This is a genomic window from Streptomyces sp. MAI_2237 (assembly GCF_054189285.1).
Map to the genome: position 1 here is coordinate 1,420,629 of NZ_JAJPGQ010000009.1, position 57,671 is coordinate 1,478,299.

The window sequence follows — 57,671 nt, forward strand, 5'->3', positions numbered from 1 at the left end:
CTCGCTGAACAGCACCGGGGTGTAGTTGACCGCGTTCTTCAGGGACTTGGCCGCGGCGATGCGCACGCGCGTCTCGTCGGTGCCGTCCTCCTTGGTGAAGTACGGGTCGTCGAGCGAGCCGGCGGTGCTCGGGAAGATGGCGACCTTCTTCGCGAAGGACATCTGGTGCTCGGCGTCGGTGACGAAGTGCGCGAAGGCGACGGCGGCCGGGGTGTGCTTGGTCTTGGAGTTGACCATCACGCCCATGACGTACATGTTGACGTGGCCGGTGCTGGTGATCTGGTCGGTGATGCCGATGTTCTTGTACAGGTTCGGCGCCTGCTTCTTGAAGTTGCCGAGGTCGAGGGCGCTGCCGGGGTTCATGGCGACGGCCTCGGTGAGGAACTTGCGTCCGGAGGACTCCGGGGTGGCGGTCAGCGCCTGCGGGTCCAGTGCCTTCGCGTCGTACAGCTCCTTGTACTTGGCGAGCATCTGGACGCCCTTGGCGTCGTTGAAGGTGAAGGCGGTGCCCTGCTTGTTCATGAGCTCGACGCCGTAGCGGCCGAAGTCCTCGATCGTCGGGACGTTGGCGAGGGTCGCCACCTTGCCGTCGCTCTTCTTGGCGAGTTCGAGGGCGTCGGCGAAGAGTTCGTCGTATGTCTTCGGCGGGGTCTCGGGGTCGAGTCCGGCCTTCTTGAAGAGGGATTTGTTGTAGAACAGCGGGCCGGTGTTGAGGTACCAGGGGAAGGCGTACGTCCCCGTCATGCCCGGTATCCGATGGCTGGCCCAGGCGCCCGCCAGGTACTCCTTCCTGTACTTCGCCGCCGCCTTGTCGAGGTCGAGGGCGAGTCCGGCCTTGGCGAGCGGGGCGACGAGGTCGGGCGAGACGTTGACGACGTCGGGCAGGGTGCCGCCCGCCGCGTCCGCGCTGATCTTGTCGGCGTAGCCCTCGGCGGGCTGGTCGACCCACTTCACATGGGTGTCCGGGTACTTCTTCTCGAAGTCGGCGATGACGCCCTCGAAGTAGTCCTTGAAATTGGCGCGCAGGTTCCAGGTCTGGAAGGTGATGTCGCCCTCGACCTTGCCTGAGGCGTCGGTGGAGCCGCCGCCGTCGCCGCCGGAGCCGCACGCGCTCAGCGGCAGGGCGAGACAGAGGGCAGCGGCAGCGGTGAGGGTTCTGCGGGAGATGGGCACGGCTGAACGGCCTCCTTGTGCAGCGGATCTGGTGCAGCGGGGTTGGCCAACGACCGAGACCCTGCACGCCGTCGCACCGGCCCGTCAATGGCATCGGCGGAGCTAATCTCTTTAGTCGCTAAAGCGCATTAGGTTCTTGCAGCTGAAGCGCATTAGTGCATAGTCTCCCGGAATCCGTCGGACGAATGGGGAATCACCGTGTCAGGCAAGCGGTCACCCGCGCCCCGGCCCACGATGAAGGACATCGCGCGGCACGCCGGGGTCTCCCAGAGCGCGGTGTCCTTCGCGCTCAACGGCCGGCCGGGGGTGTCCGAGGGGACCCGCGAGCGGGTGCGCCGGGTCGCCGAGCAGCTGGGCTGGCGGCCGAGCACGGCGGCGCGCCAGCTGTCCGGGGAGGGCGCGGCGACGGTCGGCTTCGTGCTCGCCCGGCCCGCGGACACGCTCGGCGTGGACTCGTTCTTCCTCCAGCTGGTCTCGGGCATCCAGGAGGTGCTGGCCGAACGCCATCTCGGCCTGCTCTTCCAGGTGGTGGAGGACGTGACCGACGAGTGCGCGGTCTACCGGCGCTGGTGGGCCGAGCACCGGGTCGACGGGGTCCTCGTCGTCGACCCGCGCACCGACGACCCGCGCCCCGGCCTCCTCGACGAACTCGGCCTGCCCGCTGTCGTGATCGGCGGCGCGCCGGACGAACGCCATCCCGGCATCTCGACCGTGTGGGCGGACGACGCGGGCGCGATGGCCTCGGTCGTGGACGAGCTGTACGCGCTCGGCCACCGCCGGATCGTGCACATCGCCGGTCTGCCGGGCCTGGCCCACACCGAGCGCCGGGTGCGCACCCTGCGCGCGGAGGCCGGACGGCGGGGCCTGACCGAGGTGGAGTCGGTGACCACGGACTACTCGGACGCGGAGGGCGCGGCCGTCACCCGCCGGGTCCTGGAGCGCCCCGCTCCCCCGACGGCCCTGATCTACGACAACGACGTGATGGCCGTGGCCGGTGTCGCCACCGCCGCCGAACTGGGCTTCTCCGTCCCGGCCGACGTCTCGGTGGTGGCCTGGGAGGACTCGGCGCTGTGCCGCATGGTCAAGCCGTGGCTGTCGGCCCTGTCCCGGGACAGCGTGGAGTTCGGCCGCACCGCGGCCCGGGAGCTGACCGCGCTGGTGGACGGGGGCCCGGCCCGGACCGTGCGCGTACCGGTACCGCGGGTGATCGTGCGCGACAGCACGGGGGCGGCGCGGGGCGGCTGACGCGACCGCGCGGGATGTGCCGTAGGCGATCTCTCCCGCCCGCGGCAACGGTCGGACGTCTCGGTCGGCTTCGCGTGCGGGCCACTATCGTGACGTTCATGGAAGCCGCCACCACCACGCTCGGCGACGCCGACTTCGCCGCCCCGGTCGGGGACCGCTGGTTCGAGGACTACGTCCCGGGCGAGGTCTACGCGTACGGCAGCATCACCGTCACCGAGGAGGAGATCCTCCGCTTCGCCGGCGAGTTCGACCCGCAGAGCATCCACACCGACCCGCGGACCGCGGCCGAGGGCCCTTTCGGCGGTCTGATCGCCAGCGGCTGGCACACCTGCGGGATCATGATGCGGCTGTACGCCCACCACTACGTGAGCGCCGTGGCGAGTCTGGCCTCCCCCGGCATCGACGAACTGCGCTGGGTGCGCCCGGTCCGCCCCGGTGACACGCTGTCCCTGCGGACGACCGTGAAGGAGGCACGTCTGTCGCGCTCGAAGCCGGACCGCGGGATCGTACGCACGGCGATCGAGGTCTTCGACCAGCACGGCGACACCGTTCTGACCATGACCGCGATCAACATCCTGCGGTGCCGGCCGGCCGTGGACGCCTCCCGGCGCTAGCGCGGGGTACTCGTCGGTGCGCCACCGGTGAACGGCACCGGGCGGCGGCCGGGAAGGGAGTCGGCGGATGGGCACGCTCCTCCACTGGCTCGACGATCTGTCCGCGCCCGTGGTGTACGCGGTGGTCTCGGCCATGGTCTTCGCCGAGGACGCGCTGTTCTTCGGGTTCGTGCTGCCCGGCGAGACGGCGGTGATCGTCGGTGGCGTGCTGGCCCGGCAGGGCGTCGTCGACCTGGTGTGGCTGTCGGTCGCCGTCGTCGTCGCCGCGATCGTCGGAGACGGCGTGGGCTACGAGATCGGCCGCCGTGCGGGACCGCGGCTGCTGGGCAGCCGTGCGCTGCGCCGGAAGGCGGAGCGGGTGGAGAAGTCCCGCGACCTGCTGCGCCGGCACGGACCCGCGGCGGTGTTCATCGGCCGCTTCATCGCCCTGTTCCGCTCCTTCGTCCCGGCGATGGCCGGCGCCTCGGACATGCCGTACCGCCGCTTCCTGCTCTACAACGCGCTCGGCGGGGTGATCTGGGGCGTCGGCAACGCCGTACTGGGCTACGCCGCCGGGGCCGCCTACCAGCGCGCGGAGACCCTGGTCGGGCGATCCGTCGCGCTGGTGGCGGCCGTGCTGGCGCTCGTCGCCCTCATCGTCTGGCGGGTGCGCAAGCACCGCCGGAACCACGCATGACGGCACGCCCGCCGTCAGACCCGCGAACGATAGAGCGCGAACCGCGCGAGGTGGACGGCCGCCCGCGCCGCCGTGACCCGCAGCCGCCAGCCGCGGGCCCGTACCGGCGCCGCGAGCAGCAGGATGCGGCTCGCGCCGACGGTGCCCGCCGAGGCGACCTCGGCCCAGACGCCGTCGACAAGGGCCTCCACCACGAACGCCTCGACCTGCTGACCGTGCCGGATGTCCTCGGCGAGCCGGATCCGGTCCACCTCGCGCGCCGTGCCGAGGTCCACGGTCCGCACCCCGGCGGAGTCGGTGACCCGCGCGCCCCGCGCGAGGTCCGCGGGCAGTTCCGCGTCGACGCGCTCACGGAACTCGCGCAGCCGCACCACGTCGGTGTCGTGGAGCCGTCCGTCGGTGTCCGGCGGGACGTTGAGCAGCAGCACCGCGTTGCGCCCCACCGAACCGAAGTAGATGCCGGTCAACTCCTCCACCGACTTGGGGACTTGCTCCGGGTGGTAGAACCAGCCGTCCCGGATGGACACATCGCACTCGGCGGGCCACCACTGCAGGTAGTCGGTTGTCGGCTGGGCGGCGACCAGCGCGCCGCGGCTGCCCTCGTCGGGGGTGTCGTACGACAGCGCCCAGTCCGTGCGGCCGTACTGGTTCTCCTTGACCGGGACGACGCTCCACTCGTCCTCGCGCGCGGTGCCGCCCTCGTCGCCGACCCAGCGCACGTCCGGGCCGGTCACGGCGATGGCCGCCGCCGGGGCGAGGGAGCGGACCAGCGCGTACCAGCTGCCATGGTGTGCGCTCCTCGGGTCAGTCGGCGGTCAGGTGCCACACGGCGGGGGTGCGCCGGTCCGGCGGGTACTGGACCGTCCGGCCGTCGCCGGTGACGCTCAGCGCCATCTGTGTGATCGCGTTGACGAGCCGGAAGCCGCCGGCGACGGGTTCCAGCTGCCAGCGCTGCAGGGTGTCCGTCGCGTCGCAGGCGGCCCGGTCGGTTTCGACGCCGGGCTGGAGCGGCACGTTGAGCGTCAGCCTGCCACCGCTGATCTCCAGGCAGCCCTCCGCGGTCCTGAGCGAGGCGTAGCCGTCCGGTGCGGGTCAGGTCGGCGGTGAAGGACGCCCCGTCGGTGGTGAAGGTGTACGACCCCTCCCGCACCGGCAGCCGGGTCAGGTCCCGCCGTCCCGGCGCGTGCCCGACGGCCGTGCCGCGCGCGGTGAACTCGGCGTAGCCGGCGTCGGGGTGGGGGTCGCCCCAGGTGGCCTGGGCGATGTGGCGCAGGGCGGGCCACAGCTCGAAGGCGACCTCGTTCTCGGTCTCGCCGCGGCCGTTGTCCGGCCAGAGGCTGATCTTCGCGCCGGTGACGCCCTTGCCGGAGGCGAGTCTCTCGCCCTCGAAGCTGCGCGGGTCCCAGCTCTGGTCGTACAGCGACCGGGTGTCGGAGTGGAAGCCGCCCCGGACCAGGTAGAGCGAGTAGGCCGCGTTCATCAACGGGTAGCCCTCGGCGATGAGCCGGCTGGGCTTCACGGCCACGTTCAGCCAGTGCTCCACGGTCGTACCGGCCGCCACCGGCACGGTGTTGGCGCCGGTGAGCCCGTCGTTCCAGATGCGCAGCTTCCGGCCCTTGCTCGCGGCGTAGGCCTGGACGCGGTTGACGAAGTCGACGTACGCGTCCTGCGGGGTGGCGCTCGGACCGTACTTCTCCCGGGCGTACGCGAGCATCTGCGGATACTCGGAGTAGTCGGAGCCGAGCATGTACTCGTCGGCTCCCATGTGCCAGGACTTCGCGGTGAAGACCTGCGCGTACTCGTCCATCAGGCTCGTGTAGTAGTCGAACGCCTTCTGCTGGGTGACGTCGAGGCGGGCCGGCTGCTTGGTGCCGTCCGCGTCGGTCAGCTGCAGGTCGGGGCGGTTCTCGATCCACGGGTCCATGTGCCCCGGGGAGTTGATCTCGGGGATGATCTCGACGTGGTACCGGTCGCCGAGGGCGACGAGCCGGCGGATCTCGTCCTTGGTGTAGTAGCCCCAGGTGTCGGCCTCGGGGTGGGTGTCGCTCTTCACCTTCAGCTCGAGAAGCAGCTGGTTGAGCTTGTGGTACGCCATCTCGCGGACCAGGTTCTCCAGCCAGGGCAGCGTGATGTGGACGTAGCAGGCACAGACGCCGACCCCGCGTTCCCGGTAGCGGGGCACGTCGACCGTGCGACCGGCGGGGATGCGGTCGCCCTGGGCGAGGAGCTGCAGAAGGGTGCGGGTGCCGTGGAAGGCGCCCGTCTCGGTGGCGCCGGTCACCGACAGCCGCCGTCCGGCGTGGAGTTCGTAGCCCTCGGCCCCGAGCGCCGTCCGGGACGCCCGGACGTCGATGACGACGTCGCCGGTGCGGGCCCCGCCGGAAACGACCGGGACCGTGCCGTGCCCGGCGGTCCGCAGGTCGTCGGCGAGGATGCCGGCGACGCGGCGCTCCGCCGGGGTGTCCGCGACCAGCCGGGTGCCCCGGCCGTAGAGGTAACTGCCCGCCTCGGCCGACCAGTCGCCCAGTGCCGGCACGGTGACCGACGCTCGCTGCTCCCGTCGCTGTTCCTCCTGCGCGGCCGCCGGCGTCGGCGCCACCAGGAGGGTCAGTGCCGCCGCCGTACCGAGCAGGCGCAGCGCTCTCTTCCGGAACTCACCCATGCCACTCCCCCTCGGACGAAGGCCCCCATTCATCGGAGGTCTGATCATTGGGCGACCCCGGAAGGCTGTCAATGGGGCGCCAGGCGACCCGCGTTGGGCCAGTGATCGGATGACCTGCGGGTCCTGGAGGAGCGGCCCGACGGTACCGCTCGAAAAGTCCAAGAAGACCCGCCCGAATGTCCAAGAGCCGATGGTCTCGACGAAGGGCCGGACTCCGGGGCAGAGTGCTCTCCGTACTGACGAGTACGGAAGAGCACGCAAGAACACGGACGCGTACGGACGCGTACGGACGAGCAAGCCCTGTGTACCGCACCCCGAGGAGCGCACGTGACCAGCTGGGTCGGCCGGACCGCCGCCGAGATCGCCGCCGCCGTACGCGAGAAGCGCGCCACACCGCGGGACGTGGTGGCCGAGCACCTCGCCCGGATCGAGCGGCTGGACGGCCGCGTCGGAGCGTTCCGGGTCGTGCGGGCCGAGGCGGCCCTGGCCGAGGCCGACGAGGTGGCCTCGCGTCCCGACCTGGCCGAGCTGCCGCTGGCCGGCGTGCCGGTCGCGGTCAAGGACAACCTCGCCGTGCGGGGTGAGGCCAACCGCGTCGGCTCGGCCGCGACGCCGGACACGCCCGCCGCCGAGGACCACGTCACCGTGGCCCGGCTGCGCGCGGCGGGCGCGGTGGTCGTGGGCCTGACGAACGTGCCCGAGCTGTGTGTCTTCGGCACCACCGAGGGTGTGCACGGCACCGCCCGCAACCCGTGGGACCTCACCCGCACGGCGGGCGGCTCCTCGGGCGGCAGCGGTGCCGCGGTGGCCGCCGGATTCGTGCCGCTCGCCCTCGGCAACGACGGGATGGGCTCCCTGCGCATCCCGGCCGCCAACTGCGGTCTGGTCACCATCAAGCCGGGCCACGGGGTCGTCCCGGCGGGCATCAGCGACGGCGACTGGTTCGGCATGTCGGAGAACGGGCCGCTCGCCACGACGGTCGAGGACGCCCGCCTGATGCTGGCGGTCCTCGCGGACACGGACCCCGAGGCGGTACGCCCGTCCGAGCCGGCCATGCGCAGGATCGCCGTCTCCCTGCGCAGCCCCCTGGCCGGTGTCACCGTCACCCGGCCCTGGACGACCGCGGGCCCGCGACGCCGCCGGCGTCCTGATCAAGGCGGGCCACCAGGTCCGCCGCGCCGACCCGCCCTACCCGCTCTCGCTGAGCACGACCTCCCTCACGCACTGGACGGCGGGCACGGCGGTGGACGCCCAGGACCTCGACCGGCGCCGGCTGACCCGGCGCACGCGGGTGCACGCCGCGGTCGGCCGCCGCTTCGTCGGCCGCGTCCGCGCCGGCGAGAGCCGGGAGCGGCTGCGCCGCCGGATGGAGCCGTTCTTCGCCGAGTACGACGTGCTGCTCACCCCCGCGCTGGCCCGCCGCTCCCCCAAGTCGGTGGCCTGGCACGAGCGGGGCTGGCTCGCCAACGTCCTCGCCAACACCAACTACTCGCCCCTCACCCCGCCCTGGAACCTGACCGGCTGGCCGGCGATGTCCGTCCCCTTCGGCACCTTGCCCTCCGGCGCGCCCACGGCCGTCCAGCTGGTGGGCCGCCCGGGCTCGGAGGCGGTGCTGCTGGAGGTGGCGCGGCAGCTGGAGGAGCTGCATCCGTGGCAGCGCACGGCGCCGCTGGACTGAGGGCCCGCGGAAAATAGGGCTGAGGACGGGCACCTCGTCGTGCTTGCATGAACAGCATGATGTCCACCGACCGACTGCTCGCCTTCGCGGCGCTGTCCCTGCTGCTGATCGTGATCCCGGGCCCCAGCGTCCTGTTCGTCGTCGGACGGGCGCTCGCCCAGGGGCGCCGGGCCGCGCTGACCACCGTGGTGGGCAACACGCTCGGCGCCTATCTGCTCGTGGTGGCCGTGGCGGTCGGCATCGGTTCCGTGGTGGAACGCTCCGTCCTGGTCTTCACCGCGCTCAAGCTGGCCGGCGCCGCCTACCTGGTGTACCTCGGCGTCCGGGCATGGCGCACCCGCGGCTCGCTGCGGGCGGCCTTCGCGGGCGGCGGAGAGGTCCACAGCGGGCTGCGCACGTTCTGGGAGGGCTTCGCCGTCGGCGTGACCAACCCCAAGACCATCGTGTTCTTCGCGGCCGTCCTCCCCCAGTTCGTCGACCGCGAGCGGGGGCACGTCACGCTGCAGATGCTGGTGCTGGGCCTGGTCTTCAACGCCATCGCGCTGGCCTCCGACAGCGTGTGGGGCCTGGCCGCCTCCACCGCCCGCGCCTGGTTCGCCCGCTCCCCGCGCAGGCTGTCGATGGTGGGCGGGACCGGCGGCCTCACCATGATCGCCCTGGGCGTGACGGTGGCCGTCACCGGCCGCAAGGACTAGGCGCTGTTTCTCGGATCATGTGCGGAGCCAGATGGTGAGTGCTGCGAGGGTGACTGTGCCGAGGTAGGTGTAGGCCCGTTTGTCGTAGCGTGTGGCGACGGCGCGGAAGCCTTTGAGGCGGTTGATGGCACGCTCAACGGTGTTGCGCTTCTTGTAGCGTTCGCGGTCGAATCCGGTGGGACGGCCGCCTTGGGAACCGCGGCTGCGTCGGTGTCTGCGTTGGTCGAGTCGTTCGGGGATGGTGTGCGAGATGCCGCGTCGTCGCAGGTAGCGGCGGTTGTCGCGGGATGTGTAGGCCTTGTCGGCCAGGACGTGGTCGGGTCGGCTGCGCGGTCGGCCGACGCCGTTGCGGGGCACCGACACCTGCTCCAGGACGGGCTGCAGTTGGGGGCCGTCACCGTAGTGTCCGGGTGTCAGGAGGAGGGCGAGGGGCCGGCATCGTCCGTCGGCTGCGAGGTGGATCTTGGTGGTGAAGCCGCCGCGGGAGCGTCCCAGACACTCGCCGATTGGACCACCTCCTCCAGCCGGACGGCCAGTTTCCGAAGAACCGAATCGACCTGGTTCGTCCGCGGAAGGGCCCCCCTTTGAGGGTCCGCGGGGGGCGGTGCCTTCCTCGCGCCGGCGGCGTGCTGGTGAGCCCGCACCGCCGTGGAGTCCACGGACACCTCCCAGTCGATGTGGCCCGCGGCGTCCTCGGCTGTCTGCACTTTCGACAGCAGCATCTGCCAGGTCCCGTCCGCTGACCAGCGGCGATGGCGTTTGTAGACGGTCTCCCACGGCCCGAATCGCTCCGGCAGATCCCGCCACTGGACCCCCGTGCGGACCCGGTAGAGCACACCGTTGATCACCCGTCGGTGATCGCTCCACCGGCCCCCACGTGCACCACCGCGAGGTAAGAACGACTCCAGCCGATCCCACTCCGCATTCGTCAGATCTCCGCGTCCCATGGAGTCAGCCTGCCCTCAACACCCCACCCAGGGAGGGAGATCCGAGAAACAGCGCCTAGCGCGCCCGGTGCACGACGCGACAGACACAGCCGCGGCCGCGGCATGATCGCGACAGACACAGCCGCGGCAGATCATGGCCGCGACACACGGAGCCGCGGCCGGTGTCGGCCGCGGCTGCTGTGCTCCGCGGGGGCGCGAGCGTGGCGTACGCCTCCACGGTCGGCGATCGCGAAGATCCTGCCGTGGGTTCAGTCGACGCTGGGCAGGATGTGGGGTTCGGCGAGGTCGTCCTCGTAACCCGCCAGGCGGATCGGGGCGGACCGGGCCCACACGTCCAGGCTGCCGAGCTCGCCGGGCCTGCGGCCGGCGCGCTCGGTGCGTTCCTTGGGGCGTTGATCGCGATTCGTCTTCTCCGGTGTCACCGCGCACTCCTTATGTGTCGGGTCACCCTCGGGGCATACCGGCCACTGTGTGGTCCGGCACCTGACGCCCGCTCGGGTGTGAGTCGAAAGCAGCTCGGACGCGGTGGCGCCGGTAACTCGAGTACGAGCAGGCCGTTGTGAACGGCTTGCCCCGGGACGGACGTGGGTGTGGGTGGGACCCTGTGGTGCTGTCCGTCCGGACCAGATTAACCAAATGAGCGGCACCCTGCTCTATGGGGCTGAAAACTTGAGGTTACTGTTGTAATTCATCCTGTTTCATTCCCCTCATGCGTCACTCTTTCGGACCATAGGCGTGCCGAACGGGCAACACCCGTTCCACTCTGGGTTCGAGGACCTGTCCGGGAGGGGGATGTCATGGCGTCCGTCACCTTCGACAAGGTCACCCGGCGCTTCCCGTCGGGCGACCGGCCGGCCGTCGACTCACTCGACCTCGAGATCGAGGACGGTGAGTTCATGGTGCTGCTCGGACCTTCCGGGTGCGGAAAGTCGACCTGTCTGCGGCTGCTCGCCGGCCTGGAGGACGTCGACGCGGGATCGATCCACATCGGCGTCCGTGACGTCACCCATCTTCCGCCCCGCGAGCGGGACGTCGCGATGGTGTTCCAGAACTACTCGCTGTACCCGCATTTGTCGGCTGCCGACAACATGGGCTTCCCGCTGCGGATCGCCCGCATGCCCCGGCAGCACGCCGGCGGCCGGGTGCGCTTCGCCGCGTCCCTGCTCGACGTCGAGCGGTACCTGCGGCGCGTGCCGCGCACGCTGTCGGGCGGCGAACGGCAGCGGGTGGCGACCGGGCGGACGCTGGTGCGGGATCCGCGGGTCTGCCTGATGGACGAGCCCCTGTCGAACCTCGACGCCCGGCTGCGGATGGAGACCCGGGGGCGGATCGTCCGGATGCAGCACCATCTGGGCATCACCACGGTGTATGTCACGCACGATCAGACCGAGGCGATGGCCATGGGCGACCGCCTCGCCGTGCTGAGGGACGGGGTGCTGCAGCAAGTGGGGCGGCCGCGCGAGGTGTTCGCGCGGCCGGCCAACACGTTCGTGGCCGGGTTCGTCGGCTCGCCGGCGATGAACCTGTTCCGCCTGCGGCTGTTCCCGGACGGCGTGTCGCTCGGCGGCCTGGACGTGCCGCTGCCGCGCTCCGTCCTGCGGGCCGCCGCGGCCGAGGGCGCCGACGAGGCCGTGCTCGGCGTCCGGCCCGAGGGGTTCGACGTCCTCGCCCCGCAGGATCGGACGGCGCCCGGGCTGGACCTGGTGGTGGACGCGGTCGAGGACACGGGCGCCGTCGTCCACCTCCACACGTCCGCGCCCTGGGCCCCCCGGCTCGGCGACATCGTGGTCCGGCTTCCCGGGCGTCCCACGCACTCCAGGGGGGAACCCGTGCGCGTGGCGCTGCGCACCGATGCCGCGCACTGCTTCTCGGCGGTGACCGGCACACGGTACGTATACCCCTAGGGGGTACAGTGCGGCGGAGACGTGTCACACCGGACGGACCGGAAGGACCACACCCCCATGGACGCGATCCTCCACGCGCTCTCCATCACCGGATCGATGACCTGGGAGATCACCTGGGCCCTGGTGCTGGGCTTCGCGCTGTCCGCCGTCGTGCAGGCGGTGGTCCGCAGGTCCACCGTCGTACGGCTGCTCGGCGACGACCGGCCCCGCACCCTCACCCTCGCGGCCGGCCTCGGCGCCGCCTCCTCGTCCTGCTCCTACGCGGCCGTGGCGCTGGCCCGCTCGCTGTTCCGCAAGGGCGCGAACTTCACGGCCGCCATGGCCTTCGAGATCGCCTCCACCAACCTGGTCGTCGAACTGGGCGTGATCCTCGCCCTGTTGATGGGCTGGCAGTTCACGCTCGCCGAGTTCACCGGCGGCCCGATCATGATCGTGGTGCTCGCGGTGATGTTCCGGATCCTCCTGCGCGAGCGTCTGCTGCGCGAGGCCCGCGAACAGGCCGGGCGGGGGCTCGCCGGGTCCATGGAGGGCCATGCCGCGATGGACATGTCGGTCGGCGGCGAGGGGTCGTTCGCCCGGCGGCTCCTGTCCCGCGACGGCTTCACCTCCGTCTCCCACGTGTTCGTCATGGAGTGGGCGGCGATCCTGCGCGACCTGGTGGTCGGGCTGCTGATCGCGGGCGCGATCGCCGCCTGGGTGCCCGACTCCTTCTGGCAGTCCCTCTTCCTGGAGGGCCATCCGCTGGCCGCCAAGCTGGTCGGCCCACTGATCGGCCCCCTGGTGGCGATCGCCTCGTTCGTCTGCTCCATCGGGAACGTGCCGCTGGCGGTGGTGCTGTGGAAGGGCGGCATCAGCTTCGGCGGCGTGGTGGCGTTCATCTTCGCTGACCTGCTGATCCTGCCGATCCTGAACATCTACCGGAAGTACTACGGCCTGCGGATGACCGGCTTCCTGCTGGTCACCTTCTACGGCGCGATGGTCCTCGCGGGCTACGCGGTGGAGCTGGTCTTCGGCGGCCTCGGGCTCATCCCCGACCAGAGCGCGGCCACGATCCCCGACGAGGGCGTCTCGTGGAACTACACCACCTGGCTCAACATCGCCTTCCTGCTGCTCGCCGCGGTGCTGGTGTGGCGGTTCTGGCGCACGGGCGGCCCCGCGATGCTGCGCATGATGGGCGGGGCACCGTCCGAGGAGGGCCACGAGCACGCCGGGCACGCCCACCACGACCCGCACGCACAGCACTGAAGGGGCGACGCAGTTCAAGTCCCGTTGGCCGGATCGAAACACGGCCATGATCTGCTGACGGACGGCAACGGCCTGTCCGGCGGGAGGACCGACGCATGGAGCTGCGCAGTGTCGAGGAGCTGATGGATCTGCTGTACGCCTGCCGCAGTCAGCACGCGCTGCGCACCGCCGCGCTGCTGCGCCGCAGCCGCCCCGCCGACAAGGAGCTCCAGCTGGCGGGGCTGGTGCACGACATCGGCCGGCTGCTGTGCCCCGGCGACGAGACCCGCCGCTCCGAGCACGCCGCCGCGGCGGTGCGTTCCCTGCTCGGCGAGCGCGTCCACCGACTCGTCCGCCGTGACGGCAGCGCCGGCGACGACGACCTGATGCGCCTCGCCCTGGCGGAGGAGGAGAGCCGGACCGCCGGGTTCGACGCCGGCGTCCTGGAGGACTGGCGCACCGTCCTGGAACTCGTCGCCGCCCGCAACTCCCGTCTGGGGGCTGTTGACTGACGGTCTGTCATGAGACGGTACGGCGATGACGTCGTCGTACCCGCAGGACGGACTGAAGGGCCGGGCCGCCGTGGTGACCGGCGGGACCCGGGGCATCGGGCGCGCGGTCGCCGGGCGGCTGGCCGCGGCGGGCGCACGGGTGTGCGTGACCGCCCGGGACGCGCGGGAGGTGCGGCGCACGGCGGCCGAGCTGGACGGGATCGGCGTCAGCGGCGACGTCGGCGACCCGGACCATCTGCGCGAGGTCGTCGACTCCGTGGTGCGGGCGTTCGGGCGGATCGACGTCGTGGTCAACAACACGGCCACCAACCAGCCCTACGGCCCGCTCATGGACGCCGACCCCGAGGCGTGGCGGGCGGCGTTCGCCGTGAACGTCGAGGCGCCGCTGCGGCTGGTGCAGGGCGCGTGGCGGGCGTGGATGGGCGAGCACGGCGGCTCGGTCGTCAACATCTGCACCGAGGGCGCCGGGCACGCCGGTCCGAACGTCGGCGCCTACGGCACCAGCAAGGCCGCCCTGCTGCACCTGACCCGGCAGCTCGCGGGCGAGCTCGCGCCGAGGGTGCGGGTCAACTCGGTCTCCCCCGGGCTGGTGCGCACCGAGATGGCCCGTTTCGTGTGGGAGCCCGAGGAGGCGCGGGTGGCCGCCGGACTGCCGCTCGGGCGCATCGGCGAACCCGACGACATCGCGCGGGCCGTGGTGTGGCTGGCCTCCGACGCGGCCGAGTGGATCACGGGCGCGGATCTGCTGGTGGACGGCGGCACACGCGTCAGGACGGCGCACTCCGCACGGGAGTACGCCGTCCACGACATGCTTCGCTCATACGCACCACCTCGCTCATGACGGTGGCTGAGGCTCCCTCACGGGAACAGTGCGATGCCGACCAGGATCAGCAGGATGATGCCCGCGACGAGCGCGACCGTGGCCCACGTGCCGCGGTGCTTGAGCGGACTCGTCTCACCGCCGCCGCCGCGCGGCCGGTCCTCCGGCAGTTGCGCGTGCTCGGGGCGGTCGCTGCCGTAGAACTGCTCGTCGGTGGGGTAGCGGTTGCGTGGGTCGTTCTGCGCTCGCGGATCGATACCGTGTGGACTGCTCATGGTCACTCCCTGGCGCGGTGTTCACCAGGGTCCGGGTTCCCGTGCGGCGCCGGACGACACGCGCGATCCGCGGATCACCACTTCCCGGGCGCGTAGTCCTTCAGGAAGACGCCGTACAGGTCTTCGCCCTGCTCGCCGCGCACAATCGGATCGTAGACCCGCGCGGCCCCGTCCACCAGGTCGAGCGGGGCGTGGAAGCCCTCCTCGGCCAGGCGCAGCTTGTCGAAGTGGGGACGCTCGTCGGTGATCCAGCCGGTGTCGACCGAGGTCATGAGGATGCCGTCGGTCTGGAACATCTCCTGGGCGCTGGTCCGCGTGACCATGTTCATCGCGGCCTTGGCGGCGTTGGTGTTCGGGTGGCCCGCTCCCTTGTAGCCGCGGCCGAAGACTCCCTCCATCGCCGAGACGTTCACGACGTAGGCCCGCTTGCCGGGCGCCCTGCGCGCGGCCTCGGCCATCGCCGGCCGCAGCCTGCTGATCAGGATGAACGGCGCGGTGTAGTTGCACAGCTGGGTCTCCAGCAGCTCCACCGGCGAGATCTGCTCGATGGTCTGCACCCAGGTGTTGCTGTCGACGACGTCGGGGACCAGGCCGCCGGCGTCGATGGCGGTGCCGTCGAGGTGCCGGGCGACGCTGGCGTTGCCCGCGACGAGGGCGAGGTCGGCGACCTGCTGGGCGTCGAGGCCGCTGGTGCCCAGGGGCAGGGCGGCCAGGCCGTCGACCGCTCCGGAGTTGAAGGCGCCGATGACGTGGTGGGCGGGCAGCTCGCCGGCGGGCAGCGGGGCGCTCTCGCCGTCGACGAGGGCGGCGTAGGCGGAGGGCAGGCGGCGCACGGTCTGCGTGGCGTTGTTGACGAGGATGTCCAGCGGGCCGGCCTCGGCGACCTGCTCGGCGAGGGCGACGGCCTGCGCCGGGTCGCGCAGGTCGATGCCGACGACCTCCAGGCGGTGCATCCAGTCGCCGGAGTCGTCCATCGCCTTGAAGCGGCGGATGGCGTCCTTGGGGAAGCGGGTGGTGATCGTGGTGTGGGCGCCGTCGCGCAGCAGCCTGAGCGCGATGTACATGCCGATCTTGGCGCGGCCGCCGGTGAGCAGGGCGCGCTTGGCGGTGAGGTCGGCGCGGGCGTCGCGCTTGGCCCGGTTGGTGGCGGCGCAGTCCGGACAGAGCTGGTGGTAGAAGTAGTCGACTTCCACGTACCGGGTCTTGCAGGTGTAGCAGGAGCGCGGGCGCTGGAGTATCCCCGCGACCCGGCCCTCCTCGGTGCGTGAGGACGGCAGGATGCCCTCGGTCTCGTCGTCGATGCGCTGGGCGGAGCCGGTCGCCGTGGCCTCCGTGACCGCCTTGTCGTGGGCGGTCTTCGCGGCCCGGCGCTCCTGACGGCGGCGCTGCTTGACCGAGCGGTAGATCCCGGCGGTGGCGCGGCGCACGGCGATCGCGTCCGGGTGGTCGACCTCCAGCTTGTCGAGCTCCTCCAGCACGCCGAGGCAGACGGCGAGCCGTTCCGGGTCGATGCCGGGCCCGTACACGACCTCGTCCGTGGTCGCCGGACCTTCCTCTGTCACCGTCATCGCGCTGCCGTTTCCCTGATCACCCGAGCGGCGCTCCGATCGCACCCGCCTGTCGAGGGATGGATTTTACGGAGCGCCGGGCCGGTCCTCCAAACGTGAGGTGCTCAGGACCCGCAGGCAGTGATGAGTGTCTCCACCTCCGCCGTCAGGGCCGCGGCCAGACGGTCCAGGTCCGGTACGGCCTCCGCGTCGGCGACGAGGCCGTAGTGGACCTGGCCGCGGTAGGTGGAGACGGCGACCGCGAGGGCCTGGCCGCGGGCCAGCGGGGCCAGCGGGTAGACCTCGGTGACCGGGTTGCCGCCGAGCTTCAGGCCGAGGCTGGGCAGGGGCACGCTGGTGACCAGGATGTCGAACCAGAGCCGGGCCGCCTGACTGACCAGCGGGCCGCCGAGCCGGTGGGCCAGCGGGGGCACGTGGTCGGCGAGCAGCGCGACGGCGCCAGCGCCCCGGTTGGGGCCGGCGTTCTTGTTGCGGTCCATCGCGGTACGGACCGTGCCGAGGCGGCCGAGCGGGTCGGGGTCGTCGACCGGGAGCCGTACCAGGTAGCCGGAGAGGCGGTTGCCCTGCGGGGTGGCGGTGCGCGGGCGGCGCTTGGAGACCGGGATCAGGGCGCGCGGCGCCACCCCCTCGCTGCCGTCGCCGCGCTCGTCAAGCCAGCGGCGCAGCGCACCGGCGACGACCGCGATGAGGACGTCGTTGACGGTGCCGCCCTCCGACTTGCGGATGCGGTGCACGTCGTCGAGGTCGATGACGACGCCGGCGGTGCGGCGGGTGCCGGTGGCCTCGGAGGTGAACGCGGACGACGAGCGCGCGGCGAGGCCGGACAGGGCCACGGAGGCGCCGATGTCCAGGGCCCGGCCCACGTCGGACACGGTGCCCCTGACCAGGTCCGGGAGCCGACGCACGTCGGGCAGCAGGCCGCCGCCGCTCGGTGCCTCGGCCCGGGGCCGGCGCTCGGGCAGGTCCATGGGGTCCAGGACGGCGGCGGCGAGGGCCAGCGCGCGCAGCCCGTCGGCCAGGGCGTGGTGGAACTTGAAGAGCACGGCGAAGGACACGCCGTCCTCGCCGGGCAGCACGTGCGCCTCCCACGGCGGCCTGCCGCGCTCCAGCGGGCGCTCCATGAGCCGGCCCGCGTCCGCGTGGAAGTCGGCGGTGGGGGCGTGCAGCCGGACGTGGTGGAGCGGGTCGAAGTCGGGGTCCGGCTCGCGGGTGGCACCGCCGAAGGCCAGGGGCCGGAAGGAGAGCGGCTGCCAGACGTCGCGGATCCGCATCCGCAGCCCGGGCACCGCGGCGGCACGGGCGGCGAGCAGGTCGGCCGCGTGGGCGCCGGCGGTGGGCGAGTGCGCCGAGAACACACCGAGGGCACCGAGGTGCATGGGGTGCTCGGCGGACTCGATGTTCCAGAACGCCAGGTCGAGAGGAGCGAGCAGGTCAGAAGTCAATGGCTTGCCTCGCGTCGAGGACGGGTGAGCAAGCAGTCAACCGCCCTCAGGCGATTACGGTCAAGTACGATCAAGCTACACACAGTTAACAGCAGATTAAGTCCCGCCACGAGTCCCGCCCCCGCGAGGGGGGCGGGACTGGTGTGGTACCTGGGGTCACTTCAGGGCGGGCGGCGCCGCCTGGGGTGACGTAGCCCACTCGGACGGGCGCGGGCCGACCGTGAAGGAGAGCGTGCGCATCGAGCGCAGATCCCCGGTGGTCAGGTACGCGCTGTCGTGCGGTGTGCCGTCCGTGCGCACCGACTGGACGTAGCGGTCGGTGGCGGAGGTGCCGGGGGCGGTGACGCTCAGTCCGCCGCGCGGGTAGTAGCGGCGGTCCAGGGTCAGGTCGACGCGGTCGAAGACCGGCGTGGACAGGCCCCAGGTGTCATAACCGGGCTGGACCGGGAAGATCCCGATCGACGACAGCACCATCCAGGCGGACATGGTGCCGAGGTCGTCGTTTCCGGTCATGCCGGTCGGACCGTCCGTGAACAGGGTCAGCGCCGCGTGCACGACGTCGGTGGTCTTCCAGGGCCGGCCGATGGACAGATAGGTGTAGGGGGCGATGAGGTCGGGCTCGTTCTGCGGGTTGTACTTGTCGGCGTTGTAGTAGTCGTACGGGCCGTTGACCCACACCTCGCGCGCCGTCTTCGCCGGGTCCTTGAGCAGCTGGTCGTAGGCGAAGAAGGAGTCGAGCCGGGTGTCGGCCGCGCGGGCGCCGCCGATCAGGTCCACCATGCCGGGCAGGTCCTGCGGCACCAGCCACTGGTACTGCCAGGACGTGCCCTCGTGGAAGCCCACGCTCTGCGCCGGGTCGGCGGGGCCGGTGAAGGCGCCGGAGGCGTCCCGGGCGCGGAAAAAACCGGTCGAGGGGTCGAAGACGGTGCGGTAGTTCTGGGCGCGGGCCGCGTAGCGTGCCGCGTCGGCGTCGTGGCCGAGGTCGCGCGCCATCTCGGCGAGGACCGCGTCCGCGAGGGCGTACTCCAGGGTGGCCGAGGCGCCCTGGTGGTAGTCCGAGTCACCGGGCTTCGCCTTCGGGCGGTCCTTGACGTACGGGGCGAAGCCGTTCGCGATGTACTCCTGGTTGGCCTCCCTGCCCAGCGACGGCGAGTCGGCGGGCGGCACCCCGTCGGCGTTCTTCTTCAGCGCCCGGTAGGCGCGTTCCTCGTAGCCGCGGAGCAGCCCCTGCTGGTAGGCGTTGGTCAGGAACGGGGTGACCGGGTCGCCGGTCATGATGTTCGTCTCGACCGTGCCGTAGCCCCACTTGGGCAGCCAGCCGCCGTCCTCGGAGACCTTGACGACCGAGATCGCCATGTCCCGGGCCTCGCGCGGCGCGAGCAGGGACAGCAGCTGGGACTGGGTGCGGTAGGTGTCCCACAGCGACCAGTTCTGGTAGTACGTGAACCCCTTCGCATGGTGGACCTTCTGGTCCCAGCCGCGGTAGCGGCGGTCGGCGTCGCTGCCGACGTTGGGCGCCAGGAAGGACCGGTACAGCGAGGAGTAGAAGGTGCGGCGCAGCGTCTCGTCGCCGCCCCGCACCCGCACCTTCGCCAGCCGGTCCTCCCACGACCGCCGGGCCGCCTCGCGCACGGCGTCGAAGGAACGCCCGCCCTCGGCACGGAGGTTGACCGCCGCGCCGGCCGCGTCGACGTACGACAGGGCCGTGGTGGCCTCGACGGTGCGGTCCTTGGTGGTGTCGAAGCGGACGTAGGCGCCGTCCGCCCCGGTGGTCGAACCGGCCGTGACCGCGGAGCCGTCCCAGGTGCCGTAGGCGGTGAAGGGGCGGTCGAAACGGGTGATGGTGTAGACGGTGTAGGGCCGGGTGCCCTGGCAGAAGCCGCTGCCGGTGATGGCGGTGCGCACCGTGCGGTCGTCGAGGATCTCGACCCGGCTCGCGCCCTTCTTGTGCAGCGACTGGCCCGCGTTCAGCAGGACGTTGGCCTTGTCGGTGGCGGGGAAGGTGTAGCGCTGCACTCCGGTGCGCGCGGTCGCGGTCAGTTCCGCGTCGATGCCGGTGTCCAGACCGACCCGGTAGTAGCCGGGGCTCGCCGCCTCGTGGTCATGGCTGAAGCCGGCGGCGTACTTGGCGTAGTCCGTCTGCGTGACGTCGCCCGTGGTCGGCAGGACGGGCAGGTCGCCGCCGATGCCGCAGCCGACGCCGGACAGGTGGACCAGGGAGAAGCCCCGGATGTGGGCCCAGGAGTAGTCGTAGCCGGTGTTGTGCCCGGTGTCCGGCGAGAGTTGCACCATGCCGAAGGGCACGGCGGCGCCGGGAAAGGTGTTGCCTTCGTTCTCGGTGCCGATGAACGGGTTCACCAGGTCGGTGAGCCTGGCGTCCCTCGGCTCGGCGGCCCGGGCGGCGGGGGCGGCGAGCAGCGCGGACGCTGCCACCACCCCCGCCGTGCACAGGCGCAGGCGCCGGGTCCATCTCATGTCGTAGAGCCTCCGTCGGGCGTGAGACAGCGTTGTCTGCATGATCGGGTCCGCGGGTCAGTCAGCCGCGCAACCCGCGGGATTCGGCTGCGACGCGTCGCGGATCAGCGCCTGCTGGGCGGCCCGCACGCGCTGGGCGTCCGGCTTGAGCACCCGGCGGTCGTAGGTGAGCAGACCGTTCAGCTCGCCCTCGACGTCGGAGATCTGCGTGTAGACGGCTCCGTTGCTCCCCCGGCAGGCAAGGGCACGCACCTCGGCGAGCTTCGTCAGGTAGTCGTCGGTGTAGGCCGCCGGGTCGACGTCGACGTACGACTGCTGGACCGACCAGGCGTGTCCGGGCACCGCGAGGCCCAGGCCGCCGTACTCGCCGCTGACCAGGGCGCGCCGGCCGTCGGGATGGGGTGGCAGGGCGGGGCTGGGATAGCCGTGCTCGTCCATGATGTCGCCGGTGCCGCCGTCGGCCCCGAGGTTGAGCCCGGACATGGAGTTGACCAGGCGGGTGGGGTCCCAGGCCTTGGCCTGGTCGGCGACGCGGGCCATGTCGTACTGGCCCCAGCCCTCGTTGAAGGTGACCCACATGACGACCGACGGGCTGCTGACGTGCTCCTCGATCACCTGTTTCATCTCGCGCTCGAACTCGGCGCGGGCGGCCGGGCTGGGATCGACACCGGCGGTCATCGCGGGCATGTCCTGCCACACCAGCAGGCCGAGCCGGTCGGCCCAGTAGAACCAGCGGTCGGGCTCGACCTTGATGTGCTTGCGCACGGCGTTGAAGCCGAGCTGCTTGTGCACCTTCAGGTCGTAGGCGAGCGCCTCGTCGGTCGGGGCGGTGTAGAGGCCGTCGGGCCAGAACCCCTGGTCGAGGGTGGCCATCATGAAGACGGGCTTGCCGTTGAGGAGGGTGCGCGGGACGCCGTCCACCTTCTCGACGGAGATCGAGCGCATCCCGAAGTAGCTGCCGACGCGGTCGGTGCCGACGGTGACCTTCAGGTCGTACAGGAAGGGGTCGTCGGGGGACCACAGACGCGGGTCGTGGAGGGTCAGGGTGAGCGGGCCTCCGGTACGGCCGCGGGCCGTGGCGACCTTGCGGTGCCCGGCGTACGCGGTCGCGGTGACGGGTACGCCGTCACGGACTCCCTGGGGTTCGACGGTGAGTTGCCCCTTGGCCACGTCCGGGGTGAGCTTGAGCGCGTCCACGTGGTCGCGCGCGACCGGCTCCATCCACACCGTCTGCCAGATGCCCGAGGTCGGCGTGTACCAGATGCCGCTCGGGTCCAGCCGCTGCTTGCCGAGCGGCGGGTTCTCGCCGGAGGCCGCGTCGGTCGGGTCGTAGACGCCGACGATGAGCTCCTGGGTACCGCCGGGCCTGAGCGCGCCGGTGACGTCGGCGGCGAACTTGTCGTAGCCGCCCTGGTGTTCGGTCACCTTGACGCCGTTGACGTACACCTCGGCGCGCCAGTCGACGGCCCCGAAGTTGAGCATCAGCCGCTTGCCCGAGCCGATCCTCCAGCCGGCCGGGACGGTGAAGGTGCGCCGGTACCACATGCGGTCCTCGTGCCGCTCCAGTCCGGAGAGCTGGGACTCCACCGGATACGGCACCAGGATGTGTTCGGCGAGGTTCCTGCCGACGGGCGGGCGCTCGCCCTCCTTGGCGGCGGCGAACTGCCAACGGCCGTTCAGGTTGCGCCAGTCGGTACGGGTCAGCTGCGGACGCGGGTACTCGGGGTGGGCGTTGCGCGGCCCGACCTGGTCGGCCCACTTCGTGCGCAGCTCGTACGTGGAGTGGTTGGGACCGCTGCTCCAGAACGCTTTGACAACGTTGCCGTCGGCCCCCGCGAGGCCGCCTTCGCCGTCGTAGCGGACGTCCGCCGTGCCGCGGGCGGTGCCGGTCTTGTCGCCGACGACGGGCTGGTCCAGCGCGACCACCAGGGTGCGGGGGTCGGCCGGGTCCAACTGCGCGCTCGACAGGGGCCACTTGGCGCCGCCGATCACGGCGGTCAGGTGGTCGGTGAGGCCGGCCGGGGGCGCGGCGAGGCGCTGGGCGAAGTCCAGCCGCAGGGTGCGGCCGGTGGCGGTGACGGTGGCCGCGACGGCGCCGTCGTAGTCCCAGCCGTCGGGCAGCCGGAACGCCGACTGCGGGACGGCCTCCTTCGTGCCGCCCGGCTCGGTCCAGCGCATATGGAGGTTGGAGCCGCCGTAGTGCTCGAAGTACTCGACCTTGATGTCGTAGGCCCGGCCGGCGGTCAACTCGACCGGCTGCGAAGTCTGTTCGCGGTCCCAGTCGTCGACCCAGTGGTCGACGACGAGAGCGCCGCCGATCCAGAGGCGGAAGCCGTTGTCGCCGGTGATCGAGAAGGTGTGGGGGCCGGTCTTCTCCGGGACGATCTTCCCGGTCCAGCGGACGCTGACGTCGTCGGACCGGCCGGTGGTGAAGGCGAGGCGTGGTTCGAGGTTGTCGAAGTCGAGGTTCGGATCGAAGCCGGTGGCCTTGAGCTCGTGGAAGTCGAAGGCGCCGGGGGCGGACTGGGTGTAGTACTCGCCCTTCAGACCGTGGACCTCGACCGGGTCCTCGGCGGCGGTGGCGGTGGGGGCGGCGACGAGGCCGACCGCGCCGAGCACCGCGGCGAGCAGTAACGCGAGCCTGTCTCTGAGACGTCTGGCGTGCACGGAACCCTCCCATAACAACGTTGTCATGGACAGCAGTTGGCATGACAACACGGATTCCGCTGTGCGTCCAGGGACATGACGACAGCCCCGGCGATCAATCCGCCGGGGCTGTCCTCGCGCACGTGCGCGGCTACGACACGACCTGTCCCTTGCCGAGCGCGATCACGCCGCCCTTGGAGACCGTGTACAGCTCGGCGTCCCGCTCGGGGTTGACGCCGATGGTCGCGCCCGGAGGCACCACCACGTTCTTGTCCAGCACCGCCCCGCGCACCACCGCGCCGCGGCCGATCTGGACGTTGTCGTGCAGGATCGAGCCCTGGACCACCGCGCCCGGGTCGACCAGGACGCCCGGCGACAGCACCGAGCGGGTGACCTGGCCGCGGATCAGGCAACCGGCGCTGATGATCGACTCACTGGCCATGCCGCCGGCGTTGAAGCGGGCCGGGGAGAGCTGGTAGGAGTGGGTGTAGATGGGCCACTGCCGGTTGTAGAGGTTGAAGGCGGGCCGCTCGGCGATGAGGTCCATGTGGGCGTCGTAGTACGCGTCGAGGGTGCCGACGTCGCGCCAGTAGCCGCGGTCGCGGGTGGTCTCGCCGGGGACGTGGTTGGCGCTGAAGTCGTACAGCTGCGCCTCACCGCGCTCGGTGAGCTGGGGCAGGATCGAGCCGCCCATGTCGTGCACCGAGTTCTCGTCCTCGGCGTCCCGCTGCAGGGCCTCGATCAGCGCCTTGGTGGTGAAGATGTAGTTGCCCATGGAGGCGAAGACGCACTCCGGGTCGTCGGCGAGACCGGGCGGGTCGGCGGGCTTCTCCAGGAAGCGCTCCACCGTCAGCCCGTCCGAGCCGGGCGTGATCACGCCGAACTGCGAGGACTCCGAGCGCGGCACCCGGATACCGGCCACCGTCACGCCCGCCCCGGACTCGATGTGCTGGGCGAGCATCTGGCGCGGGTCCATGCGGTACACGTGGTCGGCGCCGAAGACCACCACGTACTCGGGGCCCTCGTCGTGCACCAGGTTCAGCGACTGCAGGATGGCGTCCGCGCTGCCCAGGTACCAGCGCGGGCCCAGCCGCTGCTGGGCCGGGACCGGCGTGACGTAGTTGCCGAGCAGGCTCGACATCCGCCAGGTGGTGGTGATGTGCCGGTCCAGCGAGTGCGACTTGTACTGCGTCAGCACGCAGACGCGCAGGATGTCGCCGTTGACGAGATTGGACAGCACGAAGTCGACAAGGCGGTACGTACCGCCGAAGGTGACCGCTGGCTTCGCGCGATCCGCCGTCAGGGGCATAAGGCGCTTGCCTTCTCCGCCCGCCAGCACGATCCCGAGCACCGAAGGTCCGCCACGACGCATGGTCGCTCCCCTCACCGTGGTTGATCCATCCCTGCCCCTGCCCAGGGCGGAGTAAGCCTGTTCAAGGAGATCCCGTTCGTTCTACTCCTGCTTCAGGATCTCCTCGTAGAGGCGGACCGTACGGCGGGCGACGGCGTCCCAGCCGAACTCCGTCACCGCGCGCTCGCGCCCCGCCTCGCCCATCCGCCGTGCCGCCTCCGGGTCGCCGACCACCGAATCCAGGGCCCGCGCGAGAGAGGCCTCGAAATCGTCGTCCACGGTGACGAGTACCCCCGTCCGGCCGTCGTCCACGACCTCGGGGATACCACCGACCCGGGAGGCCACGACAGGGGTGCCGCAGGCCATCGCCTCCAGGTTCACGATGCCGAGCGGCTCGTACACCGAGGGGCACACGAAGGCGGCCGCGTGGGTGAGCAGCTGGATCACGTCGGGGCGCGGCAGCATCTGCGGGATCCAGTGCACATGGTCGCGGACCCGGCTCAGCTCCTCGTACAGCTCACGGAACTCGCGGTCGATCTCCGGGGTGTCCGGCGCCCCCGCGCACAGCACGACCTGCACGCCCGGGTCGATGTCCCGGACGGCCCGCAGCAGGTGCGGCACGCCCTTCTGGCGGGTGATGCGGCCGACGAAGAGGAGGTACGGGCGCCCGGTGTCCAGGCCGATGCGGTTGAGCACGTCGGTGCCGTGGTCGGGGCGGTACAGGGTGGTGTCGATGCCGTTGTGCACGATGTGGACCTTGGCCGGATCCAGTGCCGGATAGCAGCCGAGGATGTCCTCGCGCATGGCGCCGGAGACGGCGATCACGGCGTCGGCGGACTCGATCGCGGTGCGCTCGGCCCAGCTGGACAGGGCGTAGCCGCCGCCCAGCTGCTCGGCCTTCCAGGGGCGCAGCGGCTCCAGCGAGTGCGCGGTCATGACGTGCGGCACGCCGTACAGCATCTTCGCGAGGTGGCCGCCGAGATTGGCGTACCAGGTGTGGGAGTGCACCAGCTCGCGGCCCTCCAGGCCGGCGGCCATGGCGAGGTCCACGGAGAAGGTGCGCAGCGCGTCGTTGGCGGTGTCCAGGGCGGCCCAGGGACGGTGGCGTACGACGCCCACTCCGCGGCCCTCGCCCCAGCAGTGCACCTCCAGGTCGACCAGTGGGGTCAGCTCCCGGGCGAGGAACTCCACATGGACGCCCGCGCCGCCGTACACGTCCGGGGGGAACTCCCGGGTCAGCAGTCCCACACGCACCCGATACCCCTTGCCTCGGCGATCAGTTCCTTCATGGTCACCCAGATGCGCCGCGCGCGGAAGGGCGCGGCGGTCGTGTGAAGCAACAGTCACCGCACACGCCCCCGCCGGGCACCCGGTAGTACAGGCAGCAGCTGCGGCGGCGGAAGGCGGCGCCGGTCAGGGTGCCGGTGCCCGCCAGGAGGGGGTGGGCGAGGAGCGCGGCGGTGAGGGGGCGGGCCGCGGGGCCCAGCTGCCGGGCGGTGCCGGCGAGCGCGGAGGCGGCGTTGCCCCGCAGCAGGCCGGGGGCGATGCGGTAGCGGGCACGCAGTGCCTCGGCCAGGGGTTCGAGGTGGGCGTGCAGGACGACGCCGGCGACGGTCTCCGGGTCGGCGGGCAGCGGGCGGGCCTCGGACAGCCACAGGTCGCCGGGGGCGCTCGCGCCGGGGTCCCAGTGCAGCAGCGCGGGGTCGAGGTCGGGGACGGCGCCGTAGGCGAGGGCGCAGCCGAGCGTCACCGACCACAGCCGGGCCGCGAACCCCAGCTGGAACACGGAGGCCGCCACCCTCGGCTCCGGGGTGCGGAGCGCGGCCGCGACCTTCTCGACCCTCGAGACGACCGGATCGCCTTGAGCGCCCGACGGCCGGTACCCGTACGTCTCGGCGAGGCTCGGCAGAGCGGAGGGCGGCGCTCCGCCCGTGCGTAGTACGAAGAAGCCGCCGAGCGCTCGGAGGGCGGCGAGTTCGGGGTCGAGGTCCACGAGGAGCAGTAGTACCAAGCCCCCTAGGGGGCGGCTTCCAGGGGTGTCCACCCGGCGTCGCCCACCCTGGGGATGACGGTGCCCGATTCGTACTCCATCGGCAGTAGGACCCATTGCGTGCTCAGGGACGACGACGGGAACAGATCGACAGGGCATCGTGTTGTGCCATGAAGGCCGACCGTTCGCCGCGCCGGGATCACCGCCCGCGCCATACGCAGAGGAGCAACCGATGAGTGCCCTCGCGTTGTCCGTGCTCCTCTCCCTCGTCTCCGCCGTCGCCTACGCCGGCGGGGCGATCGTGCAGGAGCGCGTGGCGGTGTCCTCGCCGGGTGAGCAGTACGCGCCGCTGCACCGGCCGTCCTGGTGGGCGGCGGTGGCGCTCAACGGCCTCGGCGGGCTGCTGCACGTGGTGGCGCTGGCCTACGGCCCGCTCAGCCTGGTGCAGCCCCTGGGCGCCCTGACCATCGTGTTCGCGCTGCCGATGGCGGCGCTGTTCGTGGGCCGCAGGGCCGGTGCGACCGCCTGGCGGGGCGCGATCATGGCGACCGTGGGCCTCGCCGGCCTGCTGGCCCTGGTCGGCACGTCCGACGGGCACTCCCTGGACACCGCCCAGCGGGTGGCGGTGGCCGTGGTCACCGGCGGCGTGGTCGTGACCCTGATGATCGCCGGCCGGGCCGCCCACCGGCACCCGGCGGTGCGCAGCATGCTGCTGGCGACCGGGTCCGGCATAGCGTTCGGCATGTCCTCGGTGTTCACCAAGACCGTCGCGGTCGACTGGAGCGACGGCGTGAGCGCGGCCGACGTGCCGTCCCTCGCCGTGATCGGCGTGTTCGCCACGGCCGGCATGCTGCTGTCCCAGGCCTCCTACCGCGGCGCGGGCCTCGCGGCCCCGCTGGCCACCCTGACGGTCGTCAACCCGGTGGTGGCGGCCGCGGTCGGCATCACGATGTTCGGCGAGACCTTCCGCTACGGCACCACGGGCACCGCCCTCGCCCTGAGCTGCGGCGTGGTGGCGGCCGGCGGCCTGATCCTGCTGACGACGGAGCGGCTCGCCCACACCGCCGCGGAGGCCGCGCCGGCCGTCGGGACCGGGCCGGCCGCCGAGCCGGAGCCCGCACCCGTCGCGCCCGTCGAGGACCTGCTCGCCGCGGAACTCCTGGTCCCGGCGCAGGTGGGCCCCGCGGTCCTTCAGGTCGCCTACGACGAGACGGACGAGCTCTCGCTCGACCCGGCCCGCTACCGCTTCTACGGCCCGTTCTACGGAGGTTCCTACATCCCGGCGCCGGCGGTGGACCGGCACCGGGTGCGCGTCAAATCCTGACGCCTCCGGCCCTGAGATAGGCGAGAGGGTCGATGTCGGAACCGAAGCCGGGCCCCGTCCGCACCTCGAAGTGCAGATGCGGGCCCGTCGCGTTGCCCGTGGCCCCCGAGCGGCCGATGCGCTGACCGGGGCTCACGCTCTGCCCGGCCCGCACCGAGATGGCCGACAGGTGGCCGTACTGCGTGTAGCGGCCGTCGGAGTGCCGGATCACCACCTGGTAGCCGTAGGACCCGCCCCAGCCGGCGCTCACCACGTGTCCCGCGGCGACCGCCTTCACGGAGGTGCCGGTGGGGACGGGGAAGTCGACACCGGTGTGATAGCCCTTCGACCAGGAGGAGCCCGGCACGTGGTAGCCGGTGCCGATCGGGCCGTTGACCGGGGCGACCAGGGCGTGGTGGGTGGGCGCCTTCTCGGTCCTGTGGGTCTTCTCGGTCCTGTGGGTCTTCTCGGTTTTGTGGGTCTTCTCGGTGGTCGAAGAGGCCTTCGACGGCGAGGACTTGTGGCCGGGGTGGGCCGGCGCGGGGGCCGAGCCCCGCAGGTTCAGCCGCTGGCCGGGCAGGATCAGGTCCGGATCCGCCCCGATCGTCGTGCGGTTGGTGTCGTAGAGCCGCCGCCAGCCGCCCGTGACGTGCTCGGTCTCGGCGATCTCGGACAGGCTGTCGCCGCGCACCACGGTGTACATCTCGGCCGTGCCCGCCCGAGACTGGGGCGTGGTGTGCGCCTGGACGTCCTTCACCGACGTCTTCTTCGCGCTCTGGGCACTCCTCGTGCCGGCACTCTCGGTGTGGACGTCCGGGGTGCCGCCGCCGCGGGACAGTCCGGCCTGGACCGAGCAGACCGGCCAGGCGCGCGGCCCCTGTCCGTCGAGGACCTTCTCGGCGACGGCTATCTGCTGGTCCTTGGTGGCCAGATCGGCCCGTCGGGCGTACACCCGGCCGCCGTAGGCCTCCCACGTGGACTGGGTGAACTGGAGTCCGCCGTAGAAGCCGTTGCCGGTGTTGACGCTCCAGTTGCCGCTGGACTCGCACGCGGCGACCTTGTTCCAGGTCGACACGTCGGCCGCGTGCGCGGTGCCGGCTCCGATCAGCGGGATCGCCATTCCCGCGCTGCCCGCGGTGACGGTGAGTGAGGCGCGGTTGATCCTGTTCGGCTGATACCGGCGGTGCCGGCCGCGTACGGCCATGAAAGCTCCCCCTCGACATGCGTCAGGAGGGCCAAAAGTAAGCGCCGCGAACAGGCCATGACAAGACGGCAATCGGCCGCCCTGCATCTCAAGCCGTCAGGAATACACATCAGTTGCGGATCGGCTGAGGCGGGTGGGGCCCGTCGTCCGTACTTGCGTACGCCACGCCGGACAACCCGGACATGCGCCGGGCGTACCGGCACGTCAGGATGGTCGGTGGGGCGATACTGGCGGGCACGAGCGGCACCACCGACACCGGATCCTCAAGGAGCCAACCGAATGAGCAAGACAGCCCAGATCGGCGTCACCGGACTCGCGGTCATGGGCCGCAATCTCGCCCGGAACTTCGCGCGCAACGGCTACACGGTCGCCCTGCACAACCGCACGTCGGCGCGTACGAACGCACTCGTGGAGGAGTTCGGGGACGAGGGCGACTTCATCGCGACGGAGACCGCAAAGGAGTTCGTGGCGGCGCTGGAGCGGCCACGGCGGCTGGTCATCATGGTCAAGGCGGGCGGCCCGACGGACGCGGTGATCGACGAGTTCGCGCCGCTCCTGGAGCCCGGCGACATGATCATCGACGGGGGCAACGCGCACTTCGCGGACACCCGCCGCCGCGAGGCCGCGCTGCGCGAGCAGGGCATCCACTTCGTCGGCATGGGTGTCTCCGGCGGTGAGGAGGGCGCGCTGAACGGGCCGAGCATCATGCCGGGCGGCCCGAAGGAGTCGTACGACTCGCTCGGTCCGATGCTGGAGAAGATCTCGGCGAAGGCGAAGGACGGCGCGCCCTGTGTGACGCACGTCGGCCCCGACGGCGCCGGGCACTTCGTGAAGATGGTCCACAACGGCATCGAGTACGCCGACATGCAGCTGATCGGCGAGGCCTACCAGCTGCTGCGGGACGTCGCCGGCTACTCCCCCGCGCAGATCGCCGAGATCTTCCGCACCTGGAACACCGGCCGGCTGGACTCCTACCTGATCGAGATCACCGCCGAGGTGCTCTCCCACGTGGACGCGGCGACGGGCGAACCGTTCGTGGACGTGGTGGTGGACCAGGCCGAGCAGAAGGGCACGGGCCGCTGGACGGTCCAGATCGCCCTGGACCTCGGGGTGCCGGTCTCGGGCATCGCGGAGGCGGTCTTCGCCCGGTCCCTGTCGGGCCACGCGGCGCTGCGCGAGGCGTCCCGCGGCCTGGCGGGCCCGAAGGCCTCGCCGCTGTCGGAGTCCGAGGCGGGGGCCTTCGCGGACCGGGTGGAGCAGGCCCTGTACGCGTCCAAGATCGTCTCGTACACGCAGGGCTTCCACGAGATCGCGGCGGCCCGCGAGGAGTACGACTGGGACATCGACCTCGGCGCGGTCTCGGCGATCTGGCGGGGCGGCTGCATCATCCGCGCGGCGTTCCTGGACCGGATCCGCTCCGCGTACGACGCCCGCCCCGACCTGCCGAGCCTGCTGTCGGACGAGACCTTCGCCCAGGAGATCGCGGCCGCCCAGGACGACTGGCGCGAGGTCCTGGTCGCCGCGACCCGCCAGGGCGTGCCGACCCCCGGCTTCGCCGCGGCCCTCGCCTACTACGACGCCCTGCGCGCGGAGCGGCTGCCGGCGGCGCTGACGCAGGGGCAGCGGGACTTCTTCGGCGCCCACACCTACCGGCGCACGGACCGGGACGGGTCGTTCCACACCCTGTGGGGCGGCGACCGATCGGAGGTGACCGCGTAGGCGACCCGCTTCCCGACGGGCTGAACGGGGCGACGGACGGCCGAGCGGCCGTCCGTCGCTTCTTTCGTGCGCGCCGCGGACAGCACGGCGGGCCCGTCAGCTCAGCGGCGGCCCCGGTTCCGGGTTCGGCACCGGTTCCGGCCCCGGCGGGATCGGGGACGGGTCCGGGGGCGGAGTCGGCGTCGGCGGTGACGGGGGCTGCGGCGGCGGGGTGGGCTGCGGCCCGGGGGGCGGCTGGGGGTTCGGGACCGGAGACGGGTACGGGTCCGGCGGCTGGGGGCCCGGGCCGGGCTCGGGCGCGGGCGGTACGGGGTCCGGGCCCGGGTCGGGTCCCGGCGGTACGGGGTCGGGGTACGGGTCGGTCATCAGGTCCTCCGGCCAGTCGGTCGACGTCGGCTCTGGACTACTCCCCCGCGTACCCGGGCGCCGTTTCCCCACTCACCCGCCCGAAGGACGACCTGGGTCCGGTCGGCCCCGCCCGGCGAGCGCCGGTGCCGGACGACATCGGGTGCGGGAGAACACGGCGCCGCCCCGGCCTGCCGTCGTGCACGGCATGGGCGGCCGGGGCGGCGCCGTGTGACGTCGGCTCAGAACCGTCCGGGGTGCGCCGCCAGCCACTGCTTCGCCGCGCGCAGCAGCTCGGGATCGGCCGTCCCGGCCACGTCCGGGTGGCGCTCGGCCCACTTCACGACGTACGGGCACAGCGGGGCGACGACGACGCCCTCGCGCTCGGCGATGGCGTACAACTCCCGTGCCAGGGCCCCCGCGATGCCCTTCCCCTCGTGCGCCGGCTCCACGATGGTGTGGACCGGGACCAGGGCGCGCCGGGGCGATTCGAGGACGAAGTACTCGATGTGGCCGACGACTTCGCCGTCCGCGCCGTCACCGAGGGCCTCCAGCCGGCCCGCCGCGCGGTCGTCGCGGATCTCGATGTCACTCATGGGGCACGCTCCTGGTCGAAGGGCGGCAGTCCGGGGTCAGGCCGTCACGGCCTGCGGGCTGCGCTGCTGGTCCGAACCCGGTACCGGCTCGGAGGGGTCGGCCCCCAGGGCCACGATGCGGTTGTCGCGGTCCACGTGCACGACCCGCGGCCGCAGTGCCCGGGCCTCGGCGTCGGTCACCTGAGCGTAACTGATGATGATCACCAGATCGCCGGGCTGGACGAGGTGGGCGGCGGCACCGTTGATGCCGATCACACCCGAACCGCGCTCGCCCTCGATGACGTAGGTCTCCAGACGCGAGCCGTTGGTGATGTCCACGATGTGCACGAGTTCGCCGGGCAGCAGATCGGCGGCGTCGAGCAGATCGGCGTCGATGGTCACCGATCCCACGTAGTGCAGGTCGGCCTGGGTGACGGTGGCTCGGTGGATCTTGGACTTGAACAGAGTACGCAGCACTTGGACTCCTAGAAGACGGCTCCCCGCCGGCTATCTGCAGGTCAGGGGCGTCGCTCACTGTACAACGGCATGCCTTTCGATCGAAGGCGTGCCAGAAGATCGTGCTGGGCCGGCAGGCGCCGTGGCGAAGGGGCGGGTCAGGTGCCGGTTCTGGCCGCTTCGACCGCCGCCCGCACCGTGGGATACACACGCCTGAGCTCCGTCCTGGCCTCGGCCGTGCGCAACACGTCCCTCACCTGGCCCACGTCGCGGGCGAGCAGGAGCCGGACTCCGAGGTCCTCGAGTTCCTCGGCCAGGCTGTCGAGCATGCGCACGGCGCTGACGTCCACGAAGGGAACCGTTTCGGCGTCGATCACGACCGCCGTCACCCCTTCCCGGGCGGCGGCCCCCCGGGCCTCGGACCGGATCCGCTCGGCGTTGGCGAAGTAGATGCCGGCCTCGACGCGCAGCACGATCACTCCGGGAATCCTGCGGCTCTCGCTGTGCCGGTCGAGTGCCTCGAAGTGACCGTTCCCGGGCATCTGCCCCATCTCGCTGATGACCGGGCGCGAGGAGCGGTACAGGAGCAGGAGCAAGGAGACGCCGATGCCGATGAAGAGGCCGGGCAGCGTGTCGAACACCATCACCCCGAGCATCGCCGCGACCGCGGCCGTGAAGTCCGGCCGCGCGGCGACGCCGTAGGCCTGTCCGAGCCGGCGGGTGAAGACGCGGTACAGGGAGACCAGCGAGTGGATGTCGACCAGCTCCACCACGGCCGCGATCACCACCCCGGCGAGCACCGCCTCGGGTAGCTGTTCGAAGAGGCCGGTGAGGAAGAGGAGCGTGATCACCGTCAGGGCGGCCACGAGGATTCCGGAGAGCTGGGTGCGTGCGCCCGCCGACCAGTTGACGGCGGTCTTCGACAGGCTGCCGTTGACGACCATGCCACTGGACAGGCCGGCACCCAGGCCGGCGGCGCCGAGCCCGATCAGCTCGCGGTCGGCGTCGACGTCGTAGTGGTCGCGGGCGGCGTAGTTCTTCGCCGCACCGAGTCCCTCGGCGAAGGCGACGAGCGTCACGCCGACGCTTCCGGCGGCGAGGCCGCCGAGGTCGTCGACCGAGACATCGGGGAAACCGAACGAGGGCAGACCGGTCTCGATGGTGCCGACGACGTCGACACCATGGTCCTGCAGATCGAAGGCCGCGGCCGCGGCGATCCCCAGTGCCACCGCGATCAGCGAGCCGGGGACCCGGGGGGCGACCCGTTTGAGCACGAGGATCAGGACGAGGCTGCCCACGCCGACCAGGACGGTGAAGCCGCTGGTGCCGCCGAGGTCTTCGATCAGGGCCCAGATCTTCTCGAAGAAGTTCCCCGACCCGCCCTCGACCCCGAAGAGCTTCGGCAGCTGGCCCGCGATGATCGTCAGTGCCAGGCCGACGATGAAGCCCTTCAGCACCGGCTCGGAGATGAAACTCGCGAGGAAGCCGAGGCGCAGCAGTCCGGCGAGGAGCGCCGCGATGCCCACCGTGAAGGCCAGTGCCGCCGTCAGCGCGGCGAAGTGCGCGCCGGAACCGCCCGCGGCGTCGCCGACGATCGCCGCCGAGAGTGCCGCCGTCGCCGCCATGGGCCCGACGACCAGGTGTCTGGAGCTGCCGAAGGCGGCGTAGAGGAGCAGGGCCGCCGGCGCGGCGTAGAGGCCGACGACCGGCGAGACGCCGGCGATCGTCGCGTAGGCGAGCGCCTCGGGCACGAGAACCGCCCACACGGTCATCCCGGCCAGCGCGTCCCGCCCCAGCCACTGCCGCCGGTAACCCCGCATCGACGGGAACAGACCGTGCATGTCCGCCCTCACGAGGAGAGACCACTGATGGCGTTGCCCACCAGCTTCGCAGCGAAGAGCAGGCAGATCACGGCCATGATCGCGGTGTTGTTGCGCTCCATCCAGAGCTTGAGTCCGTCGAGGATGGGCTTCGAGCGCTCCTTGAGGGCGAAGTAGAGCACGACCGGTGTCCCGGGCCCGAGCGCCCCGAGCACCACGTAGACCGCGAGTGCCACGGCCTGTGCTGCGCCGGAGGTGTCCGTGCGCGCGATCGCGGACGCCGCGGCGATCGAGAGCAGCAGGTTCTTCGGGTTGAGGGCGGACAGGGCCACCCCCAGTGCCAGCGCCTTGACGGGAGTGAACGAGTCGACCGTCTTCATCCACTTCGGCAACGGCACCTCCTCGTCGCCGCGCGGGCGGCCGCGCCACTCCTTCACCGCCAACCACAGCAGCAGCACGCCGAGCGCCAGGTCGAGAGCGCTGACCCAGTCGGCCGGCTGCCCCTGATCGCTCGGGCCGGCGCCGCCGGAGACCAGCAGTACGATCGTGCCGACCAGGGCCAGGCCCAGCACCCAGCCCAGCAGGAGCGCCGGCCCGTTGGAGCGCGCCCTGGGCGTGGCGAGCATCAGCACCACACCGATGATCGGGAACGCGCTCAGCGCCACGGCCACGCCGTAGGACAGAATCTGACCGATCGCCTCGCCCACGGCCGCCTACCTCACGCCGGCTCGATCTCGCCCGGCCGCCAGCTCTTGTCGAACCAGCTCTCGAGCGGGCCGTAGAGCCGCAGCATCACGAAGAGCCCCTTGCCGGGGACGGTCTGGATCCAGTTCGCCTCCCGGCCCTCCGGCGCGGTGGGGCCGAAGTGGATGACCGTGTCGCCGTTGCTCTCGGACAGGACGCCTTCCGACTGGCTGTTGACGCTCGGGTAGGGGTGGTCCGTGCGCAGCAGCGACCGGGTCTGGGGGTCGTAGACGTTGACGGCCCAGAAGTTCTTCACCGGGATGCCGCTCGGCAGGGTGAGCGTGTAGTGCCGCCCGCCGTCGAGCCATGCGCCCGTGGAGTCCTCCGCCGTGTAGGCGTACTGCGATCCGGTGCCGACGGGCGCCGTCACCATCGCGGGCGAGGAGGCGGCCGCGAAGTAGTAGAACACCGCCCGGGAGTCCAGCAGCCGGGCGCCCTCCGCCGAGAGGAACTCGTAACTGCGCGTGGGGAACGGGGTCTTCCACGAACCGTCGGGGTAGAAGTAGAAGTCCGGGTCGCGTGGCTTGAAGGCCAGCGTCCGTACGATGCCCGACGCGATCCTGGCGGCGTTGTCGAGGATCGACCGCATACGGTCGTCCGGTCGGAAGGGCCTGCCGCGCACGATGCCGAGCGCGGCGAGCTGACCGGCGCGCTCGGGGTCGAGCGACTCGGCCGGCTCGGCCTGGACGATGGTGTCGATCTCCTCGAAGAAGGAGAAGTCGTTGGCGTGGATCGTGTTGAAGTCCGAGTCCGCCCAGTTGACGAAGCGCTGCTCGGGCCGGTCCGCCGCGGCCGAGAGCGGGTAGATCCGTGCGGTGAGCAGGCTCTCCGTGCCCTCCAGCGCGCGCAGCAGCACCCACGATCCGTACGTCGCCGGCCGCACGACGAAGTAGCCGTCGGGGACGTCGCCTTCGTGCCCAGGGGGCAGGAAGAGGTACTTGCCTCCCGCGCCCTTGTCGGGCCCGGCGATGCCCATGTCGGTGACATAGCGCTGCCACAGGTCGTTGATGATGCACAGGGAGTTCGCCGGCGCCTCGATCACGGTGGGACCGTCCTCGTCGAGCGCCAGGAAGGTCATCCCGTAGGTGGTTTCGGTGTTGCCCGTGAGCAGCACCGGTGCCGAGGTGCAGCGCGGGGCCGTGTAGCCGATGGTGCGGGAGTCGATGCCGAGGCTGCGCAGTCCGCGTCGCATCGCCACCATGGAGGCGCCGGGCACGCAGTTGAGGAACGCCTCGATCCCGCGCAGCAGATCAAGCGTGTCGTAGCTGCGGGTGACCGCGTCGGGCAGGGGCATGCCGTCGAAGAAGTCGAACGATCCGAAGACGGTCTCCAGCCGGTCCGGGCAGACGATCGACGCGAGGACCTCGGGTGAGGTGCCCGGGCTGGGGGCGTCACTGACGTGCGGCACTGGTTTCCTCCTGAGTGAGTCATTGCTGCAGAACCACGTTCCAGTCGTTCTTCACGCTGACCGTCATCCAGCCGGACCTCTCGGCCGTCGCGCGGGCCCGCTGCGCGCAGTCGGTGTAGGCGTACTCGCGGACGTCGTCGTCGTGGACGACGAGCAGGGCGAACCGCGCGGAGCCGAGCAGTTCGACGTCCACGTCGTCGTTGCCGGCCGCGAAGGCCGGCAGCCGGCCGGTGCGGGCGAGGACGTCCTCGGGTTTGCCGGGCCCGAGCGCGACCGGGCCGTGCGGGGTCGCCCGGCGGACCAGCGTGCCGTCCCGGTAGGCGAACTCCGGGGCGGAGCCGATGACGTTCTCCCTGGGCAGGCCCCAGGTGTCCTCGCAGATCACCCGCATGAAGTCGCGCCCGCCGCCCGAGCAGACGAACAGCCGCCAGCCGTGCGCCCTGAGGTAGTCGAACAGCTCCAGCATCGGCCGGTAGACGAGACCGGAGTACGGCACGCCGAAGCGCTCGTGACGCCAGGAGTCCAGGTACCGGGCGGCCTCGGCCTCGTACTGGGCGAGCGTGGTGCCTTCCCAGGCCGATCCGATGGCCTCCGCCATCGACGCCACCGCGTCGGGGTCCTGTTCGTTCAGCGCGCGGAAATACGGCTCGTCCCGGTCGGCGATCGCCCGGTAGGGCCGCTCGCGGGCCAGCGACGGGTCCGACTCCAGTCGCGCGGCCAGTTTCCCGAGGACGAAGGCCATCTGCACCGGCGCGGGCTTCTCGACCCACAGGGTTCCGTCGTTGTCGAACACGGCGACCCGGTCCATCGGTGCGACGAAGCCCGGCGAGCCCTCCTCCGCCGCTGCCGTCACGAAGTCGACGATCGCCCGCTTCGCCGCACCGTCGTTCCAACTCCCCAGCGGGGTCGTGCCCATGCACCTCACCGTCCGTACCGTCGTCCTTGCGAAGCGCTGCCGGGCGAGGTCAGTCCACCGCCTCGATCTCGCCCGGGCGCCAGCTCTTGTCGAAGAACGGCCGCAGCGGGCTGTAGAGCCGCAGGACCACGAACCATCCACGGCTCGGCGTGGTCTGGATCCAGTTGCCCTCCGGGACGCCGTCGGGCCGCTCGGGACCGAAGTGCACCGTGGTCGTGCCGTCCGCCTCGGGGACCGCTGCCGGGGTGGGATACGCCTGGCTGCCGGCGCGTGGGAACCGTTGTGGGGTGTCGAGCATCGACCGCGTCTGGTTGTCGTAGACGGTGACCGACCAGAACTTCGCGGCGGGGATGTCCGGCGGAAGCACCAGTCGGTAGTGCCTGCCGCCGTCGAGGGTCCGGCCCTCCTGATCCGCCAGGGAGAACACGTACTGCGAGCCGACGCCGGGCAGCGGCGCCGTGAACGCCGGACTGATGCCCACGCCCAGGTACCACCACCAGGACCGCAGGTCGAGCTTCCGGGCGCCGTCGTTCGGGCGGAGCTCGACGCCCCTGTCGGTGATGTCCGCGGGCGGGGCCAGGAACTCGTGGCCGGACACGAGCAGGCCGTTGAGCCACCGGGAGGCGGCGCCGTAGTAGTACGCCCCCTCGGCCGGACGCGGACGGCAGGCGAGGGTGCGGGCCGTGGCGTTGCCGACGGCGGCCGCCTCGGTGAGGATCTCCCGCATCCGCGCGTCCGGCTCGAAGGGCCTGCCCTTGACGATGCCGACCGCGGCCAGCGCACCGGCGATCTCGGGGTCGAGCGCCTCGGCCGGCTGGTCGTGCACGAGCTCGCTCGCGAAGTCGAAGTACGTCGTGTCCGCGGGCGGAACCGTGTTCATGGCAAGCCCGGAGCCCTCGACGAAGCGCGGCGGGTCGGGCCTGTGCAGGGCGGCGGTCCAGGTCTGGGCGGTCCACGGCAGCGGCGGGGCCGTCCCGCCGGTGACGATCTCCCCGATGCTGGTGCCGTAGAACCCGGGGACGTAGCGGTAGATACGCAGTCCCTCCTTGACCCGCTCGACCGCCGGCTTGGGGTCGTCGCCCTCCAGGAAGGCCCGCCCGCCCAGGATGAGCCGAGTGGTACGGGTCCGGAACGTGAAGAACCCGCCCTCGGGAACAGGGCCCTCATGACCGGGCGGCACGAAGAGGTACTTGCCGCCCGCTCCGCGGTCCGGACCGGCCATGCCGGGGTCCGCGACCCAGCGGAACCACATGTCGTCGAGGAAGCAGAGGGCCAGCGGCGGCACCTCCACCACCAGCGGACCCTCGGTCAGATCGAGGAAGGTCAGGAAATAGACGGTGTCCGCGTTCCCGGTGAGCACGAGCGTCTTGGGATCCATGAACTCGGAGAACAGCAGAATGTCGTGGTCCTGGATTCCGGCCTCCAGGAATCCCCGGCGGGCCGCCCACAGACTGACGCCGGAATACGCGTCGAGGAAGGCGCTCACCGCGCGCACGTGGTCCACATGGTCGTAGACCCGGTTCGCCGTCTCTTCGGTGGGCACGCCCAGCGGGAATTCCAGCGTGCCCAGGTGGCTCTCGACCCGCTCGGGGGTGGAGATCGACTCCATGGCCCGGGCTGAGATCTGTTCGGTGCGCTGCAAGGGATCGCTCCGTTCTCGGGAAGAGGCCGCCCTGTCGACCATGTGCTTCCCCTGCCGCGGACCACCACCGGACTTGGGCCATCGGAGGGTCTTCGAGGGGAGGGGGCGTGGTACGGCCTCACGCCTTCGACCTGGTTCGGCCTCACGCCTTCGGCCCGAGGAAATGTCCGAGCGTCAGATCTCGGGTCTGAACACGGAGCGGAACATGAGAGTGCTCCCGGTGCGTCTGCTCTCTGCCTGCTCGTGCAGGTCAAAGGCCGTCGGGAGGCTGCGACGTCTCGCTTGGGAGGTCAGTGGTCGCCAGGTGTTCGAGGACTGACACCGGCAACGGCGCACGGGGACTCAGCGGCACCCGGTGCGGGTGGGTCGCCGGCCACGCCCCGCCCGCGACGCGCTGCGGTGTGCGCGTCGCGGGCCACCGGCACGTGGCGTGCCCGGTACCGGTGAGGGGCTCGGGCCGTGGGGCCCGTTCGGGTCAGCCGCCGCTCTTGCGCCGGAACGATCGCTGGCTCGCGGCGGGGCCGTGCGCCGCGCGCACCTTCGACGCGTCGGGGTTGGCGGCGGCGTCGGCCGCGTCCGCCTGGGCGCCGCGCTTACGGGCGAGGGCTTCGCGGAACTTGCGCTTGAGGTCGTAGTTGCCGTCGCCGTCCGGCGTCAGAGGGGACGGCTCGGCGGCGGCCGGCTCCGAACCTTCCGTGGGCACGGGCTCTGCGGTCATGCTGACCTCCTGGGTTCGGGGATGTGCGATCACAGCTTGTCACGGCGCACGCACCGGGCGGACCGCGCAGGGGGTGGTCCGTCGCGCCGGTCGGACGTTCGCCTCCGCGCAGAGGCCTGTCAGCCGTTGCGGAGACGCCTGTCAGCCGTTGCGGCGCACGTGGGCGGCCTTGCGGGCCTCGGCCAGTTTGCGGGCCTCGGCGGCCTTGCGGGACGTGCCGCCGGCGCCGCGGGAGGCGTTCTTGCTGGTGCCGAGGCCGCGGAAGGGGGCGTTGGTGTTCTTGGGCCGGGAGACGGCGGGTTCGCCGTCGAGCGGGATCCCGGAGGGGGCCTTGGCGCCGGTGATCCGGCTCAGCTCCGCCTCGCCCGAGCGCACCTTGGTGACGGTCGCCTCGACGCCGGCCTCGGCCAGCATGCGGCTCGTCTCGCGGCGCTGGGCCGACAGCACGAGCGTGACCACGCTGCCGGACTCGCCGGCCCGGGCGGTGCGGCCGGCCCGGTGCACATAGTCCTTGGGGTCGGTCGGCGGGTCGACGTTGACCACGAGGTCGAGGTCGTCGACGTGCAGGCCGCGGGCCGCGACGTCGGTCGCCACCAGAACGCCGACGTGACCGTTCTTGAACTGCGCCAGCGTCCGGGTGCGCTGCGGCTGGGACTTGCCGCTGTGCAGAGCCCCGGCGTGCACCCCGTTGGCCCGCAGGTGCCGGGTGAGCTGGTCGACGGCGTGCTTGGTGTCGAGGAACAGCAGGACGCGGCCGTCGCGGGCGGCGATCTCCGTGGTGACGGCGTACCGGTCGGGGCCGTGGACGACCAGAACGTGGTGCTTCATCGCCGTGACCGTGCTCGCGGACGGGTCGACCGAGTGGACGACGGGGTCGTGCAGGTGGCGGCGGACCAGCTGATCGACGTCGCCGTCCAAGGTGGCCGAGAACAGCATCCTCTGACCACCGGGGCGCACCTGGTCGAGCGCGTCGGAGACCTGCGGCAGGAAGCCCAGGTCGCACATCTGGTCGGCCTCGTCCAGCACGGTGATCCGCACGCGTCCCAGGCGGCAGGCCTTGCGCTGGATCAGGTCGTGCAGGCGTCCGGGGGTGGCGACGACCACCTCCGCTCCCTCGCGCAGCGCGGCGGCCTGCCGGCCGATCGACAGGCCGCCGACGACCGTGGCCATGCGCAGCCGCAGCGCCTCCGCGTACGGGGTCAGCGCCTGGGTGACCTGTTCGGCCAGCTCCCGGGTCGGCACGAGCACCAGGGCGAGGGGCTCCTTCGGTTCGGCGCGCCGCCCGGCCGTACGGGCCAGCAGGGGCAGGCCGAAGGCGAGCGTCTTGCCCGATCCGGTGCGCCCGCGTCCCAGGACGTCGCGCCCCTTCAGGGCGTCGGGCAGGGTGGCGGCCTGGATGGGGAAGGGCTCGCGCAGTCCGAGTTCGGTGAGCGTGCGCAGCAGCGCCGCCGGGAGTTCGAAACCGGCGAAGGAGTCATCGGGGCGGGTCATGAACAGCCTTCCGCAGAGGAAACGTACCGAGGAAGGCCCGGCAGGATCGAAGAGCCCACGCACCGGCGGAACCGGACGCGGAACCCCGAGCGCGAGGACCGCGCAAACGCACGACGGTAGCACGAGGCACGTCATCGGGCCGACTTCGCCCAGGAGGGGAACCCCCGGCCGGTGCTCGGTCGGGGGTTCCGGTGGGGGGTGGCTCCCGGTCAGCGCTGGAGGGTGAGCAGGCCCGGCCGCCAGGGCAGCTGGTCGTAGGGGCCGCTCGCCGAGGGCGACTTGCCCTGGTAGAGGAGCTGCAGGTTGCAGGGGTCTACGGTCATGGTCTGGTCGGGGTTGTTGCGGACCAGGTCGCCGTGACTGATGTCGTTGGTCCAGCCGGCACCGCTGTTGGCCTTGCCCGCGAAGGGGTTGCTCTCGGTGGCGGCCTGCGGCGTCCACGAACCGTTCAGGCTGGAGGCCGTGAAGGAGCGGAAGTAGCGCTGCTCGTTCGCCCCCCGCGCCTCGACGATCATGAGGTACTGGTTCTGGCCCTGGACCTTGTAGACCTGCGGCGCCTCGAACAGGTTCTTCACCGTGTCGCTCATGACCGTCGTGTACGACGAGCCGAAGTTGCCGGGGAAGTTCCCGAGCGGCATGCTCGCCCGGTAGATCTTGCCGTTGTCACCGGCGAAGAACAGGTACATGTTCTGGCCGTCGGCGATCAGGGTCTGGTCGATCGGGGCGGCGCCGGAGATGCCGCCGGTGAACAGCGGCTGCGGCGCGGACCAGCCGTTGGGGTTGGTGGGGTCGCTGGAGGTCCGGTAGATGAACGGCCACGCGCCCCACTGGTACGCCAGCACCCAGATGTTCTTCGGCGCGAAGTAGAACAGCGTGGGCGCGACCGTCGACTGGCTCATCCCGGTCTGGCGGGCCGACCCCATGTCGGACCAGTTGGTGAAGGGGCTGAACGCCATCGAGCCGTACGACGATCCCGACACGTTCGACGCGTAGACCAGGTGCTTGCCGTTGTAGACGACGTTGGTGAAGTCCTTCAGCGAGACCCAGCCGTTCGCCGGCTGGGCCAACGCACCCGTCGACGACCACCGGTACGTCGACGGGAGGGAGCACGCGCTGGGGGCCGCCTGAGCCGGGCCGGCGACGAGCGTCGCCGCCAGCGAGGTCAGGACGGCGGCCGAGGCCGCGAGCGCCACGGACAGACGTTTGCGGCTGAAACTTCCTCTGCGCATGAGGACCTCTTGATTCTCGAGTACGGGTTCGATTCGTGCGGGTACCGATTCCGTGCAGATTGCCGTGCGCATGACATTCTTGACCGAGTCTCCGACCAAGAAGCGTTCGCGATACCGAACGTGGGTCAAGCCGTCGAACAATCTGGATGATAGGGAGTCGATCCGAGGCGTCAATGGCCCTCGCAATATTCGTCGTTCACTTCGAAATATTTCGGTCCGAAAATCGGCGCACGCGCGGGGCGGACCGCGCCGCGCACGGTCCGCCCCGGCTTGCCTCCGCGGGTCCGGAACCCTGGTTACCCGGACGCCGGCTGGGAGGAGGTTCCACTCCCGAGAAGTCCCGTGACCAGGGAGAGGATGGGCGACAGGGCGACCGTCACGGAGTTGAGCGCCGAGCGCAGGTCGAGCGAGCCCAGGCCCTTGAGCAGATCCGAGATGGCCGCCCGGATCTGGTCCACTACGTCCGAGATCGGGTCGCCGGCGCGTACTCCCGGCCCGGGTCGTGCCGTCGGCGGTCGGTGCTGCGTGTTCCCGCGACTGGCGTATCAGGGAGGAGGACGAGGTTTCGATCGCCTTCCGGTAATCGTTCGCCTCCTCCGCGCCGAGCCGGTCACCGCGTCGGGCGTCGGGCGTCGGGCGTCGAGGGCGGCCAGGACACCGAGCAGGGGGTGGAGCGCTTTGGCGCCGTGGAGCCGCTTCGCCCCGTCGAGCCACCGGCCGACGTCCGCCCGCTCGGTGGTCGGCGCGTCGGGGACGGACGGCTGCGCGACGGCGGTTTCGGTGGGTGCGGTTCGGGGGCCGGTCGTGGCGGCGGCGGTGCCTGCGGGGCCGAGGACCAGCGCCGCGCGGGCGACGGACGGCAGGAGCGGTCGGCGGGAAACGAGGGGGGACACGCACGTTCCTTTCGGAAGCTGCTGGATGCAGCTGTCATGGCCACCGCGAAAAGCCCCGCCGTGCCGCGCAACCGCTCGGGCGTCGGCTCCCCCGCCCCCGCTCCCGTGCGCACAGCCCTCACCAGCGCCTTTTCGGCCACGCGCCCTCTATGTGCGCCGCCGCCGCGCTCCGCCGTCATGGTACGGGCGGCCGGCCGATCGGCAAGTCGGCCCTCGGCGCCCCGCCGGTCCCGGCGCCGGGTTCACTCCACGTCGGCGACGACGCGGCGACGCGGGTTCACTCCACGTCGGCGACGACGGAGCCGACCCGTTCGGCAAGCCCCGGGTCGCGGCGGACCAGGAGAGCCGCGTAGCCGACGGCGAGCAGCAGGGCCGCGAGCGCGGCGACCGGGAACCAGTTGTACGGCGCGGGCTGGCCGGGCTTGGCCAGGTAGTACAGCGGCACCAGGATCGCCAGTGCGCCGAGCGCGGGCAGCACCAGGTGGCGGACCGTGCGGAACTCCTGCGGCCGGTAGCGCCGGTAGTAGAAGGGCAGGGCGATGTTGGAGGCCAGGTAGACCACCAGGATCAGGATGGTGCCCAGGGTCGAGGACTCGGTGAAGAAGACCACGGGATCCATCGGGCCGCCGTCGGCGCCGATCAGGTGGCCGAGGCCCCAGCCGCCGATGATCAGCAGGGCGGTGACGGCGAAGGTGACGATCGCGTTGTTCGGCGTACGGCGCACGGGGTGGACGTAGCCGAAGAAGGACGGCAGCAGTCCCTCGCGTCCGGCGTTGAACACCAGCCGCGCCTGGGAGTTGATGCCCGCGATGAGCACGCCGAGGGTGGAGGTCAGGCCGCCGACGTAGGCGAGGAAGGCCAGCGCGCCGAGGGTGTCGTGGGCGACGTCGATGAAGGGGATGGCGGAGTCGCCGAGCCGCTGGACGTCGTAGCCGAAGCCGGTGACGGTGGCGTAGGAGAAGAGGATGTAGCTCGCCGTCATGATGCCCACCGAGGAGAACACGGCGCGGCCGACGTTGCGCCGCGGGTTCTCCGTCTCCTCGGCGAGGGCCGCGGAGTTCTCCCAGCCGACGAAGAGGTAGACGGCGAGCGGGAAGCCGGCCGCCAGGCCCTTGAGGCCGTCGTGGATGTGGTCGGGCAGGAACGGCGCGGCGGAGAGGTTGCCGCGGTGTTCGACGAGCGCGGCGACGGAGACCACGACGAGGACCAGCATCTCGACGGCGAAGAAGTAGCCGGCCCACTTGGTGGAGACGACGATGCCGCGCAGCATCAGCACCACCGACGCGCCGGTCAGCAGCAGGGTCCACAGGATCCAAGGCACGTCGAGGCCGGTGTAGTGGTGCAGGGTGATCTGCACGAAGCCGCCCGAGATGGCGATGACGGAGGCCATGGCGATGATGTAGCCGAGGCCCGCCAGCAGGGCTGTGGTCACGGCGCTGACCGGGCCGAAGGTCTTGCCGACGAAGGTGATGAAGCTGCCCGCCGAGGGGTGCGCCCGGGAGAACTGGGCGAGGGTGTTGCCGAGCAGCGCGACCGCCACGCCCGCGGCGAGGATGGTCAGCGGGGAGGCGACGCCCGCGGTGGTGGCGAGGAAGGCGAAGCCGAAGAAGAAGCTCATGGCGGGGCCGACGTTGGCCATGGTGGCGGCGGCGATGTCCGCCATGCCGAGGACGCCGCCGCGCAGCCGCTGGGGCGGGCCGGCGGTTCTCCGGTCGGGCATGACGGCGGCTCCTTGTGCGGGGTGGGTGCGGGGAGATGAGGTCGTGCGCGGGTCTCAGGCCGCTCCGGTGTCGCCGCGGTGGCCCTTGACCGCGGCCACCGCCGGGGCCATGGCGCCGCGGGCGAGTTCGCCGAGCAGGTCGGCGTGATGGCGGTTGCGCGCCCGGACGACCTCGGGGGTCGGTGCGGGCAGCAGCAGGCACTGGCGGCCGAGCAGGTCGGCGGCGAACTCCCGGATGCCGGCGCCCCCGAGGGCCTCGGCGAGGTCGAGGTGGAAGCGGGTCTCCAGTTCGAGCAGCCGGTCGGGCAGGTCGGCCCGGTCCAGTTCGTCGACCAGGGCCCGCAGTCCGTCGAGCCGGTCCTGCGGCACCTCGCCCACGGCGTGGGAGACGAGCCCGCACTCCAGGAGCGCGTGGACGGCGTCCAGCGAGGCGGCCTCGTCGGGGTCGTGCATCACGGCCACGACCGTGTCCCAGTCCTGGGCGACGAAGGTTCCGCCGGCCCGGCCGCGCCGGCGGTCGAGGAGACCGTCCTGGCACATGCCCTCCAGGGCACGGCGCACGGTGATCTCGCCGATGCCGAGCTCTTCGGCCAGGACGCCGACGTCGGGAAGCCTCTCCCCCGGCGCCTCGGACCTCAGACGCACCCGCAGGGCGATGCGTGAGCGGACGAGTTCCGACCCTGTCTGTCCCCTGCCGGGCAGGACGCGGACGTCGAGCACCCCGGAGACGAACTTGCCCGCTGCCTTGGCCACGACGTCACCTTAACCGCCTGCTGAGCGGGGTCACGGCCCGCGTGAGATGTGCATGGGGGGCTCCTACGGACGTAGCGGCTCCGCGTTGCACGCAAAATAGAGCACGATGAACAGTTAAACAAGTCTTGTTCTTTTGGATCGTACTGAACTAATTTCCGGGTCACCGTCCCCTCCGTCCCCACTCCTCTCATGGATGTCGCGATGACCTCAACGCTCACCCAGAGTCCGCCCTCCGAGCCCGGCCTGAAGCCGGGGCTCAAGAACCGCCACCTGTCGATGATCGCCATCGGCGGTGTCATCGGCGCCGGCCTGTTCGTCGGCTCCGGCTCCGGCATCGCCGCCGCCGGCCCCGGCATCCTGGTCTCGTACGCGCTGGTCGGCGTCCTCGTCGTCCTCGTGATGCGCATGCTGGGCGAGATGGCCGCGGCCAACCCGACGTCCGGCTCCTTCTCGGCCTACGCCGACCGGGCGCTGGGCCGCTGGGCGGGCTTCACCATCGGCTGGCTGTACTGGTTCTTCTGGGTCGTGGTGCTCGCCGTCGAGGCGACCGCCGGGGCGAAGATCCTGGCCGGCTGGGTGCCCGCGGTCCCGCAGTGGGGCTGGGCCCTGATCGTCATGCTGGTGCTGACCGCCTCCAACCTCGCCTCGGTCAGCTCCTACGGCGAGTTCGAGTTCTGGTTCGCGGGCATCAAGGTCGTCGCCATCGCCGCGTTCATCGTGCTCGGCGGCCTCGCGATCTTCGGTCTGCTGCCCGGCTCCGACCACCCGGCGTCCGGCTTCTCCTACCTCACCGCGCACGGCGGATTCCTGCCGCACGGGCCGGGCGCGATCCTCACCGGCGTGCTGATGGTGGTCTTCTCCTTCATGGGCAGCGAGATCGTCACCCTCGCGGCCGGTGAGTCCCAGGACCCGCAGGGCGCGGTCACCAAGGCCACCAACAGCGTGATCTGGCGGATCGCGGTGTTCTACCTGGGCTCGATCCTGATCGTGGTGTCGCTGCTGCGCTGGGACGACCCGGCGATCCTCAAGGAAGGCTCCTACGTCGCCGCGCTCAGCTCCATCGGCATCCCGCACGCCGCGCAGATCATGAACGCGATCGTGCTGACCTCGGTGCTGTCCTGCCTCAACTCCGGCCTGTACACGGCCTCCCGCATGGCCTTCTCGCTCGGCGGCCGCAACGACGCCCCGGCCTCCTTCGCCCGCACCACCGAGCGCGGTGTGCCGCGCACGGCCATCCTCGCCTCGGTGGTCTTCGGCTTCGTCGCGGTCGCCTTCAACTACCTGTGGCCGGACACCGTCTTCCAGTTCCTGCTCAACTCCTCCGGCGCGATCGCGCTCTTCGTCTGGCTGGTGATCTGCTTCTCGCAGCTGCGGATGCGGAAGATCATCCAGCGGGAGTCGCCGGAGAAGCTCGTCGTGCGCATGTGGCTCTACCCCTACCTGACCTGGGCCACGATCGCCCTGATCGCCTTCGTGCTGATCTACATGCTGACCGACACCGCCGAGGGCGGCGGACGCGACCAGGTGGTCCTGTCCACGCTGGTGGCGCTGGGCGTGGTGGTCTTCGCCCTGGTCCGCCAGCGGGTGCGCGGCAAGCGGGACGAGCCGGCACTGCAGTCGTAGCGGCTGCACGCCGTACGGCCCCGGGGGCGGCGCTGCCGTCCCCGGGGCCGACGCCGTCGCCAGGGCCTGTCGTGTGGATCAGGTCGGCCGCAGGGGACGGTGCGTCCTGGCCGAGCCGAGCGGGGTCTGGTGCGTGCGGCTGCAAGGCGGAGGAGGGAGTCGACGCGATGGGGTTCCCCCGCTCGAGCGAAGCCGAGAGCGGGGGAGTCGGCGAGTGAGGACAACGCGGCTGGGGGTGCCCCCTCTGGGGGAGTGCGTGCCAGGCCCCGCGACGCCGCGCTGATCCAGACGGCAGGCCCTATGCCACCACCTCGACCTCCGGCGCGTCGTCCTCGCCGCCGGGCTCCTCGAACTGCGTGCGGTACAGCTCGGCGTACCGGCCGCCGGTCAGCAGCAGTGCCTCGTGGGTGCCGCGCTCCAGGACCCGCCCGTCCTCGATCACCAGGATCATGTCCGCGGCCCGCACGGTGGACAGCCGGTGCGCGATCACCACCGCGGTCCGGCCCGCCAGCGCCTCGGTCAGCGCCTCCTGGACGGCGGCCTCGGAGGTGTTGTCGAGGTGGGCCGTGGCCTCGTCGAGGATGACGACGCGCTGGCGGGCCAGCAGCAGACGGGCGATGGTCATGCGCTGGCGCTCGCCGCCGGACAGGCGGTAGCCGCGCTCGCCGACGACCGTGTCCAGGCCGTCGGGCAGCGAGCGGACCAGGTCGTCGAGACGGGAGCGGCGCAGGGCGTCCCACAGCTCGGCCTCGTCCGCCCCGGGGCGGGCCAGCAGCAGGTTGGCGCGGACGGTGTCGTGGAAGAGGTGGCCGTCCTGGGTGACCATGCCGAGGGTGGCGCGCAGCGACCCGGCGCTCAGGTCGCGGACGTCCACGCCGCCGATGCGCACGGCGCCCTCGTCGACGTCGTACAGGCGCGGCAGCAGCTGCGCGATGGTCGACTTGCCGGCGCCGGAGGAGCCGACGAGCGCCACGGTCTGGCCGGGCTCGGCGCGGAAGGAGACGCCGTGCAGGACCTCCGCGCCGCCCCTGGTGTCCAGCGACGCGACCTCCTCCAGCGAGGCCAGGGACACCTTGTCGGCGGACGGGTACGCGAAGCGCACCGCGTCGAACTCGACGGAGACCGGGCCCTCCGGGACGGCCCGCGCGTCCGGCTTCTCCACGATGAGCGGCTCCAGGTCGAGCACCTCGAAGACGCGCTCGAAGCTGACCAGGGCGCTCATCACCTCGACCCGGGCGCCGGCGAGCGCGGTCAGCGGCGCGTACATGCGGGTCAGCAGCAGGGCGAGGGAGACGACGGCCCCCGGCTCCAGGCTGCCGCGCAGGGCGAACCAGCCGCCCAGGCCGTAGACGAGGGCCAGCGCCAGGGAGGACACCAGGGTGAGCGCGGTGATGAACACCGACTGGGCCGTGGCGGTGCGCACGCCGATCTCGGCGACCCGGCGGGCGCGCGCCGCGAACTCCTCCGACTCCTGCTCCGGGCGCCCGAACAGCTTGACCAGGGTGGCGCCGGGAGCGGAGAAGCGCTCGGTCATCCGGGTGCCCATGGCCGCGTTCAGGGTGGCCGCCTCGCGCTGCATCAGCGCCATGCGGCTGCCCATGCGCCGGGCCGGGATCACGAACGCCGGCAGGAGCAGCAGCGCGAGCAGCGTGATCTGCCAGGACAGGGTGAGCATGACGGCGAGCGTGAGCACGAGGGTGACCAGGTTGCTGACCACTCCGGACAGGGTGTTGCTGAAGGCGCGCTGGGCGCCGATGACGTCGTTGTTGAGTCGGGAGACCAGCGCTCCCGTACGTGTCCGTGTGAAGAACGCGACCGGCATCCGCTGCACATGATCGAACACAGCCGTCCGCAGATCCAGGATGAGCCCCTCGCCGAGCGACGCCGAGAGCCTCCGGCCGAGGATCCCGAGCGCCGCCTCCGCGACCGCGATGAGCGCGATGAGCAGGGCGAGGCGTACGACGGTGCCCTGCTCGCCGTGCGACACGATCGCGTTCACGACATGTCCGGCGAGCACGGGGGTCGCGACGGCGAGCAGCGCGGTCACCACCCCGAGGAGCACGAACTGTGCGATGCGGGCGCGGTGCGGACGGGCGAACGCGCCGATACGGCGCAGCGTGGCACGCGCCACGGGTCGGCGCTCCTGCTGGGCCGTCATGACACTGTGCAGCTGTGTCCACGCTGTGGTTTCCATGCTCATGGGAGAGAACGTAGAACCTCGAGCGTCGTTGAGGTCAACACTCCCGCCGCTTCGTCCCCTGCCCCGAAGGACCTCATGGCCCTGCCTCCCCACCCGCTTCCCGTCCGTAAGCCGCTGTCCGCGATGCCGCAACCCGCCGTTGGCGCGGTGCGGAAACCCTCTCCCGGTGTGACTGCGGTCGAAATTCCCCACGGCTCCCTCCCGCCGGGACGGTTCCCCCGTCGCGTCCCGGTCCGCCAGGTCCTGTGCCTGCTTCCGCTCCTGCTGGTCACCGTCGTCGCCGTGCGGCACCGTGACGTGCTGGCCGAGGGCTTCGGCCAGCTGCGCTCCGCCGACTGGCCATGGCTGCTGGCGGCGGTCGCCGCCACCTGTCTGACCTGGGTGGCGGCCGCCTTCACACGGCAGGGCGCGGTCGTCGACCGGCTGCCGAGACGGCGGTTGCTGGCCACCCAGTTCGCGGCCGGCTCCGCCAACCATCTGCTGCCCACCGGCCTGGGCGCGGGGGCGGTCAACCTGCGCTTCATGACCGTGTGCGGCATTCCGCTGGCCCGTTCCTCGGCCGCCCTCGCCCTGTACCTGCTGGCGGAGTCGGTCACCCGGGTGGCCCTGCTGGTCGCGCTGCTCCTCGCCTTCCCCGGCGCGCTGCGCTTCGGCAGCCTGGTACCGCCGGGCGCGACGGCCCCGCTGCTGCTGACGGTCGCGGCGGTCGCGGTCGTGGCCGCCACGGTCCTGGTCCTGGTACGGCGGCTGCGGACGACCGCGCTGTCCTTCCTGCGTACGGCGCTGGGCGAACTGCGCTCGGTGCACACGCGCCCGTCCCGCGCCCTCGCCCTGTGGGGCGGTTCGCTCGCCTTCCCCGCGCTGCAGGCGACGGGGCTCGTCCTGGTCGGCATGTCGCTCGGGCTGCCGGTGCCTCCGGTGCACATGGCGGTGGCGTACCTGGCCGCGACGGTCGCCGTCGCGCTGGTGCCGACGCCCGGCGGCATCGGCTCCGTGGAGGCGGCGCTGGTGGTGGCGTTGGTGGCGGCGGGCGGCCCGGCGGCCGTGGCGACGGCGGTGGTGCTCGCCTACCGGATCATCACGGTGTGGCTGCCGCTGGTGCCGGGGGCGCTGACGCTGGGGGCGCTGGTACGGCTGAAGGTGATCTGACGACTCACCAGGCGAGCGGCTCGCCGTCCCGGAAGAAGCCGCCGGTCGGGCCTGAGTCGGGCAGTGTGGCCGCCCAGACGACGCCCGCCGCACCCTCGGCCACGGGCCGGCCGCCCCGGCCGCCCATGTCGGTGGCGACCCAGCCCGGGCAGACCGCGTTGACCAGCACGCCGTCCGGGCGCAGTTCACCGGCCAGGAGACGGGTGAGGGCGTTGAGGGCGGCCTTGGAGACGCTGTAGGCCGGGGTGCCGCCGCTCATCGCGTGCAGGGAGCCGCCCTCGCTGCTCACCATGACGACCCGGGGGTGCGGGCTGCGCCGCAGCAGCGGAAGCAGCCCCTGGGTGACCCGCCAGGCACCGAACAGGTTGGTGTCCAGGGCCTGCTGGACCTCGGCCAGATCGGCGGACCGGGCCTGCGCCCAGGTGTCGTAGAGGATCGCCGCGTTGTTGACGACCACGTCCACGCGGCCCTGCTCGCGGGCCACCCGTTCGGCCGTCGCGGCCACGCTCGCCGCGTCGGCGACGTCGAGGCGGACGGCGGTCACCCGCTCGCCGCCCGGGTCGAGACGGGCCGCGGCGGCGCGCCCCTTGCCGAGGTCGCGCGCCCCGAGGAGCACGCGGTACCGCCGGTCGGCCAGCTGTCGTACGACCTCGTACCCGATCCCGCGGTTGGCCCCGGTCACCACGGCCACCGGGAGGTCGGCGCCTTCGCCTGCCATCAGGAACACTCCCTTGAGTACGCACCATCAGGCTCGCACAGGAAAAGGGGGCCCGGCATGCCGGCCCGGACCGAGCGCCAGGGACACGTCACCACGGTCGTCCTCTCCCGCCCCGAGGCCCGCAACGCCGTCGACGGCCCCACGGCCGCCGAACTGGCCGCCGCGTTCAGGGAGTTCGAGGCGGACGAGGAGGCGCGGGTGGCGGTGTTGTGGGGTGAGGGCGGCACGTTCTGCGCGGGCGCCGACCTCAAGGCCGTCGGTACGGAGCGGGGCAACCGGGTGGCGGAGGACGGCGACGGCCCGATGGGCCCGACGCGGCTGCGGCTGTCCAAGCCGGTGATCGCGGCGGTCGCCGGGCACGCGGTGGCGGGCGGCCTGGAACTGGCGCTGTGGTGCGATCTGCGGGTCGCCGAGGAGGACGCGGTCTTCGGCGTGTTCTGCCGCCGCTGGGGCGTGCCACTGATCGACGGGGGGACGGTGCGGCTGCCCCGGCTGATCGGGCAGAGCCGGGCGCTGGACCTGATCCTGACGGGACGTCCGGTGCGGGCGCCGGAGGCGTATGCCATGGGACTGGCCAACCGCCTCGTCCCCACCGGCACGGCCCGCGCCGCGGCCGAGGAACTGGCCGCGGAGATCGCCCGTTTCCCGCAGACGTGCCTGCGCGGCGACCGGGCGTCGGCGCTGGAGCAGGAGGGGCTGACGGAGGAGGAGGCGATGCGCGGCGAACTCCGCCACGGAATGCGCGTGTTGGCGCAGGGTCTGGAGGGGGCGGCGCGGTTCGCCTCGGGCGCGGGGCGACACGGGTCCTTCACGGACGTATGACGAACGGAACGCGCCAGGCTGCACGGACGGCGGGCACGAACCCCTGTGCGGATGCGGCAGGATGAGCGGTTGCACATCCCGAAATTGGAGGTAACCGGTGAACCGAGCGCTCACCGTGGACGACCTGGTCCTCGCCGGAATCGCGCTGGGTGCGGGCCTGTTGGCCGCGTTCCTGCTGCGCGTGCTGATGCGGTGGCTGGGCAAGCACGCCGACCGGACCCGCTGGAGCGGTGACGACGTCATCGTGGACGCGCTGCGCACGGTGGTGCCGTGGGCCGCGTTCCTGGGCGGGGCCGCGTCCGCGGGCGGGATACTGCCGCTGACGAGAACCGTCCAGAAGCATGTGAACCAGTCGCTCACCGTCGTGCTCATCTTCGTCGTGACGCTGACGGCGGCGCGGGTGATCGCCGGCCTGGTGGGCACGGTCACCCAGTCCCGCTCCGGGGTCGCCCGGTCGGCCACGATCTTCGTGAACATCACCCGGGTCCTGGTCCTGGCGATCGGCTTCCTGGTGGTGCTGCAGACGCTGGGCATCTCGATCGCGCCGATGCTCACCGCTCTGGGCGTCGGTGGTCTGGCGGTCGCCCTCGCCCTGCAGGACACCCTCGCCAACCTGTTCGCGGGCATCCACATCCTCGCCTCCAAGACCGTGCAGCCCGGTGACTACATCCAGCTGAGCAGCGGCGAGGAGGGGTACGTCGAGGACATCAACTGGCGTCAGACGACGGTGCGGGCCCTGTCCAACAACCTGATCGTCATCCCCAACGGGGAGCTCGCGAAGGCCAACATGACCAACTTCATGCGCCCCGAGCAGAAGCTGACGATCACCGTCCAGGTCGGCGTCGCCTACGACAGCGACCTGGAGCACGTGGAGCGCGTCACCTGCGAGGTCGTCGCCGAGGTGATGAAGGAGATCGACGGCGCCGTCGCGGACCACGAGCCGCTGGTGCGCTTCCACACCTTCGGCGACTCCCGGATCGGCTTCACCGTCATCCTCGGGGTCGGCGAGTTCAGCGACCAGTTCCGGATCAAGCACGAGTTCATCAAGCGACTGCACCGGCGCTACGGCCAGGAGGGCATCCGCATCCCGGCGCCCGCGCGGACGGTGGCGCTGCAGCAGGGCTCGGTGAGCATCCCGCAGCAGCGCACCGCCGAGCAGGTGGGCGACGCGCACGTCGCCCACCTCGACTGACGGCTCAGAGAGTCGCCGAGTTCTCGTGCCAGTGGCCGCCCCGGCGGCTGTGCGGGGTGGCGAGCGAGGAACTGACCGGCGTGACCGTCCAGTCCGGGTGGCCGGGCATCCGCGGGGTCTTGGTGCCGTAGAGCCAGTCCCGCAGGAAGCCGGTCAGGTCCTGGCCGGAGACCTCCGAGGCGACGGCGATGTAGTCGTCCGTCGTCGCCGAGGAGTTCCGGTACCGGTCCAGGAAGGCGCGCTCGATCGCGTGGAAGACGTCCTCGCCGACGACCTGGCGCAGCGCGTACAGGACGAGGACGCCGCCCGTGTAGCGCTGGTTGTCGAAGAGGTTGACCTCGTTCGGCGCGGCGACCGGGCCGGAGTCGTGCCGCCACTGGTCGCCGACGCCGTAGGTCCACTTCATGCGGTCCTCGAACGTGCTGTAGCCGAGGGAGTCGGTCCAGCCGCGCTCGTAGCGGTACAGCAGTCCGTAGTAGTCGGCGTGGCCCTCGTTGAGCCACAGGTCGGCCCAGTTCGCGGGGCTGACCAGGTTGCCGAACCAGGAGTGGACCAGCTCGTGCATCATGTGCGAGCCGATCTTCTTCTCTTCCTGGAGCAGGAAGTTCGGCTTGTACAGGGTGAGCGTCTGGGTCTCCAGACCCGTGAAGTCGAAGGCGGTGGGGCTGTCGGAGTTGCAGGGCAGCAGACCGTACGTCTCGAAGGGGAACGCCCCGAGGCGCTGCTCGATCCACTCCACCAGCCCGGGCGTGAGCGCGAGCGCGGGCTCCAGTGCGGCGGCGCGGGCCGTGGGCACGATGTCCCGCAGCGGCAGGCCGTGGGGGCCCGGCCGCTCCTTGACGACGTAGTCGCCGACCGTGATCTGCACCAGCTCCGTGGCCATCGGCTCACGGGACTCGTACGTGTAGGCCGTACGGCCCCCGTCGAGGCTCTCGGTACCGCACAGGAGGCCGCTCGCGACGCCCCGCAGTCCGTCGGGGACGGTGACGCGGAAGGTGAAGTCCGCCTTGTCCGACGGGTGGTCGTTGCAGGGGAAGACGGTGTGCGCGGAGTTCGGCTGCGGGCAGATCGCGAAGCCGTCCGGGGTGACGACCCAGGCGGTGTGCGGCAGGGCGCGGGCCGGATCGGCCGTGTACTCCACGCAGACCGTCACGCGGGCCTTGTCGGGCAGCGGCCGGGCGGGCGTGATCCGCAGCTTCTCGTCGGCCTGCTCGAAGGAGGCGGTGCGGCCGCCGACGCGGACGGCGTGCACGTCCAGGCCGAGACAGTCCAGGGAGAACCGGCTCAGCGGCTGGGTGGCGCGGATCCTCAGGGTGGCCGTGGCCTCGACAAGCTTGGTCGTGGCGTCGTAGGCGAGGTCGAGGTGGTAGTCGGAGACGCGGTAGCCGTCGTTGCCGAGGGCCGGGAAGACGGTGTCGCCGAGGGTCTCGGCGCCCGGTGTGCCCCCGCCCTTCGGCGTCGCCCGGGCCGTTCCCCCCACGGTCAGTGCCGCGGCCGTACCGATCAGGGCGGCCGCGGGGGCCGTCACTCTGGTGCGATATCTCATGGTCAGCTTTCGCTCGGGCGGCCGGGTGGTCAGTTCCGGCCGTCGACGATCAGTTGGACGATCTACATCCATGACCATGCGATCGGCTGTTTGGTTGCATCCCCGTACGGCGGTTCGAGCTCCGTCGAAACGTCCGCGGGGCGGACCCCTGTCGAGCCCGCCCCCGAGTCCGAGATATCTTGATGTCGAGCAATGTTGCAGACGTGGAGCGGAGCACCCGGTGACTGACTCGACCATCATCTATACGCACACTGACGAGGCCCCGGCCCTGGCGACGTATTCCTTCCTGCCGGTGGTCCAGGCGTACGCCTCGCAGGCGGGTGTCTCCGTGGAGACGCGGGACATCTCACTGGCGGGCCGCATCATCGCGGTGTTCCCGGAGTACCTGACCGAGGACCAGCGCATCCCGGACGCCCTGCACGAGCTGGGTGAGCTGGCCAAGACGCCCGCGGCCAACATCATCAAGCTGCCGAACATCTCGGCGTCGATCCCGCAGCTCAAGGCCGCCGTCGCCGAGCTGCAGGCGCAGGGCTACGCGCTGCCGAACTACCCGGACGACCCCAAGACCGACGAGGAGCGGGAGATCCAGGCCCGCTACGACAAGGTCAAGGGCTCCGCCGTGAACCCGGTCCTGCGTGAGGGCAACTCCGACCGCCGCGCCCCCGCCTCGGTCAAGAACTACGCCAAGACCCACCCGCACCGCATGGGCGCCTGGACCGCCGAGTCCAAGACGAACGTCGCGACCATGGGCGAGAACGACTTCCGCTCCACCGAGAAGTCCGCCGTCATCTCCGAGGCCGGCGCGCTGCGCATCGAGCTGGTCGGCGACGACGGCTCCACGACCGTGCTGCGCGAGTCCGTGCCGGTCCTCGAGGGCGAGGTCGTCGACGCCTCCGTCATGCGCGTCGCCGCGCTGCGCGAGTTCCTGACCGCGCAGGTCGCCGAGGCCAAGGCGCAGGGCGTGCTGTTCTCCGTGCACCTGAAGGCCACGATGATGAAGGTCTCCGACCCGATCATCTTCGGTCACGTGGTACGTGCGTTCTTCCCGAAGACGTTCGCGAAGTACGGCGAGACGCTCGCCGCCGCCGGCCTGACCCCGAACGACGGTCTGGGCGGCATCTACAAGGGCCTGGAGGGTCTGCCCGAGGGCGCCGAGATCAAGGCCTCCTTCGACGCCGAGCTCGCCGAGGGCCCGGCACTGGCGATGGTCGACTCCGACAAGGGCATCACCAACCTGCACGTGCCGTCCGACGTCATCGTCGACGCCTCGATGCCGGCCATGATCCGCACCTCCGGCCACATGTGGGGCCCGGACGGCCAGGAGGCCGACACCCTCGCCGTCCTTCCGGACTCCTCCTACGCGGGCGTCTACCAGGCCGTGATCGAGGACTGCCGGGCCAACGGGGCCTACGACCCCTCCACCATGGGCTCGGTCCCGAACGTCGGCCTGATGGCGCAGAAGGCCGAGGAGTACGGCTCCCACGACAAGACCTTCGAGATCCCCGTCACCGGCACGGTCCGCCTCGTCGACCAGTCCGGCAACGTGGTCATCGAACAGACGGTCTCCGCCGGCGACATCTTCCGCGCCTGCCAGACCAAGGACGCCCCCATCAAGGACTGGGTGAAGCTGGCCGTCACCCGCGCCCGCGCCACCGGCGACCCGGCGGTGTTCTGGCTCGACGAGACCCGCGCGCACGACGCCAACCTGATCGCCAAGGTCAACACCTACCTGGCGGAGCACGACACCGAGGGTCTGGACATCCGCGTCCTGAACCCGGTCGAGGCGACGAAGCTGTCGGTGGAGCGCATCCGCCGCGGCGAGGACACCATCTCCGTCACCGGCAACGTGCTGCGCGACTACCTGACCGACCTGTTCCCCATCCTGGAGCTGGGCACCAGCGCCAAGATGCTGTCGGTCGTCCCGCTGATGGCGGGCGGCGGCCTGTTCGAGACGGGCGCCGGCGGCTCCGCGCCGAAGCACGTCCAGCAGCTGGTCAAGGAGAACTACCTGCGCTGGGACTCCCTGGGCGAGTTCTTCGCGCTGGTGCCGTCGCTGGAGCAGTACGCGAGCGTCGCGGACAACCCGAAGGCCAAGGTCCTCGCCGACGCCCTCGACCGCGCCACGGCGACCTTCCTCAACGAGGACAAGTCCCCGACCCGTCGCGTCGGCGGCATCGACAACCGCGGCAGCCACTTCTACCTGTCCCTGTACTGGGCGCAGGAGCTGGCCCGGCAGAGCGACGACGCGGACCTGGCCAAGGTCTTCGCCCCGCTCGCCGAGACGCTCGCCGCGAACGAGCAGAAGATCGTCGAGGAGCTGAACGCCGTCCAGGGCCAGCCGGCCGACATCGGCGGCTACTACCAGCCCGACCCGGCCAAGGCGGCGGCGGTCATGCGCCCGTCGGCCACCTGGAACGAGGCGCTGGCGTCCCTGAGCTGACGCTCCGGGGTCTTTTCGAGCCGACGTCCCGGCAGGCACCCCGCCTGCCGGGACGTCGGCGTTCGCGGCCTCGAGGCGTTCTCGCGAGAGGCCCGACAGCGGCCCCGGGCCCCGGGGCATCGCCGTGCACCGTGGACATCGCGTGGCGGCGGCCAACGGACCTGGGCAGACTCTGCGGGCATGGAGTTCTTCTGCTACCACCGTGACCGGCCCGGCTCCGCCTCCCTGCGCGAGGAGTTGCTGGAGGCGCACTGGTCCTACATGGACCGCTACGCGGCCGAGCTGATCGCCCGGGGGCCGACCTTCGCGGCCGGCGGCGACACGCCCACGGGCAGCGTGCACATCGTGGAGCTGCCGGACACGGCCGCCGCCCGCGCGTTCGCCTTCGACGAGCCCAACCACCAGGCGGGCGTCTACCGGGACGTGCTGCTGCGCCGGTGGCGCAATCTGCTGGGACGCACCATGGGGGATTTCCCCGGCGGGCGCAGCGGCGGCAACCGGTACCTGGTGCTCGGCCTCGGAGCGGGAGAGGGCGTCGACCTCGAACCGCCCTCCGACAGGGACGAGTTGGTGGCGTACGGGCCGCTGCTGTCCGACGACGGCGAGACCTGGCTGGGGACGGCGGCCCTGCTGCGGGCGCCGGACCCGCAGGCCGCCCGGGCCGTCCTCAGCGTGGACCGGTACGCGGCCGTCGAGGTGCACGAATGGGAGTTCGGCGGGCGACGATGACTCCTCGTACGTGACACCGAACCGCAGGGAGCAGTCCATGCCGCACGCCGACGCGCCGTCCTTCGAGCTCCTTCCCGGCGCGCCCGACTCCCCGGTGATCCTCCATGTGCCGCACTCAGCGCGCACGATCCCCGCCGAGGCGCGCGCGGGCATCGTGCTCGACGACGCGGAGCTGGAGCGGGAGCTGGACCACATCACCGACGCGCACACGGCCGAGCTCGCCGAGGCGGCCGCGCGATCGGCCGGGATCACCCCGTGGCGGTTCGTCAACCGGCTGTCGCGGCTGGTCGTCGACCCCGAGCGGTTCCCCGACGAGCGGGAGGAGATGCTCGACGTCGGGATGGGCGCGGTGTACACGCGGACGACGCACCGGCAGGAGCTGCGGCCCGCGGACACCGACCCGCGGCCGCTGATCGACC

Annotated in this window: 45 protein-coding genes and 4 pseudogenes (2 of these 49 cut by a window edge); 18 read left to right on the plus strand and 31 right to left on the minus strand. The window is 71.6% G+C overall.

Features of this window, described 5'->3' with window-relative positions:
• Window positions 1–1,173, minus strand: partial view of an ABC transporter substrate-binding protein gene (locus LN251_RS41905; RefSeq protein ID WP_458249371.1) — the 5' portion only. It extends 120 nt beyond the left edge of the window; only the first 1,173 of its 1,293 coding nucleotides appear in the window; it begins with the start codon at window positions 1,171–1,173; its stop codon lies beyond the left edge, outside the window.
• 234 nt (window positions 1,174–1,407) lie between these two features.
• Between LN251_RS41905 and LN251_RS41910 the strand changes: the two genes are divergently transcribed.
• The 3 genes from LN251_RS41910 (at window position 1,408) to LN251_RS41920 (ending at window position 3,708) form a co-directional block, all read left to right on the plus strand.
• The gene (locus LN251_RS41910; protein ID WP_458249547.1) at window positions 1,408–2,418 is read left to right on the plus strand and encodes a LacI family DNA-binding transcriptional regulator; all 1,011 of its coding nucleotides are present in this window, start codon (window positions 1,408–1,410) and stop codon (window positions 2,416–2,418) included.
• Between the two features lie 98 nt (window positions 2,419–2,516).
• On the plus strand, window positions 2,517–3,032 hold the full coding sequence (locus tag LN251_RS41915) for a MaoC family dehydratase (RefSeq protein ID WP_458249372.1): 516 nt from the start codon (window positions 2,517–2,519) through the stop codon (window positions 3,030–3,032).
• 67 nt (window positions 3,033–3,099) lie between these two features.
• Window positions 3,100–3,708 carry a DedA family protein gene (locus LN251_RS41920; protein WP_458249373.1) on the plus strand — a complete coding sequence of 203 codons (609 nt, stop codon included), beginning with the start codon at window positions 3,100–3,102 and terminating at the stop codon, window positions 3,706–3,708.
• 14 nt (window positions 3,709–3,722) lie between these two features.
• Here LN251_RS41920 and LN251_RS41925 read toward each other — a convergent pair.
• Window positions 3,723–4,493 (minus strand): annotated as a pseudogene (locus LN251_RS41925) (alpha-L-fucosidase); the annotation flags it as partial.
• Between the two features lie 19 nt (window positions 4,494–4,512).
• Window positions 4,513–6,370, minus strand: a pseudogene (locus LN251_RS41930) (family 20 glycosylhydrolase).
• Between the two features lie 327 nt (window positions 6,371–6,697).
• Here LN251_RS41930 and LN251_RS41935 point away from each other — a divergent pair.
• Both LN251_RS41935 and LN251_RS41940 read left to right on the plus strand, forming a co-directional pair.
• Window positions 6,698–8,048, plus strand: a pseudogene (locus tag LN251_RS41935) (amidase).
• 56 nt (window positions 8,049–8,104) lie between these two features.
• Complete coding sequence (locus LN251_RS41940) at window positions 8,105–8,743, plus strand: LysE family translocator (RefSeq protein ID WP_458249548.1); 639 nt, start codon at window positions 8,105–8,107, stop codon at window positions 8,741–8,743.
• A gap of 15 nt (window positions 8,744–8,758) precedes the next feature.
• Here LN251_RS41940 and LN251_RS41945 read toward each other — a convergent pair.
• Together LN251_RS41945 and LN251_RS41950 are read right to left on the minus strand one after the other, a co-directional pair.
• Window positions 8,759–9,690, minus strand: a protein-coding gene (locus tag LN251_RS41945; RefSeq protein ID WP_458248283.1) for an IS5 family transposase whose coding sequence is annotated in 2 segments (ribosomal slippage) — window positions 8,759–9,355 and window positions 9,358–9,690 — 930 coding nt in all. Because the reading frame shifts where the segments join, the coding sequence is not laid out codon by codon here.
• A 248-nt stretch (window positions 9,691–9,938) separates the two neighbouring features.
• Window positions 9,939–10,112, minus strand: a complete 174-nt coding sequence (locus LN251_RS41950; RefSeq protein WP_110633937.1) for a hypothetical protein — start codon at window positions 10,110–10,112, stop codon at window positions 9,939–9,941.
• Between the two features lie 375 nt (window positions 10,113–10,487).
• Here LN251_RS41950 and LN251_RS41955 point away from each other — a divergent pair, with 375 nt between their 5' ends.
• The 4 genes from LN251_RS41955 (at window position 10,488) to LN251_RS41970 (ending at window position 14,171) form a co-directional block, all read left to right on the plus strand.
• Window positions 10,488–11,594 carry an ABC transporter ATP-binding protein gene (locus LN251_RS41955; RefSeq protein WP_458249374.1) on the plus strand — a complete coding sequence of 369 codons (1,107 nt, stop codon included), beginning with the start codon at window positions 10,488–10,490 and terminating at the stop codon, window positions 11,592–11,594.
• A gap of 57 nt (window positions 11,595–11,651) precedes the next feature.
• Window positions 11,652–12,839 carry a permease gene (locus LN251_RS41960; RefSeq protein WP_458249375.1) on the plus strand — a complete coding sequence of 396 codons (1,188 nt, stop codon included), beginning with the start codon at window positions 11,652–11,654 and terminating at the stop codon, window positions 12,837–12,839.
• Between the two features lie 95 nt (window positions 12,840–12,934).
• Window positions 12,935–13,330, plus strand: a complete 396-nt coding sequence (locus LN251_RS41965; RefSeq protein WP_458249376.1) for a hypothetical protein — start codon at window positions 12,935–12,937, stop codon at window positions 13,328–13,330.
• 25 nt (window positions 13,331–13,355) lie between these two features.
• Entirely contained in the window at window positions 13,356–14,171 is an 816-nt protein-coding gene (locus LN251_RS41970) for an SDR family oxidoreductase (RefSeq protein WP_458249377.1), read from the plus strand.
• A gap of 17 nt (window positions 14,172–14,188) precedes the next feature.
• On the opposite strand, the gene LN251_RS41975 is transcribed toward LN251_RS41970, so the two are convergent.
• The 8 genes from LN251_RS41975 to LN251_RS42010 all read right to left on the minus strand — a co-directional run bounded on the left by LN251_RS41975 (window position 14,189) and on the right by LN251_RS42010 (window position 25,918).
• Complete coding sequence (locus LN251_RS41975) at window positions 14,189–14,425, minus strand: hypothetical protein (RefSeq protein ID WP_362987119.1); 237 nt, start codon at window positions 14,423–14,425, stop codon at window positions 14,189–14,191.
• 74 nt (window positions 14,426–14,499) lie between these two features.
• Window positions 14,500–15,993, minus strand: coding sequence for an SDR family NAD(P)-dependent oxidoreductase (locus LN251_RS41980; RefSeq protein ID WP_458249378.1), 1,494 nt, complete (start codon window positions 15,991–15,993; stop codon window positions 14,500–14,502).
• 104 nt (window positions 15,994–16,097) lie between these two features.
• On the minus strand, window positions 16,098–17,435 hold the full coding sequence (locus tag LN251_RS41985; RefSeq protein WP_458249379.1) for a wax ester/triacylglycerol synthase family O-acyltransferase: 1,338 nt from the start codon (window positions 17,433–17,435) through the stop codon (window positions 16,098–16,100).
• A 156-nt stretch (window positions 17,436–17,591) separates the two neighbouring features.
• Window positions 17,592–19,910, minus strand: a complete 2,319-nt coding sequence (locus LN251_RS41990; RefSeq protein WP_458249380.1) for a GH92 family glycosyl hydrolase — start codon at window positions 19,908–19,910, stop codon at window positions 17,592–17,594.
• Window positions 19,911–19,967: 57 nt separating this feature from the next.
• Entirely contained in the window at window positions 19,968–22,577 is a 2,610-nt protein-coding gene (locus LN251_RS41995; protein WP_458249381.1) for a PA14 domain-containing protein, read from the minus strand.
• A 130-nt stretch (window positions 22,578–22,707) separates the two neighbouring features.
• Window positions 22,708–23,928, minus strand: a complete 1,221-nt coding sequence (gene glgC, locus LN251_RS42000) for a glucose-1-phosphate adenylyltransferase (RefSeq protein WP_362987128.1) — start codon at window positions 23,926–23,928, stop codon at window positions 22,708–22,710.
• An 81-nt stretch (window positions 23,929–24,009) separates the two neighbouring features.
• Complete coding sequence (gene glgA, locus LN251_RS42005) at window positions 24,010–25,161, minus strand: glycogen synthase (protein ID WP_458249382.1); 1,152 nt, start codon at window positions 25,159–25,161, stop codon at window positions 24,010–24,012.
• Between the two features lie 37 nt (window positions 25,162–25,198).
• The gene (locus LN251_RS42010; protein ID WP_458249383.1) at window positions 25,199–25,918 is read right to left on the minus strand and encodes a (2Fe-2S)-binding protein; all 720 of its coding nucleotides are present in this window, start codon (window positions 25,916–25,918) and stop codon (window positions 25,199–25,201) included.
• 211 nt (window positions 25,919–26,129) lie between these two features.
• On the opposite strand from LN251_RS42010, the gene LN251_RS42015 reads away from it, so the two are divergent.
• Window positions 26,130–27,221, plus strand: coding sequence for a DMT family transporter (locus LN251_RS42015; RefSeq protein ID WP_458249384.1), 1,092 nt, complete (start codon window positions 26,130–26,132; stop codon window positions 27,219–27,221).
• On the opposite strand, the gene LN251_RS42020 is transcribed toward LN251_RS42015, so the two are convergent.
• Window positions 27,211–28,404 carry a transglycosylase family protein gene (locus LN251_RS42020; protein WP_458249385.1) on the minus strand — a complete coding sequence of 398 codons (1,194 nt, stop codon included), beginning with the start codon at window positions 28,402–28,404 and terminating at the stop codon, window positions 27,211–27,213. The two genes, LN251_RS42015 and LN251_RS42020, sit on opposite strands and share 11 nt — an antisense overlap.
• Before the next feature lie 279 nt (window positions 28,405–28,683).
• On the opposite strand from LN251_RS42020, the gene gndA reads away from it, so the two are divergent.
• Entirely contained in the window at window positions 28,684–30,123 is a 1,440-nt protein-coding gene (gndA, locus tag LN251_RS42025) for an NADP-dependent phosphogluconate dehydrogenase (protein ID WP_458249386.1), read from the plus strand.
• A 587-nt stretch (window positions 30,124–30,710) separates the two neighbouring features.
• Here the strand turns inward: gndA and LN251_RS42030 are convergent.
• The 14 genes and pseudogenes from LN251_RS42030 to LN251_RS42095 all read right to left on the minus strand — a co-directional run bounded on the left by LN251_RS42030 (window position 30,711) and on the right by LN251_RS42095 (window position 44,833).
• The gene (locus LN251_RS42030; RefSeq protein WP_458249387.1) at window positions 30,711–31,064 is read right to left on the minus strand and encodes a GNAT family N-acetyltransferase; all 354 of its coding nucleotides are present in this window, start codon (window positions 31,062–31,064) and stop codon (window positions 30,711–30,713) included.
• A 36-nt stretch (window positions 31,065–31,100) separates the two neighbouring features.
• Window positions 31,101–31,520: an aspartate 1-decarboxylase gene (gene panD / locus LN251_RS42035; protein WP_383678171.1), complete on the minus strand. Its 420-nt coding sequence runs from the start codon at window positions 31,518–31,520 to the stop codon at window positions 31,101–31,103.
• Window positions 31,521–31,657: 137 nt separating this feature from the next.
• Window positions 31,658–33,340 carry a SulP family inorganic anion transporter gene (locus tag LN251_RS42040; protein ID WP_458249388.1) on the minus strand — a complete coding sequence of 561 codons (1,683 nt, stop codon included), beginning with the start codon at window positions 33,338–33,340 and terminating at the stop codon, window positions 31,658–31,660.
• 8 nt (window positions 33,341–33,348) lie between these two features.
• Window positions 33,349–34,026, minus strand: a complete 678-nt coding sequence (locus LN251_RS42045) for a GAP family protein (protein ID WP_458249389.1) — start codon at window positions 34,024–34,026, stop codon at window positions 33,349–33,351.
• A gap of 11 nt (window positions 34,027–34,037) precedes the next feature.
• On the minus strand, window positions 34,038–35,471 hold the full coding sequence (locus LN251_RS42050; RefSeq protein WP_458249390.1) for a DUF1254 domain-containing protein: 1,434 nt from the start codon (window positions 35,469–35,471) through the stop codon (window positions 34,038–34,040).
• A gap of 19 nt (window positions 35,472–35,490) precedes the next feature.
• A complete protein-coding gene (locus tag LN251_RS42055) occupies window positions 35,491–36,387 on the minus strand; it encodes an HAD family hydrolase (RefSeq protein WP_458249391.1) in 897 nt (298 codons plus the stop codon).
• 49 nt (window positions 36,388–36,436) lie between these two features.
• On the minus strand, window positions 36,437–38,029 hold the full coding sequence (locus LN251_RS42060; RefSeq protein ID WP_458249392.1) for a DUF1254 domain-containing protein: 1,593 nt from the start codon (window positions 38,027–38,029) through the stop codon (window positions 36,437–36,439).
• Window positions 38,030–38,504: 475 nt separating this feature from the next.
• Window positions 38,505–38,747, minus strand: a complete 243-nt coding sequence (locus tag LN251_RS42065; protein WP_362986115.1) for a DUF5302 domain-containing protein — start codon at window positions 38,745–38,747, stop codon at window positions 38,505–38,507.
• A gap of 141 nt (window positions 38,748–38,888) precedes the next feature.
• Window positions 38,889–40,238 (minus strand): DEAD/DEAH box helicase, encoded by a 1,350-nt coding sequence (locus LN251_RS42070; RefSeq protein ID WP_458249393.1) that lies wholly within the window; start codon window positions 40,236–40,238, stop codon window positions 38,889–38,891.
• A 209-nt stretch (window positions 40,239–40,447) separates the two neighbouring features.
• A pseudogene (locus tag LN251_RS42075) lies at window positions 40,448–41,347 on the minus strand (non-reducing end alpha-L-arabinofuranosidase family hydrolase); the annotation flags it as partial.
• A gap of 416 nt (window positions 41,348–41,763) precedes the next feature.
• Entirely contained in the window at window positions 41,764–41,925 is a 162-nt protein-coding gene (locus LN251_RS42080) for a hypothetical protein (RefSeq protein ID WP_458249394.1), read from the minus strand.
• Window positions 41,926–42,012: 87 nt separating this feature from the next.
• Window positions 42,013–42,360 carry a hypothetical protein gene (locus LN251_RS42085; RefSeq protein ID WP_458249395.1) on the minus strand — a complete coding sequence of 116 codons (348 nt, stop codon included), beginning with the start codon at window positions 42,358–42,360 and terminating at the stop codon, window positions 42,013–42,015.
• Between the two features lie 277 nt (window positions 42,361–42,637).
• Window positions 42,638–44,080 carry an APC family permease gene (locus tag LN251_RS42090; RefSeq protein ID WP_249834963.1) on the minus strand — a complete coding sequence of 481 codons (1,443 nt, stop codon included), beginning with the start codon at window positions 44,078–44,080 and terminating at the stop codon, window positions 42,638–42,640.
• A 54-nt stretch (window positions 44,081–44,134) separates the two neighbouring features.
• The gene (locus tag LN251_RS42095; RefSeq protein ID WP_458249396.1) at window positions 44,135–44,833 is read right to left on the minus strand and encodes a FadR/GntR family transcriptional regulator; all 699 of its coding nucleotides are present in this window, start codon (window positions 44,831–44,833) and stop codon (window positions 44,135–44,137) included.
• A gap of 201 nt (window positions 44,834–45,034) precedes the next feature.
• Here LN251_RS42095 and LN251_RS42100 point away from each other — a divergent pair, with 201 nt between their 5' ends.
• A complete protein-coding gene (locus LN251_RS42100) occupies window positions 45,035–46,456 on the plus strand; it encodes an amino acid permease (RefSeq protein ID WP_458249397.1) in 1,422 nt (473 codons plus the stop codon).
• 298 nt (window positions 46,457–46,754) lie between these two features.
• Here LN251_RS42100 and LN251_RS42105 read toward each other — a convergent pair whose 3' ends face one another.
• Window positions 46,755–48,650: an ABC transporter ATP-binding protein gene (locus tag LN251_RS42105; protein WP_458249549.1), complete on the minus strand. Its 1,896-nt coding sequence runs from the start codon at window positions 48,648–48,650 to the stop codon at window positions 46,755–46,757.
• A 174-nt stretch (window positions 48,651–48,824) separates the two neighbouring features.
• Here LN251_RS42105 and LN251_RS42110 point away from each other — a divergent pair, with 174 nt between their 5' ends.
• Window positions 48,825–49,805: a lysylphosphatidylglycerol synthase transmembrane domain-containing protein gene (locus tag LN251_RS42110; protein ID WP_458249398.1), complete on the plus strand. Its 981-nt coding sequence runs from the start codon at window positions 48,825–48,827 to the stop codon at window positions 49,803–49,805.
• A 4-nt stretch (window positions 49,806–49,809) separates the two neighbouring features.
• On the opposite strand, the gene LN251_RS42115 is transcribed toward LN251_RS42110, so the two are convergent.
• On the minus strand, window positions 49,810–50,523 hold the full coding sequence (locus tag LN251_RS42115) for an SDR family NAD(P)-dependent oxidoreductase (protein ID WP_458249399.1): 714 nt from the start codon (window positions 50,521–50,523) through the stop codon (window positions 49,810–49,812).
• 57 nt (window positions 50,524–50,580) lie between these two features.
• Between LN251_RS42115 and LN251_RS42120 the strand changes: the two genes are divergently transcribed.
• Window positions 50,581–51,345: a crotonase/enoyl-CoA hydratase family protein gene (locus LN251_RS42120; RefSeq protein WP_458249400.1), complete on the plus strand. Its 765-nt coding sequence runs from the start codon at window positions 50,581–50,583 to the stop codon at window positions 51,343–51,345.
• 97 nt (window positions 51,346–51,442) lie between these two features.
• Complete coding sequence (locus tag LN251_RS42125) at window positions 51,443–52,537, plus strand: mechanosensitive ion channel family protein (RefSeq protein ID WP_458249401.1); 1,095 nt, start codon at window positions 51,443–51,445, stop codon at window positions 52,535–52,537.
• Between the two features lie 4 nt (window positions 52,538–52,541).
• Here LN251_RS42125 and LN251_RS42130 read toward each other — a convergent pair whose 3' ends face one another.
• Complete coding sequence (locus LN251_RS42130; RefSeq protein ID WP_458249402.1) at window positions 52,542–54,065, minus strand: M1 family metallopeptidase; 1,524 nt, start codon at window positions 54,063–54,065, stop codon at window positions 52,542–52,544.
• Between the two features lie 238 nt (window positions 54,066–54,303).
• Between LN251_RS42130 and LN251_RS42135 the strand changes: the two genes are divergently transcribed.
• From LN251_RS42135 to LN251_RS42145, 3 genes are all read left to right on the plus strand, one after another.
• Window positions 54,304–56,523, plus strand: a complete 2,220-nt coding sequence (locus LN251_RS42135; RefSeq protein ID WP_458249403.1) for an NADP-dependent isocitrate dehydrogenase — start codon at window positions 54,304–54,306, stop codon at window positions 56,521–56,523.
• Window positions 56,524–56,703: 180 nt separating this feature from the next.
• Entirely contained in the window at window positions 56,704–57,252 is a 549-nt protein-coding gene (locus tag LN251_RS42140) for a YciI family protein (RefSeq protein WP_458249404.1), read from the plus strand.
• A 37-nt stretch (window positions 57,253–57,289) separates the two neighbouring features.
• Window positions 57,290–57,671 carry the 5' end (the start) of an N-formylglutamate amidohydrolase gene (locus LN251_RS42145; protein ID WP_458249405.1) on the plus strand. Its footprint extends 440 nt past the window's final position, so the window shows 382 of its 822 coding nt (coding positions 1–382); the start codon lies at window positions 57,290–57,292; its stop codon lies off the right edge, out of view.

Bases quoted from the DNA above. Each gene is read 5' to 3' on its own strand.
- glgC (WP_362987128.1), bottom strand. From the start codon at position 23,928: ATGCGTCGTGGCGGACCTTCGGTGCTCGGGATCGTGCTGGCGGGCGGA.
- LN251_RS42100 (WP_458249397.1), top strand. From the start codon at position 45,035: ATGACCTCAACGCTCACCCAGAGTCCGCCCTCCGAGCCCGGCCTGAAG.
- LN251_RS42040 (WP_458249388.1), bottom strand. From the start codon at position 33,340: ATGCACGGTCTGTTCCCGTCGATGCGGGGTTACCGGCGGCAGTGGCTG.
- LN251_RS41980 (WP_458249378.1), bottom strand. From the start codon at position 15,993: ATGACGGTGACAGAGGAAGGTCCGGCGACCACGGACGAGGTCGTGTAC.
- LN251_RS41960 (WP_458249375.1), top strand. From the start codon at position 11,652: ATGGACGCGATCCTCCACGCGCTCTCCATCACCGGATCGATGACCTGG.
- LN251_RS41910 (WP_458249547.1), top strand. From the start codon at position 1,408: ATGAAGGACATCGCGCGGCACGCCGGGGTCTCCCAGAGCGCGGTGTCC.
- LN251_RS42055 (WP_458249391.1), bottom strand. From the start codon at position 36,387: ATGGGCACGACCCCGCTGGGGAGTTGGAACGACGGTGCGGCGAAGCGG.
- LN251_RS42115 (WP_458249399.1), bottom strand. From the start codon at position 50,523: ATGGCAGGCGAAGGCGCCGACCTCCCGGTGGCCGTGGTGACCGGGGCC.
- LN251_RS42015 (WP_458249384.1), top strand. From the start codon at position 26,130: ATGAGTGCCCTCGCGTTGTCCGTGCTCCTCTCCCTCGTCTCCGCCGTC.
- LN251_RS41920 (WP_458249373.1), top strand. From the start codon at position 3,100: ATGGGCACGCTCCTCCACTGGCTCGACGATCTGTCCGCGCCCGTGGTG.
- LN251_RS41970 (WP_458249377.1), top strand. From the start codon at position 13,356: ATGACGTCGTCGTACCCGCAGGACGGACTGAAGGGCCGGGCCGCCGTG.
- LN251_RS41915 (WP_458249372.1), top strand. From the start codon at position 2,517: ATGGAAGCCGCCACCACCACGCTCGGCGACGCCGACTTCGCCGCCCCG.
- LN251_RS41940 (WP_458249548.1), top strand. From the start codon at position 8,105: ATGATGTCCACCGACCGACTGCTCGCCTTCGCGGCGCTGTCCCTGCTG.
- gndA (WP_458249386.1), top strand. From the start codon at position 28,684: ATGAGCAAGACAGCCCAGATCGGCGTCACCGGACTCGCGGTCATGGGC.
- LN251_RS41955 (WP_458249374.1), top strand. From the start codon at position 10,488: ATGGCGTCCGTCACCTTCGACAAGGTCACCCGGCGCTTCCCGTCGGGC.
- LN251_RS42140 (WP_458249404.1), top strand. From the start codon at position 56,704: ATGGAGTTCTTCTGCTACCACCGTGACCGGCCCGGCTCCGCCTCCCTG.
- LN251_RS42070 (WP_458249393.1), bottom strand. From the start codon at position 40,238: ATGACCCGCCCCGATGACTCCTTCGCCGGTTTCGAACTCCCGGCGGCG.
- LN251_RS42020 (WP_458249385.1), bottom strand. From the start codon at position 28,404: ATGGCCGTACGCGGCCGGCACCGCCGGTATCAGCCGAACAGGATCAAC.
- LN251_RS41990 (WP_458249380.1), bottom strand. From the start codon at position 19,910: ATGAGATGGACCCGGCGCCTGCGCCTGTGCACGGCGGGGGTGGTGGCA.
- LN251_RS41965 (WP_458249376.1), top strand. From the start codon at position 12,935: ATGGAGCTGCGCAGTGTCGAGGAGCTGATGGATCTGCTGTACGCCTGC.
- LN251_RS42090 (WP_249834963.1), bottom strand. From the start codon at position 44,080: ATGCCCGACCGGAGAACCGCCGGCCCGCCCCAGCGGCTGCGCGGCGGC.
- LN251_RS42105 (WP_458249549.1), bottom strand. From the start codon at position 48,650: ATGGAAACCACAGCGTGGACACAGCTGCACAGTGTCATGACGGCCCAG.
- LN251_RS42030 (WP_458249387.1), bottom strand. From the start codon at position 31,064: ATGAGTGACATCGAGATCCGCGACGACCGCGCGGCGGGCCGGCTGGAG.
- LN251_RS42120 (WP_458249400.1), top strand. From the start codon at position 50,581: ATGCCGGCCCGGACCGAGCGCCAGGGACACGTCACCACGGTCGTCCTC.
- LN251_RS41975 (WP_362987119.1), bottom strand. From the start codon at position 14,425: ATGAGCAGTCCACACGGTATCGATCCGCGAGCGCAGAACGACCCACGC.
- LN251_RS42065 (WP_362986115.1), bottom strand. From the start codon at position 38,747: ATGACCGCAGAGCCCGTGCCCACGGAAGGTTCGGAGCCGGCCGCCGCC.